Source organism: Halomonas sp. AOP43-D1-4 (assembly GCF_052446175.1).
Classification (GTDB): Bacteria; Pseudomonadota; Gammaproteobacteria; order Pseudomonadales; family Halomonadaceae; genus Vreelandella; species Vreelandella citrativorans.
The window spans coordinates 1-57,671 of record NZ_JBQSVY010000017.1 but is presented as its reverse complement, the minus strand read 5'-3'; the positions used below and the strand labels follow the sequence as shown (position 1 = coordinate 57,671).

45 protein-coding genes and 2 pseudogenes are annotated in these 57,671 nt (G+C 56.6%); 26 read left to right on the top strand and 21 right to left on the bottom strand.

The genetic code is table 11. The annotated features are described in order from the left end of the window. Positions 1-251 precede the first annotated feature (251 nt). On the bottom strand, positions 252-458 hold the full coding sequence (locus ACT3RQ_RS15805) for a hypothetical protein (protein WP_225733841.1): 207 nt from the start codon (positions 456-458) through the stop codon (positions 252-254). A 213-nt stretch (positions 459-671) separates the two neighbouring features. On the opposite strand from ACT3RQ_RS15805, the gene ACT3RQ_RS15800 reads away from it, so the two are divergent. The 6 genes from ACT3RQ_RS15800 (at position 672) to ACT3RQ_RS15775 (ending at position 8,482) form a co-directional block, all read left to right on the top strand. Further along, entirely contained in the window at positions 672-2,843 is a 2,172-nt protein-coding gene (locus tag ACT3RQ_RS15800) for a TonB-dependent receptor domain-containing protein (RefSeq protein WP_087110717.1), read from the top strand. An 85-nt stretch (positions 2,844-2,928) separates the two neighbouring features. Continuing rightward, positions 2,929-4,299 (top strand): PepSY-associated TM helix domain-containing protein, encoded by a 1,371-nt coding sequence (locus tag ACT3RQ_RS15795; protein ID WP_087110715.1) that lies wholly within the window; start codon positions 2,929-2,931, stop codon positions 4,297-4,299. A gap of 398 nt (positions 4,300-4,697) precedes the next feature. Further along, positions 4,698-5,672 (top strand): metal ABC transporter solute-binding protein, Zn/Mn family, encoded by a 975-nt coding sequence (locus ACT3RQ_RS15790; protein WP_087110713.1) that lies wholly within the window; start codon positions 4,698-4,700, stop codon positions 5,670-5,672. A 15-nt stretch (positions 5,673-5,687) separates the two neighbouring features. After that, the gene (locus ACT3RQ_RS15785; protein ID WP_087110711.1) at positions 5,688-6,470 is read left to right on the top strand and encodes a metal ABC transporter ATP-binding protein; all 783 of its coding nucleotides are present in this window, start codon (positions 5,688-5,690) and stop codon (positions 6,468-6,470) included. Positions 6,471-6,473: 3 nt separating this feature from the next. Continuing rightward, positions 6,474-7,565, top strand: a complete 1,092-nt coding sequence (locus ACT3RQ_RS15780) for a metal ABC transporter permease (RefSeq protein ID WP_087110709.1) — start codon at positions 6,474-6,476, stop codon at positions 7,563-7,565. Further along, a complete protein-coding gene (locus ACT3RQ_RS15775; RefSeq protein WP_087110707.1) occupies positions 7,562-8,482 on the top strand; it encodes a metal ABC transporter permease in 921 nt (306 codons plus the stop codon). Before ACT3RQ_RS15780 ends, ACT3RQ_RS15775 begins: the two co-directional genes overlap by 4 nt. A gap of 63 nt (positions 8,483-8,545) precedes the next feature. Here ACT3RQ_RS15775 and ACT3RQ_RS15770 read toward each other — a convergent pair whose 3' ends face one another. Then, positions 8,546-9,163: a TetR/AcrR family transcriptional regulator gene (locus ACT3RQ_RS15770; protein WP_087110705.1), complete on the bottom strand. Its 618-nt coding sequence runs from the start codon at positions 9,161-9,163 to the stop codon at positions 8,546-8,548. Positions 9,164-9,364: 201 nt separating this feature from the next. On the opposite strand from ACT3RQ_RS15770, the gene ACT3RQ_RS15765 reads away from it, so the two are divergent. The 7 genes from ACT3RQ_RS15765 to ACT3RQ_RS15735 all read left to right on the top strand — a co-directional run bounded on the left by ACT3RQ_RS15765 (position 9,365) and on the right by ACT3RQ_RS15735 (position 18,910). After that, positions 9,365-11,167: an ABC transporter ATP-binding protein gene (locus ACT3RQ_RS15765; protein WP_087110703.1), complete on the top strand. Its 1,803-nt coding sequence runs from the start codon at positions 9,365-9,367 to the stop codon at positions 11,165-11,167. A gap of 2 nt (positions 11,168-11,169) precedes the next feature. Further along, entirely contained in the window at positions 11,170-12,930 is a 1,761-nt protein-coding gene (locus tag ACT3RQ_RS15760) for an ABC transporter ATP-binding protein (RefSeq protein ID WP_225733845.1), read from the top strand. Beyond that, positions 12,930-13,871 (top strand): ABC transporter permease, encoded by a 942-nt coding sequence (locus tag ACT3RQ_RS15755; protein WP_087110699.1) that lies wholly within the window; start codon positions 12,930-12,932, stop codon positions 13,869-13,871. Before ACT3RQ_RS15760 ends, ACT3RQ_RS15755 begins: the two co-directional genes overlap by 1 nt. Continuing rightward, positions 13,871-14,818, top strand: coding sequence for an iron chelate uptake ABC transporter family permease subunit (locus ACT3RQ_RS15750; protein WP_087110697.1), 948 nt, complete (start codon positions 13,871-13,873; stop codon positions 14,816-14,818). The genes ACT3RQ_RS15755 and ACT3RQ_RS15750 overlap by 1 nt, the downstream gene beginning before the upstream one ends. Continuing rightward, on the top strand, positions 14,815-15,591 hold the full coding sequence (locus ACT3RQ_RS15745) for an iron ABC transporter ATP-binding protein (RefSeq protein ID WP_087110694.1): 777 nt from the start codon (positions 14,815-14,817) through the stop codon (positions 15,589-15,591). Before ACT3RQ_RS15750 ends, ACT3RQ_RS15745 begins: the two co-directional genes overlap by 4 nt. Further along, positions 15,588-16,559, top strand: coding sequence for a siderophore ABC transporter substrate-binding protein (locus ACT3RQ_RS15740; RefSeq protein WP_172116955.1), 972 nt, complete (start codon positions 15,588-15,590; stop codon positions 16,557-16,559). The genes ACT3RQ_RS15745 and ACT3RQ_RS15740 overlap by 4 nt, the downstream gene beginning before the upstream one ends. Positions 16,560-16,807: 248 nt before the next feature. Continuing rightward, entirely contained in the window at positions 16,808-18,910 is a 2,103-nt protein-coding gene (locus ACT3RQ_RS15735) for a TonB-dependent receptor (RefSeq protein WP_303393867.1), read from the top strand. A 107-nt stretch (positions 18,911-19,017) separates the two neighbouring features. Here ACT3RQ_RS15735 and urtE read toward each other — a convergent pair whose 3' ends face one another. The 5 genes from urtE to urtA all read right to left on the bottom strand — a co-directional run bounded on the left by urtE (position 19,018) and on the right by urtA (position 24,724). Beyond that, complete coding sequence (gene urtE / locus ACT3RQ_RS15730) at positions 19,018-19,725, bottom strand: urea ABC transporter ATP-binding subunit UrtE (protein WP_087110689.1); 708 nt, start codon at positions 19,723-19,725, stop codon at positions 19,018-19,020. Next, positions 19,725-20,561 carry an urea ABC transporter ATP-binding protein UrtD gene (gene urtD / locus ACT3RQ_RS15725; RefSeq protein WP_087110687.1) on the bottom strand — a complete coding sequence of 279 codons (837 nt, stop codon included), beginning with the start codon at positions 20,559-20,561 and terminating at the stop codon, positions 19,725-19,727. The genes urtE and urtD overlap by 1 nt, the downstream gene beginning before the upstream one ends. Then, on the bottom strand, positions 20,558-21,706 hold the full coding sequence (gene urtC, locus ACT3RQ_RS15720; RefSeq protein WP_444680833.1) for an urea ABC transporter permease subunit UrtC: 1,149 nt from the start codon (positions 21,704-21,706) through the stop codon (positions 20,558-20,560). Before urtC ends, urtD begins: the two co-directional genes overlap by 4 nt. A 3-nt stretch (positions 21,707-21,709) precedes the next feature. Continuing rightward, positions 21,710-23,320 carry an urea ABC transporter permease subunit UrtB gene (gene urtB, locus ACT3RQ_RS15715; protein WP_087110683.1) on the bottom strand — a complete coding sequence of 537 codons (1,611 nt, stop codon included), beginning with the start codon at positions 23,318-23,320 and terminating at the stop codon, positions 21,710-21,712. Positions 23,321-23,404: 84 nt separating this feature from the next. Next, positions 23,405-24,724 carry an urea ABC transporter substrate-binding protein gene (gene urtA, locus ACT3RQ_RS15710; protein ID WP_140398999.1) on the bottom strand — a complete coding sequence of 440 codons (1,320 nt, stop codon included), beginning with the start codon at positions 24,722-24,724 and terminating at the stop codon, positions 23,405-23,407. Between the two features lie 371 nt (positions 24,725-25,095). On the opposite strand from urtA, the gene atzF reads away from it, so the two are divergent. The 3 genes from atzF to ACT3RQ_RS15695 all read left to right on the top strand — a co-directional run bounded on the left by atzF (position 25,096) and on the right by ACT3RQ_RS15695 (position 31,329). Continuing rightward, on the top strand, positions 25,096-26,937 hold the full coding sequence (gene atzF / locus ACT3RQ_RS15705) for an allophanate hydrolase (protein WP_087110679.1): 1,842 nt from the start codon (positions 25,096-25,098) through the stop codon (positions 26,935-26,937). Positions 26,938-26,951: 14 nt separating this feature from the next. Beyond that, positions 26,952-30,584 carry an urea carboxylase gene (gene uca, locus ACT3RQ_RS15700; protein ID WP_444680832.1) on the top strand — a complete coding sequence of 1,211 codons (3,633 nt, stop codon included), beginning with the start codon at positions 26,952-26,954 and terminating at the stop codon, positions 30,582-30,584. Between the two features lie 67 nt (positions 30,585-30,651). After that, positions 30,652-31,329, top strand: coding sequence for a GntR family transcriptional regulator (locus tag ACT3RQ_RS15695; RefSeq protein ID WP_444680831.1), 678 nt, complete (start codon positions 30,652-30,654; stop codon positions 31,327-31,329). A gap of 71 nt (positions 31,330-31,400) precedes the next feature. Here the strand turns inward: ACT3RQ_RS15695 and ACT3RQ_RS15690 are convergent, their stop codons facing one another. The 5 genes from ACT3RQ_RS15690 to ACT3RQ_RS15670 all read right to left on the bottom strand — a co-directional run bounded on the left by ACT3RQ_RS15690 (position 31,401) and on the right by ACT3RQ_RS15670 (position 37,158). Then, positions 31,401-32,894 carry a tripartite tricarboxylate transporter permease gene (locus ACT3RQ_RS15690; protein WP_172116949.1) on the bottom strand — a complete coding sequence of 498 codons (1,494 nt, stop codon included), beginning with the start codon at positions 32,892-32,894 and terminating at the stop codon, positions 31,401-31,403. Positions 32,895-32,954: 60 nt separating this feature from the next. After that, the gene (locus ACT3RQ_RS15685) at positions 32,955-33,437 is read right to left on the bottom strand and encodes a tripartite tricarboxylate transporter TctB family protein (RefSeq protein WP_192527751.1); all 483 of its coding nucleotides are present in this window, start codon (positions 33,435-33,437) and stop codon (positions 32,955-32,957) included. Between the two features lie 100 nt (positions 33,438-33,537). Further along, positions 33,538-34,536, bottom strand: a complete 999-nt coding sequence (locus ACT3RQ_RS15680; RefSeq protein ID WP_444680830.1) for a Bug family tripartite tricarboxylate transporter substrate binding protein — start codon at positions 34,534-34,536, stop codon at positions 33,538-33,540. 172 nt (positions 34,537-34,708) lie between these two features. Further along, complete coding sequence (locus ACT3RQ_RS15675; protein ID WP_444680829.1) at positions 34,709-35,440, bottom strand: response regulator; 732 nt, start codon at positions 35,438-35,440, stop codon at positions 34,709-34,711. A gap of 26 nt (positions 35,441-35,466) precedes the next feature. Continuing rightward, positions 35,467-37,158: an ATP-binding protein gene (locus ACT3RQ_RS15670; RefSeq protein ID WP_444680828.1), complete on the bottom strand. Its 1,692-nt coding sequence runs from the start codon at positions 37,156-37,158 to the stop codon at positions 35,467-35,469. A 133-nt stretch (positions 37,159-37,291) separates the two neighbouring features. Here ACT3RQ_RS15670 and ACT3RQ_RS15665 point away from each other — a divergent pair, with 133 nt between their 5' ends. From ACT3RQ_RS15665 to ACT3RQ_RS15655, 3 genes are all read left to right on the top strand, one after another. Further along, positions 37,292-38,026, top strand: coding sequence for a DUF481 domain-containing protein (locus tag ACT3RQ_RS15665; protein WP_444680835.1), 735 nt, complete (start codon positions 37,292-37,294; stop codon positions 38,024-38,026). 261 nt (positions 38,027-38,287) lie between these two features. Further along, on the top strand, positions 38,288-39,841 hold the full coding sequence (locus ACT3RQ_RS15660; RefSeq protein ID WP_441678044.1) for a BCCT family transporter: 1,554 nt from the start codon (positions 38,288-38,290) through the stop codon (positions 39,839-39,841). A 92-nt stretch (positions 39,842-39,933) separates the two neighbouring features. Further along, entirely contained in the window at positions 39,934-40,851 is a 918-nt protein-coding gene (locus tag ACT3RQ_RS15655) for a LysR substrate-binding domain-containing protein (protein ID WP_444680827.1), read from the top strand. A 31-nt stretch (positions 40,852-40,882) separates the two neighbouring features. Here the strand turns inward: ACT3RQ_RS15655 and hglS are convergent, their stop codons facing one another. From hglS to folK, 3 genes and pseudogenes are all read right to left on the bottom strand, one after another. Then, positions 40,883-42,244, bottom strand: a complete 1,362-nt coding sequence (gene hglS / locus ACT3RQ_RS15650) for a 2-oxoadipate dioxygenase/decarboxylase HglS (RefSeq protein ID WP_444680826.1) — start codon at positions 42,242-42,244, stop codon at positions 40,883-40,885. 258 nt (positions 42,245-42,502) lie between these two features. Beyond that, positions 42,503-42,733: pseudogene (locus tag ACT3RQ_RS15645) on the bottom strand (flagellin); the annotation flags it as partial. A gap of 70 nt (positions 42,734-42,803) precedes the next feature. Continuing rightward, positions 42,804-43,250, bottom strand: a complete 447-nt coding sequence (folK, locus tag ACT3RQ_RS15640) for a 2-amino-4-hydroxy-6-hydroxymethyldihydropteridine diphosphokinase (protein WP_193054073.1) — start codon at positions 43,248-43,250, stop codon at positions 42,804-42,806. Positions 43,251-43,410: 160 nt separating this feature from the next. Between folK and ACT3RQ_RS15635 the strand changes: the two genes are divergently transcribed. After that, positions 43,411-44,157, top strand: a complete 747-nt coding sequence (locus tag ACT3RQ_RS15635; RefSeq protein WP_444680825.1) for an SDR family oxidoreductase — start codon at positions 43,411-43,413, stop codon at positions 44,155-44,157. A gap of 106 nt (positions 44,158-44,263) precedes the next feature. Here the strand turns inward: ACT3RQ_RS15635 and ybiO are convergent, their stop codons facing one another. The 4 genes from ybiO to trhO form a co-directional block, all read right to left on the bottom strand. Beyond that, entirely contained in the window at positions 44,264-46,609 is a 2,346-nt protein-coding gene (gene ybiO / locus ACT3RQ_RS15630; RefSeq protein ID WP_444680834.1) for a mechanosensitive channel protein, read from the bottom strand. 216 nt (positions 46,610-46,825) lie between these two features. Then, a complete protein-coding gene (locus ACT3RQ_RS15625) occupies positions 46,826-47,260 on the bottom strand; it encodes a YqaA family protein (RefSeq protein WP_087110633.1) in 435 nt (144 codons plus the stop codon). Between the two features lie 18 nt (positions 47,261-47,278). Then, positions 47,279-48,100, bottom strand: coding sequence for an IclR family transcriptional regulator (locus ACT3RQ_RS15620; protein ID WP_444680824.1), 822 nt, complete (start codon positions 48,098-48,100; stop codon positions 47,279-47,281). 177 nt (positions 48,101-48,277) lie between these two features. Next, the gene (gene trhO, locus ACT3RQ_RS15615; RefSeq protein WP_444680823.1) at positions 48,278-49,237 is read right to left on the bottom strand and encodes an oxygen-dependent tRNA uridine(34) hydroxylase TrhO; all 960 of its coding nucleotides are present in this window, start codon (positions 49,235-49,237) and stop codon (positions 48,278-48,280) included. Positions 49,238-49,477: 240 nt separating this feature from the next. Here trhO and ACT3RQ_RS15610 point away from each other — a divergent pair, with 240 nt between their 5' ends. Then, a complete protein-coding gene (locus ACT3RQ_RS15610; protein ID WP_444680822.1) occupies positions 49,478-50,167 on the top strand; it encodes a pirin family protein in 690 nt (229 codons plus the stop codon). A gap of 116 nt (positions 50,168-50,283) precedes the next feature. On the opposite strand, the gene serA is transcribed toward ACT3RQ_RS15610, so the two are convergent. Then, on the bottom strand, positions 50,284-51,528 hold the full coding sequence (gene serA / locus ACT3RQ_RS15605) for a phosphoglycerate dehydrogenase (protein WP_444680821.1): 1,245 nt from the start codon (positions 51,526-51,528) through the stop codon (positions 50,284-50,286). Between the two features lie 263 nt (positions 51,529-51,791). Between serA and ACT3RQ_RS15600 the strand changes: the two genes are divergently transcribed. The 5 genes from ACT3RQ_RS15600 to ACT3RQ_RS15580 all read left to right on the top strand — a co-directional run bounded on the left by ACT3RQ_RS15600 (position 51,792) and on the right by ACT3RQ_RS15580 (position 56,911). Then, positions 51,792-52,079, top strand: a complete 288-nt coding sequence (locus ACT3RQ_RS15600; RefSeq protein WP_444680820.1) for an exodeoxyribonuclease VII small subunit — start codon at positions 51,792-51,794, stop codon at positions 52,077-52,079. Then, positions 52,073-52,963, top strand: a complete 891-nt coding sequence (ispA, locus tag ACT3RQ_RS15595) for a (2E,6E)-farnesyl diphosphate synthase (RefSeq protein WP_444680819.1) — start codon at positions 52,073-52,075, stop codon at positions 52,961-52,963. The genes ACT3RQ_RS15600 and ispA overlap by 7 nt, the downstream gene beginning before the upstream one ends. Then, complete coding sequence (gene dxs, locus ACT3RQ_RS15590; RefSeq protein WP_444680818.1) at positions 52,964-54,886, top strand: 1-deoxy-D-xylulose-5-phosphate synthase; 1,923 nt, start codon at positions 52,964-52,966, stop codon at positions 54,884-54,886. 485 nt (positions 54,887-55,371) lie between these two features. Beyond that, on the top strand, positions 55,372-56,139 hold the full coding sequence (djlA, locus tag ACT3RQ_RS15585; RefSeq protein WP_444680817.1) for a co-chaperone DjlA: 768 nt from the start codon (positions 55,372-55,374) through the stop codon (positions 56,137-56,139). Between the two features lie 151 nt (positions 56,140-56,290). Then, complete coding sequence (locus tag ACT3RQ_RS15580; RefSeq protein ID WP_444680816.1) at positions 56,291-56,911, top strand: glutathione S-transferase family protein; 621 nt, start codon at positions 56,291-56,293, stop codon at positions 56,909-56,911. Positions 56,912-56,925: 14 nt separating this feature from the next. Here ACT3RQ_RS15580 and trhA read toward each other — a convergent pair. Beyond that, positions 56,926-57,567: pseudogene (trhA, locus tag ACT3RQ_RS15575) on the bottom strand (PAQR family membrane homeostasis protein TrhA); the annotation flags it as partial. Between the last annotated feature and the right edge of the window lie 104 nt (positions 57,568-57,671).

The following is a 57,671-nucleotide window of genomic DNA, read 5'->3' as shown; positions in this document are numbered from 1 at the left end:
AAAAGGGTCGGCCGCACCAAAAATAACAAGTAGTTAACCGCCCCTTGTGTGGCAAAAGACCACACGCCCAACACTTCTTATTTGGGAACTTTCCGATACTATTGGGCCATCCTCCGTCAACAGCTTGTCTGTTGCCCACCAAGGTAGATGGCTTCGTGCAGTTACAATGCTCAGCAAACAAGCTCTGGTATCGCATTGCGCTTTGTATGGCGTTTGTGGCGATGCAGCTGCTGTTAGTTGGGCCGCTGATTTCACAGTATCAGTCCGATGGGCAACATCACGCGCATCACGAAGCTAGTCATCACTCTAGCCATCAAGGCGGCGGTCATCATCAACATACTGCCCCTCAAGCAAGCCACCATCATCATGCGGGCCATGCTGAAGAAGTAGAACCGATATTCAACTGGTTCCACCAATGTGGTTACTGTGCCATCTGGCAACAGTTTCCAACGGCGCATACCTCTCTCCCTCCGATCAGCTTGCAAGCGTTTATTACGCATGACCAGCTGCTGACGCAACCGACACAGGCTATAAAGTCCTGTGATAACTACCCCCACGCGCTAACGCGCGCCCCGCCCTTTTTTCGGATCGTATAACGCCACATCGTCAGCCTTTTTAGCCTGAAGTTTGCTTCTGGCTGGCGGCTGTCTACACCAAAAAAAGGGATCATCATGCCGCATCTAACTATTGGGCATGGCGTCGTTACGCCTGCCCGCTTAAAAAACCGTTTTCAACGACACGTACTGACATTAAGCGTCGCTGCCGCATCGAGCGTTGTTGCTCAAGGCGTATGGGCACAGGCGCCTGCCGCTCACCACGAGCATCATCATGCGTTAAACACGATGGTCGTGACCGCTGTACCGCTAAGCTCACCGCTCACGGTGGAAACCGACCCGCGTATACCGCGGCAACCGGCCCCTGCCAGCGACGGCGCCGACTACCTTCAGACCATCCCCGGGTTCTCTGCCATTCGTAACGGTGGCACCAACGGTGATCCGGTGTTCCGTGGCATGTTTGGCTCACGTCTTCGCGTGCTGACCAATGGCAGCCAAATGCTAGGCGCCTGCCCGGCAAGAATGGATGCGCCTACGTCTTATATCTCACCTGAAAATTACGACAGCCTCACCGTCACCAAAGGGCCGCAGTCCGTTCTGTGGGGCCCCGGCGCTTCAGCGGCAACGGTGCGCTTTGACCGCGGCCCGGAGGAGTTCGATGAAGCCGGTGTGCGAGTGGATGGCAGCGTCATGCTGGGTACCTATGGGCGCTTTGATCGCCGCATTGATGCCGCTTTAGGCAATAAAGACGGCTACCTGCGCATTACCGGCAATCAATCCGAAGCTAATGACTATCAGGATGGCGATGGCAACGCCGTGCCCTCGTTATGGGATAAGTGGAACGGTGACATAGCGCTTGGATGGACACCCGACAACGATACCTGGCTTGAAGTCACCGCAGGCCGAGGAAACGGCGAAGCGCGCTATGCCGGGCGAGGTATGGATGGCAGCAAATTTCTGCGCGAAACCGTGGGCATCCGTTTTCAGCGCGAGAATTTAGGTGAACACTGGAAACGTCTGGAAATGCAGGCCAACTATGCCTATGCCGACCATATTATGGATAACTTCACGCTGCGCTCACCGGGCAGCATGGACATGGGTGGTGGCATGGACATGGGCAGCGGCATGGACATGGGTGGTGGCATGGACATGGGCGGCGGCATGGACATGGGCAGCGGCATGGATATGGATGGCGGTATGGACATGAGTGACGGCATGGCCATGCGGCTAGACCGTCGCACCCGCAGCGCGCGCGTCGCATCAACGTGGGAGTGGGAAAACACCACGTGGACGGCCGGTGTCGATGTCGAGCATCAGGTACATCGCAATCTGGATGGCGAACACTGGCAGCCCGACTACGAGCAGACCCAGTTTGGCGCCTTCAGCGAAGTCACCCGTTTTATCGATGAACGTGACCGTCTTATTGGCGGCGCCCGCGTAGACCGCTACCGCGTCAGTGACGAAAGCCTGGACACAGCTACCACAGGCCTCACCCGCCGCGACACTCTGCCCAGCGCTTTTATCCGCTATGAGCAGGATTTAGCCTCAGCACCGGTCACCTGGTATGCCGGGGTCGGGCATGTGGAGCGCTTTCCCGATTACTGGGAATTGAGCTCTAGTCAGGCAGGCCCGGCCGGTAGTTTGAATGCCTTTGACGGTGTTCAACCCGAAAAAACCACCCAGTTGGATATAGGCGCGCAGTATAACGACCAGCGCTTAAGCGCATGGGTGTCCGGGTATGCAGGATACGTTAACGATTTCATCTTGTTTGATTACAACACCGCGGGCATGGGCGGTACTCAGATCGATAACATTGATGCTCAGATTGCGGGTGCCGAAGTGGGCGCTAGCTATCAACTAACCGACAACTGGGTAAGCAATGCCTCGCTGGCCTATGCCTGGGGGCGAAATGCCAACGACGATGAGGCATTACCACAGATCCCACCGCTGGAAGCCAAGGTCGGCCTGACCTATGCACACGATGACTACTCTGTGGGTGGCCTATGGCGTGGTGTTGCGGCACAAAACCGTATTGCGCTCGAAAAAGGCAATGTCGTCGGCCAGGATCTGGAATCGTCGTCAGGCTTCGGGGTGTTCTCGCTTAACGGTGCCTATCAAGCAAGCAACCACCTAACGCTAAGTGTGGGGGTGGATAACGTTTTCGATACCACCTACACCGAACACTTGAATCTGGCGGGTAATGCAGCCTTTGGCTATCCCGCTGATTTGGATCGCGGCATTAATGAGCCTGGCCGCATGGTGTGGGCACGGGCCGACTTCAGCTTCTGATTCATTCAGGTGCTCAGTAGAGCACCTGTTTACCCTTACCGCTTAAAACCACCAGGCTAGATGCCTGGTGGTCTGGAGAGACTTCATGTCGACCACGTCACCCCCACAAGAAGGTAAACGCAAGACCTTCGACCTGTATCGCGCCGTTTGGCGCTGGCACTTTTACGCCGGCCTTTTGGTTCTGCCGTTCATGATCACCCTGGCAATTACTGGGGGCCTTTATCTTTTCAAGGACGAACTGGATGCACTAATACACGCTGATGTGAAGCGCGTAGCCGTTCAAGAGGCGACGCTCCCTCCCTCTACGCTGGTAAGCGCAGCCCTTACGGCTCACCCTGGCACTGCCGTAAAATTCACCGACCCCGCCACGCCGAAAAGCTCGGCGGAGATCACAGTGAATACTGCCTCGGGCGAGCGGTTAGCCGTTTACGTCAATCCGTATACTGCCAATGTGCTGGGGGCGCTGGATGACCGCGGCACGGTGATGTGGACCGTTCGCTATCTGCACAGTTTGAAATACTTTGGACCTACAGCGCGCAAACTGATTGAAATAGCCGGCGGCTGGGCAACCCTGCTAGTGCTCACCGGCATTTACCTCTGGTGGCCACGGCGTAAAGGCAAAGGCGGCGTGATTAGCGTGCGCGGCAAGCCAAAAAGCCGCGTGTTCTGGCGTGATCTGCATGCCGTGCTGGGTATTTTTGTCGGTGGGTTTATCGTCTTTCTGGCGATCACCGGAATGCCTTGGTCGGGCGTGTGGGGCGCGCAGGTTAATCAGTGGGCTAACGGTAACAATTTCGGCTACCCCTCTGGTGTGCGCGTTGAAGTGCCCATGTCGGAAGCGCGTTTAAACGCGCAAAGCCCGACAAACTGGTCACTCGAACAGGCACAAATTCCAGAATCCACACAGGGACCAGGCCAGGCAACGAGCATTGGCCTTGACGGCGCTGTCGCCATCTTCGATGAGCTGGGATTGCATCATGGCTATGCGGTCAGCCTGCCCACCACAGAGACCGGCGTGTACACCGGATCAGTCTATCCTAATGACCTTAGCCAACAGCGCGTGGTGCATCTTGATCAGTACAGCGGCGAGCGCTTGATCGACATGAGCTACTCCGATTACGGGCCCCTGGGTCGCTGGTTGGAATTTGGTATCAACGTGCATATGGGCCAGCAGTTTGGTCTGGCCAACCAACTGCTCTTTTTGACCGTGTGCGTGGCGATTATCCTGCTGGCGGTATCGGCCGCAGTAATGTGGTGGAAGCGCCGCCCCTCACGCGCAATGGGCGTACCGCCACTACCGGCAGACAAACGCGTTTTCCGGGGTCTGATTGCCATTCTGGCGATAGGCGGATTGATTTTCCCGCTGGTAGGCGCGTCGTTGATCGTCATGCTGCTGCTTGATTGGCTGATTGTGCGCCCGCTCCAGGAGCGGAGGCTGGTTAACCAGCCAAGGTAACACCTCAGTTTCTATCACTCCCTCTTTCTGGCCCCCTTGGGGCCAGAAGCTCAGGTTTATCTAAATCTCAATTTACGCCTCTCGCTCTATCTTTCCCGCTACTCACACGCGCCACAGAATAGCCACTATCGGTATGCCTTCAAGTATCGAACGATGCCAGCGCAAGACCCGTTGATGCCTTGGCCAACTAAAGCGATACATTAATAGCGCATTTGCGCTTATTGCCTCATAAACTCATGCCTATTTCAGTCTACCTCAGCACGTTTATCCGCTTGACATTAAATTATTTGCGCCACAAACTTAGCCGAGGCTATACTTGTTTCCACAGCGCAAAATGATTACACGGAGTAACACTGCTTCGTCTACTATCTACCTCATGTCGAGTCTGGAGCTTAATAATGGCAACAAAACATGCTGTGATTCTATTGGGAATGCTGCCTTTCAGTACCTTGGCAGCGGCTGATGAAACGCCCCTCAACGTGGTGGCAACCATTGGCATGATTGCCGATGTGGCACAGGAGGTAGGCGGCGAATGCGTTAGCGTCCAGGCCATGATGGGCCCCGGGATCGACCCGCATCTTTTCCAGGCCAGCGCCAGCGATGTTTCGCTGTTGCGCGGCGCCGAACAGATTCTTTACTCGGGCTACGCCCTGGAAGGCCAGCTGGGTTCGGTGCTGGAAAATTTCTCTTCGCGCACCCCGACGCTTGCTGTCGCGCCCTCTTCGATCGACCCTTCATCGCTGATTACCGCGCAGGATATCTACGGCATCGATCCGCACCTGTGGATGGATGTTTCGCTTTGGGCGCAAACGCTGCCGACGCTAAGCGATACCTTTATTGAAGCGCGCCCCGACTGCGCGGATACTATTGAGGCCAACACCGAACGATACCAGACCGAACTGTTGGCGCTCCACAAGTGGGTCAAGGAGAGTATCGCGACCATTCCCGAGAGTCAGCGCGTGCTGGTGACCGCCCACGATGCGTTTAGCTACTATGGGCGCGCCTACGATATCGACGTTGAAGGTATTCAAGGCATCAGCACCGAAACCGAAACCGGCATTGCCGATATCCGCAACATGGCGACGAGTGTGGTAGAGCGCGACGTACCGGCGGTGTTCGTTGAAAGCACCATCAATCCGCGCACCGTCCAGGCGGTGATCGACGCGGCCAAGCAGCGTGGCCATGACGTTGTGGTTGGCGGCGAGCTTTATTCCGACGCCATGGGCGATGACGGTACCGTCGACGGCACCTATATGGGTATGATCTACCGTAATACCCAGCATATCGTTAACGCACTCGGCGGCACACTTTCCCCACTGCCCGATGAGCTCAACGACTGGGCAAGCGAGTGGCAGCTCGACCAACAGGGATAAAAGGGCATACTCTCGATGGTAACATCTGCAAGTGCCGAGCCCGCTCTCAGCATCAACAATTTGACCGTGAGCTATCACAACCAGCCCGTGCTTTGGGATATCAATCTCGATATCCCGGCGGGCGTGATGGCGGGAATTGTCGGCCCCAACGGCGCAGGCAAAAGCACGCTGATCAAAAGCCTTTTAGGGCTGGTGCCATCGCTTTCCGGCGAGGTGCTGGTGCACGGCAAGCCTTATGCCGCCCAGCGCAAGCGAGTGGGCTACGTGCCCCAGCGCTCGAGCGTGGATTGGGACTTTCCCACCACCGCGCTCGATGTGGTGACCATGGGCCTTTACGGGCGCCTTGGCTGGTTCAAGCGCCCCGGGCGCCGAGAACGTAAAGAGGCGATGGACGCGCTCGACATGGTCAGCATGAGCGAGCTTGCCCACCGCCAGATCAGCCAGCTTTCCGGCGGCCAGCAACAACGCGTGTTTCTGGCCCGCGCACTGGTGCAACAGGCCGACGTTTACTTTCTGGACGAACCCATGGCCGGGGTCGATGCCACCACCGAACGGGCGATCATCGATATACTGCGCCGCCTGCGTGATGCGGGAAAGACGCTTATCGTCGTCCACCACGATCTGCAAACTGTCGGTACCTACTTCGACTGGCTATTGCTACTGAACGTGCGCGTGATTGCCAGTGGCGACGCCAAAGACGTTTTCAAGATCGACAACCTCCGCCAGGCCTACGGCGGCCAGATCGCGCTGCTGGGTGACCACGAGTCATTAACGTTTCCCGCCTCAAAAGTGACCTGACCCATGCAGTGGCTCGAACTTCTATCGGATTATACCTTTCAAAACGTGGTGATCGGCGCCTCGCTTCTGGGCCTGATCAGCGGCCCCTTGGGCTGCTTTGCGGTGCTGCGCCGTCAAAGCCTGCTGGGCGACGCCATCTCCCACGCGGCTCTTCCGGGAATATGCCTGAGCTTCATCATTACCGGCAGCCGCGATATTGGCGGCATCATGATCGGCTCGCTTGCTACCGGCTCTCTTGCCGCGCTGATCATGCTGCTGCTCACCCGCAAAAGCCGCCTGAAAACCGATGCGGGGCTAGGCGTTTGCCTGAGCCTCTTCTTTGCCGTTGGTATCGTGCTGCTCACCTACATTCAAGGCACCAGCAACGCCGCCCAGGGCGGGCTTGAGGCCTTTTTATTCGGCCAGGCCGCCGCCACGCTGCGCTCGGATCTGTGGGTGATGGGTGGCGTGACGCTGGTAACGCTTTCGCTGCTCGCCGCCTTCTGGAAGCAGGCCAAGCTGGTCACGTTCGACGCCGAGTACGCCCGAACGCTTGGCATGCCCGCCACGGCCATCGAGGCGACACTGACCGCCATGGTCGCACTGGCGGTGGTGGTCGGCTTGCAGATGGTCGGCGTCATTTTGATGGCGGCGATGATCGTTGCCCCGGCGGCGGCCGCGCGCCAGTGGAGCCGCCACCTGGGCACCATGCTTGCCATCGCGGCGGGCGTGGGTATCGTCAGCGGAGTCTCCGGCGCGACGATCAGCACGCTGTCGCGCGGGCTTGCTACCGGCCCGCTGATCGTACTAACCGCCACGGCCATCGTGCTGCTGTCGCTGGCGCTGGCGCCAGGGCGCGGGCTTTTATGGGGCATCATGAAACACTACCTCCAGAAAGCCGAGCTTCAAAAACGCCAGCTTCTCTACACGCTATATAAACACCCGGCCCGGCCTGCATCACGGCGTTTATCGCTGAGCGCACGGCTCACCCTTGCCCTGTTAAAACGCCAAGGCTACCTGACCCGCTCACAAGGTGAAGCGGACTGGGGGCTGACGACAACAGGGCAGGCAAAAGCGCGCCAGGTGGTCGCCACGTTCGAGGAGGTCGCGCCATGATCGCAGAGCTTCTCAACAGTACCGCGCTTCCCATCATTCTGGTCGGCGCCATGGTGGGTATCGCCTCATCAGCGGTGGGCACGTTTTTGGTGCTGCGCGGCAACAGCATGCTGTCGGATGCCATCAGCCATTCGATCGTGTTCGGCATCGTGATCGTCTGGATACTGACCAAGCAGCAGAGCGGGCCGGTGCAGCTCATCGGCGCCGCGCTGACCGGGCTTTTGACAGTATTTCTCACCGAGGCGCTGGCCAATACCAAGCGGGTGAAGCAGGACGCCGCCATCGGACTGGTGTTCCCAGCACTCTTCTCCATTGGCGTGTTACTACTCAATATCTACGCCCACGACGTGCATATCGACACCCACACCGTGCTGTTGGGTGAAATCGGGTTTGTCTGGCTGGATACCGTCGAGCTTTTCGGCCTGCCGATTCCCCAGGCGCTGGTCTCGATGAGCGTAATGACGCTGCTCAACTACGCGTTTATCGGGCTCTTCTATAAAGAGCTGAAGCTCGCCACCTTCGATCCCGCGCTGGCCAAAACCTTTGGCTTCATGCCGACGATCCTGTTCTATGTACTTTTGATGCTGACCAGCTCCACCGCCGTGGCGGCCTTCGACGCCGTGGGGGCGGTGCTGTTCATCGCCTTTGCCATTGTTCCCGCCTCCGCCGCCTATTTGCTGACTGACCGCCTGTGGATGATGTTCATTTTCGGCGCGCTGATCTCGATCGCCTCGAGCATTTCCGGCTATTTCCTCGCGGTGCATTTCAACGTCTCCATCGGTGGCATGATGGCGGTAATGACCGGCGTATTTCTGATACTGGCCTTTTTGGGCGGGCCGCGCTACGGGCTGATTACCCAAATGCTGAAGCGCCGCCGGGCGCGGCAGGCGCCGATGGAGCCGCCTTCATTGTTTTGAAAGGCTAAACGCCAGACCAGGGCGCCACTTGCAACGACGAAGACGCACGCTTTTATAAAGGCCCTATCCACGTGAGCGCTCGTTCAGTATTACTAGCGCACCAGTAATAAGCGCTCGCATACCTTCCTCTAATTCCGCCTCCATTTCGGCCTCCTCCAGGCCGCGGCTCGCCCCCTCGACAGGCTCTTTCCCCACTACCGAATAAATCGTATCGGCGACGGAAAAGCATTGAAAAGCTATAGTCGCCAGAAGCCAGCGAGCTTGCTCCTGGGAGATATCATAAACCTCAGCAATATGGTTTTGATGTGCACGAATTTTTTCAATCATGGGCTGAGTGGCAGCCAAGCGACGGATCACATAGGGCGTTAATCCTGGGTGAGCTTTGACAAACTCGCTTATCGATGCGGCAAAAGTGGATAGATACTCTTTCAATTCCCCGGGCGCATCATTGGAAGCTCGTGGAATATTCCAACGTTGAAATATTTCTTCGGCCACTAAGCATTTCAGCGCCTTTAAATTGGGCACATGCTTATAAAGCGCCATATGGCTGATGCCTAGCGCGCTGGCCACCCCGACAAAGGTGATGTTGGGTAGGCCGATTTCGATACCCGCATTCGCAATACGCTCAAGCGTGATGGTAGGCGGCCGCCCGCGTGCTTTAACTGGCTGTTGCGTGGTCATATTGCATCCTTAATCGCTGACGTTCCTTATCTAGCCACTCACTCACTTTAGGGTCAATTAGTTGATTGGCATGCAATTATATTAATTAGTTTATTGCCATGAAACTAATTATCTATTAGCCTATTTAAACGCGACTAATTCTCGTTACAAACTACTGCTATGCAGGTTCGATAATCCCCTATGGCCGAGTCATAACGCTTCATGAGCACGCACGATACATCGAGATCCCAAGGTAAGAGCCCCATCAGCCAAGTGTTGGCCCCTATACGCACACGGCTTTTTGCCGCGGCAATGCTGGCGGGCATCGGCACGATATTAACGATGGTGCCGCTTGCCGGTATGGCACATATCGCCAAGATTCTTGTGTCTGATCCAGGCGCCGCCTGGGAGTTATCAACCGCCAGCATGCGTGAAATCGGCTGGGTGGTAGCAGCCAGCATCGTGAGCCTCTTTGTCGGCATGGGGTGCATGTTTCTCGGCGAGCTGGTAGCGCACCTGGCGGATAACAAACTCACCTACCAGCTACGCTTGGCTGTTATGCGACGCTTGTCCCAAGCACCGCTTGGCTGGTTTACCAGCCGCGCATCCGGCGACGTAAAACAGGCGATGCAAGACGATATTGCGACGCTGCACAGCCTGACCGCGCACTTTTACACGGCGGTAGGACGCGCGTTTGGCGCCTTACTGATCTCGGTGGTCTACCTGATCATGCTGGATTGGAAAATCGCCGTTATTACGTTACTGCCTCTTCCCGGTTTCTTTCTTTTCCTGCGCCGACTCATGCAAGCCAGCAAAGCCAATATGGGTGAGTTTATTGCCCAGCTTGAGCGCATGAATAACGCCATTAATGAATTTGTCTGCGGCATTCCCGTCGTCAAGGCCTTCGGTACGACCGGACAAGCCTATCGTGGCTACCAAGCAGCAGTGGATAGCTTTGCCCATGCATTTGAGCAATTTACCCGCCCTCTGGTCGCTTCTATGGCACATGTTCATGCGATGGTGACAACGGTGACGATATTGGGACTGGCGCTCACGGTTGGCATATTTTGCGTCGCCAACGGCTGGTCAGAACCGGTCGATCTGTTGCCATTCATTCTAGTAGCCCCCGGTATCTGTGCTCCGTTACTGCTGCTGCATACCTTGCTGCACGACTTAGGCAGTGCCGTTGGCGCCGCCCAACGCGTCATGGCACTGCTTGAAACGCCGGTATTGCCATCAATCCCCTCCAGTGAGTGCCAGCTCCCCAACGATCATGAAGTTCGCTTTGAAAATGTCAGTTACGTCTATAACAATGCCCAAAACGGGCTATCGAACCTGCACTTTACTCTTGCACCTGGCAGCGTTACGGCGATTGTTGGCCCTTCGGGGGCAGGCAAATCCACCCTGGCACGCCTGATGCTGCGCTTTTTTGACCCCACCCATGGGCGCATTACGTTAGGCGGGGTGGATCTGCGCCATCTTGAGATGTCAACGCTCTACCAGCGGATTGGTTTTGTTCTGCAGGACGTGCGTCTGATCCATGCCAGCATTCGAGACAACATTGCGTTGGGCCGCCCTTCGGCCAGCCAACAGGAAATCGAGGATGCCGCTCGCGCGGCGAATATTCACGAACGTATCGCCGCACTCCCTAACGGCTATCGATCGATGGTTGGCGAGGATATTCAACTGTCAGGTGGCGAGCAACAGCGCGTCAGTATTGCCCGCGCCATGTTACTTGATCCGCCTCTATTGGTGCTGGACGAGCCGACAGCAGCGGTTGACGCCAGCAATGAGCTGGCCATCCAGCAGGCTCTGTCGCGTTTAACCCGGGGGCGGACGCTTGTGATTATTTCGCATCACCTAAAGTCGATCATCCACGCCGACCATATTCTGGTACTCGATGGCGGCACGGTTGCTGAGCAAGGCAATCACGACCAGCTACTGGCCAGCAATGACCTTTATGCTCGCCTTTGGGCACTGGAAGAGAAAACAAACTCACTGGAATCGAAGGTGGCAGCGTGCTGAAAATGCTCAATCAACTGCTTGGCGAAGACACCGCGCTCTTGCGTCGCTATCTCGGTCTGGTCACTGTCTATGGTGTGCTAAGCGGTCTGACCATCTTGGCCCTTATCCCTCTTCTCTATTACCTCCTGATTGGCCAACTCAGTGTGGCCACCACATGGCTAGTAGTGCTGCTTTTCGGCATCCTAATCTGTTGGGGAGTGCGATGGCACGTGGAGCAGGCAGGCGTCCGTGTCGGCGTCGCCATCTTGCAGTCGGGCCGCCATCGCCTTGGCGAACACGTGATCCATCTGCCGGTTGGCTGGTTTACCGCGACAAATACCGCGCGCCTTAGCCATGTAACCACGCAGGGTATGATGGCGGTGGCCCAGCTTCCTGCTCACGTCTTTACACCGGTGATCAGCGGGCTTGTCACGCCTATCGTTCTCCTTGCCGCGCTATTGGTGTTGCATGCACCGCTGGGCATTGCGGCGCTGGTCGCGCTGCCGCTACTTTTGGGGGTTTTATTACTCACCGCCAAGCTTGCCCAGCATGCCGACAGGGCCTTCCAGCAACACTTTTCTGATACCAGTCAGCGCATGGTCGAGTTCGCCAGTGCCCAGACAGTCTTACGCGCCTTTAGTGGGAACAACCACAGCACACGCTTCTTAGAACAGGCCATGGAACAACAGCACCGCTCGGGAACAAGGCTGGCTTGCCTATCGGCACTTTCGGCGCTGCTCAATGCCTGGGCAGTGCAGACAGTCTTTGCCGTGCTGCTGATCGTCACAACCCTGTGGATCAATACGCTTTTGGAAGGATCACTGACGGCAGCGAGCATTATAAGCGTCATCATTGCGCTGGTACTGGTAAGCCGGTTCGTCGAACCGCTGCTGGACATCGCTCAACACAGCGACATTTTGCGTAGTGCAAGGGGGCAACTCGAAGAGATCCAGGCGATTTTCGACGCTGCCCCCCTAACCGAGCCAACGGTCCCTCAGCCACCGCGCGATGCCTCCATCGAATTGAGAGCCGTCCGCTTTCGCTATGCGCCGCATGAGCCCGACGTGCTCAACGGGGTTAGCCTATCTATCACGCCCGGTAGCATGACCGCATTGATCGGTGAGTCAGGTTCAGGCAAGACCACTCTGGCGCGCCTGGTCGCGAGATTTTTCGATGCAGATCACGGTAGTGTGCTCGTCGGCGGCGTGGACGTCCGCGATATGTCTAGTACCCAGCTGGCGGATCACGTCAGCCAGATCTTCCAGGAGAGCTACCTGTTTGCCGGCAGCATTGCTGACAATATTCGCTTTGGCCATCCCGACGCCAGCGATGCCGACCTGATGGACGCCGTGCGTCTGGCCGGTGTCATCGAGATCGTCGAACGCCTGCCCCAAGGATTGGACACACCAGTGGGCGAGGGAGGCGCCCGCCTTTCCGGCGGCGAACGGCAGCGTATCGCCATCGCCCGAGCACTCATTAAGAATGCGCCCATTCTGCTGGTGGATGAAGCGACTGCCGCACTGGATGCGGAAAATCAAGCCATCATTACCCAGGCGCTGGTGCGACTGAGAGGCCAACGTACGCTATTGGTGATCGCCCACCAACTCTCTACGGTGAGCATGGCTGATCAGATCATCGTGCTAGATGACGGACGCATCATTGAGCAAGGCGCGCCCGATGAACTGCTCGCTCAGCAGGGGCGATACGCCACGTTTCTTGACCAACGCCAAACCACCAAAGGGTGGCGCATCACCCCGGATAAAACGGGAGAAACCTCACAGTGATGCGCGTGTATCTGCCTCTCCTGTTTGTATTGCTGTGCGGGATGTCATTACTGACAGGCGCGCGGCAGATAAGCGGGTACCAACTTATCACCCTGTCAGATGATGCTTGGTTGACGTTGACGGCCAGCCGACTGCCGCGCCTGATCACGGTGTCCTTGACCGGAGTGGGCCTCGCGATTTGCGGTGTGATTTTGCAGCATATCGTGCGCAATAAGTTCGTGGAGCCCGCCACCTCGGGTGGGCTTGATGCCGCCAAACTGGGCATTCTCGTATCGCTGTCTCTAATGCCTACGGCTGGCGCTGGATCACGAATGCTTGCAGCCCTGCTCTTCTGCTTCGCTGCGAATGTTGTCTTTATCGCTATCGTTCGCCGCATCAAGTTCACCAACACGGTACTGGTTCCCGTCATCGGCTTGATGTACGGCGGCGTGCTAAGCGCCCTAGCCGAGTTCTACGCCTACCGCCATAACATCCTGCAAAGCATGCAGGGCTGGCTGCTGGGAGATTTTTCAAAGATCGTCCAGGGCCATTACGAAATCATCTACCTAATCCTGCCGGTCGTTGTGCTCGCCTACGTCTACGCTCATCGCTTCACGGTGCTGGGCATGGGCGAAGACATGGCGACGAGTTTAGGCGTGAACTATCTCGTCACCTCCGCCATTGGGCTGATGCTGGTGGCCATTACTGTCTCGGTCACGGTCATCGCGGTGGGCGCCATCCCCTTTGTCGGATTAGTGGTTCCCAATCTGGTAGCGCTCTACTACGGCGATAACCTGGCTCGCACCCTACCCGCCGTAGCACTGTCGGGGGCAACACTGCTGCTGGTCTGCGACATTGCGGGACGCCTGCTGATCTATCCCTTTGAAGTGCCCATCGGCTTAACGTCGGCTTGTGTCGGAGGCGTGCTGTTTCTGATCCTGATTGTCAGGAGGGCACAGTGATGACTATCAAAGCTCGCCACACCGTTTGGGCGGCCGTGATCGCTCTTGCGCTCGCTTTTGTCTTTGTACGCTCCGGTTTCGACTTCGAGTATGTGATACCGAAACGACTTGAGCGCTTGGCCACCATGGTGATCGGTGGCATTTGTGTCGCCTGGTCCGCCATTACGTTTCAGAGCCTTACCGGTAACCGGATATTAACGCCTGCCATCATGGGCTATGAGGCCGTCTATCTGCTGTTTCAGGCCCTGTTGATGCTGGTGCTGGGCACCCACAGTCTGATGGTGCTCGGCGAGCATGGCAACGCCGCACTCTCGGTCCTGCTGATGCTTGGCTACTCCTGGACGCTGCATCGATGGCTGTTTAGAGACGGCAGAGACAATGTCTATTTCCTGCTGCTGGTAGGACTGGTACTGACAATGGTCATTACCACTTTCACACAGTTCGTTCAGCTCAAAATGAGTCCAGGCGAGTTTTCCATTCTGATGGGTTACAGCCAAGCCGCTTTCGGTAACGCCAGCACCACACAACTGCTATACGCCACACTGATCGTGGCCGCGATTTGTCTGGTGGGACTGAAAAGCCTCCCAATGCTAGATGTGCTCTTGCTGGGCAGAGAGCAGGCCATGTCACTTGGCATCGATTATCGACGCTGCGTGCAACACCAGCTCTTTCTGATCGCCTCGCTGGTGGCTGTATCGACCAGCCTGCTTGGCCCCACGGCGTTCATGGGCATTTTCGTGGCCAATACGGCCTATGCGCTTGCAGGCACTTACCGTCATCGGGTCACGCTACCGGTGGGTTGTGCCCTCGCCATCGCCCTTTTCATCCTCGCCCAACTGCTGGTCGAACATCTCTTCAACTACACAACCACCGTCGGCATCCTCGTCAACCTCGTATGTGGGGCTTACTTCCTGTCGCTGATGGTGCGTACGCGAGGCGCAGCATGATCACGGTTCAAGACCTTCATAAAACCTACGGCGACCGTTCGGTGCTATCGGCGATCAATCTCTGCTTTCCATCAGGTCAGTTGACGTCCCTGGTGGGCCCCAACGGCGCGGGTAAGACGACGCTTCTGATGATGCTCGCGAGACTACTTAAGCCCTCTCGGGGGGATATTCGACTCGACGGCTCCCAGGTAACGCGCATTCCCATCAGCGAGTATGCCAGGCAGGTGGCCACGCTACGCCAGACGCCTGAGTTCAACCTACGCCTGACCGTCGAGGAGTTGGTCGCCTTTGGCCGCTTTCCCTATAGCCGTGGCACACTCACTCGGCACGACCATCGTGTGATTGACGACGCCCTGTCGTTTCTATCGCTGACGGCACTACGCGGTGCTTATCTGAACGAGCTCAGCGGCGGCCAACGCCAGATGGCGTTCCTGGCCATGACCATTGCACAGCAAACCGATTACCTGCTGCTCGACGAGCCACTGAATAACCTCGATATCAAACATGCCGTTCAGATCATGCAGGCTCTTCGCCGTCTCTGCGACGAGCATGGACGAACGGTCATCCTGGTCGTTCATGACATCAACTTTGCCGCCAACTACTCCGATTACATCGTCGCCATGAAGGATGGGGAAGTGCACTGCGATGGCAACGTCACCGACGTCATCACCGAACGGCGCTTGAGTGAGCTTTACGGACTGAAGTTCGACATCGCCCATAACGAACGCGGTTATCTATGTAATTACTTCAAGCCCTCAGGAAACCTGGAATGAAACGATCTCTAAACAACCGCTTGGCACGCCTTCTCCCACTCGCCTTGGTGGCGTTGCTACAAGGGTGCGATCAGCCCTCAGCCAACAATATGTCCGCACAGGAGGCCATAACACCGATCACGATTCACCACGCGCTGGGAAGCACCGTGATCGATCACCGTCCACACCGGGTAGCGGCATTAGACATGAATGAAGTCGATTTTCTGGATCAGTTGGACGTTCCGGTGGTGGGCATGCCAAAGGACTTTATTCCCCATTTTCTGGAGAAGTATCGAGACGACCCGACGATTGAAGATCTGGGCGCTATCGTACGCCCTAACCTTGAGCGAGTGCATCGCGCTAACCCTGACCTCATTCTTATGACGTCGTTACAGGCCAACGACTATAACGAGCTGACTCAGATCGCACCCACGCTGCACTTTGACGTGGATTACCGCAACAGTCAGACCAACCACATTGACGTTGTCATGGATCATCTCATGGATCTTGGGCAGATCTTTGGCAAACAGAAATTGGCCCGTCAGCGGGCAGCCGAGCTGGTTCATACCGTCGAGGAGGTCCGGCGTGTTACCCAAGGCCGCCCTGAGAAAGCCCTTATCCTGCTGCATAATAATGGGGCCTTCCACTCCTTTGGCGTGCAGTCACGCTACGGCTTCATCTTCACTGAATTCGGCGTTGCCCCCGCCGCTCCCGACATCGATACCGGCCTGCACGGCCAGCCGGTTTCTAGCGAATTCATCCAGCAGGCCGACCCCGACATCATCTATGTCGTGGATCGTACTGCCGTAATGGAGCACCGGCCCACCATGAGTACCGACAGCCTGGCCAACCCCCTATTACGCCAAACTAACGCCTGGCGAAATGACCGGGTGGTCTTTGTCGACCCCGAAGCCTGGTATGTCACCGCCGCCAGCGTCAGCGCTCTGGCGATCATCGCGGATGACATTATCGACGGCTACCGGCACTAGCAGACCATAGCACTAAAGCACTAAAGCACCTAAAAAAACGCTTTCATCGACTGCTTCAATGCGCCTTTTAACAGGCGCTCAATTGAAGCGGTGTAGTTCCTCTGTGTTTAAAAATGGAGATCGACATGCCCTTACATTGCCACCACCGTCCCCTACAGCCGACGAGAGCACTACATTGCGCCTCTTGCTCAAACCCTTTATCGCTCGTCAGGAGCGCATTTCTGCTCGCTCTGAGCGCGAGTGCTGTCATGCTGCTGTCTTCACAAGCTCTCGCACAGGCCCAGGAGACCGAGACCCGCAGTACTACTGCCCTAGCACCCATCACCGTACACGGAGAAGCGACATCCGTTAACGATACGTATGCCGGCGGCCAAGTCACCTACAGCAACCGGGCGGGCTTCCTGGGGAAAAGAGACTTCATGGAGACGCCTTTCAATGCCATCAGCTATACGGATCGCTTTATCCAGGATCAACAAGCTCAGAGTATTACCGATGTAATTGCAGCGACGGATCCGAGTGTCTTCAGCAACGGCGTCACCAGTGCCTGGAGCGAAACCTATTCGATCCGTGGTTTTGACGCCAGCACACGTGACGTCACGTTCGGTGGTCTGGCCGGGATGGCCCCCTACTACCGTACGTCTCCAGAAATGTTCGAGCGTATCGAGGTGCTCAAGGGGCCTTCGGCACTACTCAACGGGATGCCGCCAGGTGGCTCCGTTGGCGGTGCCATTAACCTGGTTCCCAAACGGGCTGGCGATGAACCGTTGACGCGTTTCACCACCACGTATATGTCCGACGCCCAGATTGGCGGGCACCTTGATGTCGGCCGACGCCTGGGTGACGACCAGCAGTTTGGCGTTCGCGTTAACGGCGTATACCGCGACGGCGAGGGGGCTGTGGATAACCAGACACCAAAGGTTCAAATGGGCTCTCTGGGGTTGGACTGGCGCGGTGATCACGCTCGACTATCAGCCGACTTGTACAGTGCGGACGACCATATTGATGGACCCGCTCGAGGTATCAACCTGGCCCCCGGCCTGGCAGTTCCGACGCCTCCCGCCCCCGATACACTGATCAACCCGGACTGGGCCTTTGCCGACACGCGCGACAAGGGGGCCATATTGCGTGGCGAATTCGACTTTACCGACGAGATCATGGGGTACGCGTCAATAGGTCAAAGCGAAACCAATTACACCTACAACGGTGCCATGTCAGCCCAGGTGCTTGATGATCAAGGCAACTATCGCACAAGCGTTGGTCAGCTTGCCTTCGATGTCGAAAAAACATCGGCGGAAGTCGGGGTTCGCGGTCACTTCCAGACCGGCGCTGTCAGTCACGACATCAGCGTCAATGCCACCCATTATGAGCACGAGCAGCACGATTACGGGCGCAGAAGCGTTCCCGATGCGGACTGGATCACCAACCTATACAATCCGCAATGGGGCCCCGCCGCTGATTTCATTACACCGCACATCATGCATACAGAGCTACGCTTGAACAGCTACGGTTTGGCAGACACGCTCTCGTTTGCCGATGATCGCATACAGCTGACGCTCGGCGCCCGACGCCAGGAAGTGGTGAGCGACACCTACAGCGTGATGACCGGCACACGTATCTCCCGCTATGATGAAAGCGCGGTCACACCCGCCGCAGCACTACTTTTCAAAGCGACCGACCAGGTATCGCTCTACGCCAACTATATCGAGGGGCTCAGCCAGGGGGCCACGGCACCTATGACTGCCGCCAACGCTGGTGAGGTGTTCGAGCCTTACAAGACCAAACAGAGCGAGGTTGGCGTGAAACTTGATCTGGGTGATTTTTCACACACGCTTAGCCTGTATGAAATAAAGCGGCCCAGCAGCTACACCGACCTGGCAACCAATATCTTCTCGGTTGGGGGCGAGCAGCGGAACCGAGGAGTGGAGTGGAGTTTCTTCGGCAGTCCTCTCAGCAACCTGCGCCTGATGGGGGGCATCGCTTATGTAAACCCAGAAATCACGCGCGCCGCGAGCGATGAAGAACAAGGCAATCAGGCAACCGGCGTACCAGACCTGCAAGCCAAGCTAGGCACTGAATGGGATCTATCCGTAGCACCAGGGCTGACACTGACCGCTAATGCCACCGCGATGTCAGAGCAGTACATTAATAGTGACAACTCCCTATCAGTACCCGGACACACTATTTATGACGTTGGAGCACGCTACGCCTCTAACCTTTCCGGCTATCCACTCACACTGCGTGCCACTGTTAACAATGTGACCGATAAAACGTACTGGGCAATGCCACAACTCTCAAGCCTCGCATTAGGCGCCCCCCGCACCTTTATGTTTTCGGCCTCACTGGACTTCTAGACGACTGTAACAAGCGGTGCTAATGCCATAACACCGAATATTTTTCACTACTAACTCCGTAAAACCTCCCCACCTACGCTCGCCGAGCGGGCGTAGGTGTGGATAACTTAAACCGTTAGGTGCTGCTTGATCAGCTCGTTGGAAAGCTCGCTGATATCACCTTTGGCCACCGGGCGGCCGCGGTCCATTATCACAAAGCGGTCGGCGTATTTGCGCGCAAAGGGCAGCTTCTGCTCGACCAGCAGCACCGTTAGGGCGTCTTCGGCAATCAGCTGGCGAATCACCTGGCCAATTTGCGCGACGATATTGGGCTGAATGCCCTCCCCCGGCTCATCCAGAATCAAGAGTTTGGGCTCGATTACCAGCGCTCGGCCAATGGCAAGCTGCTGCTGTTGCCCGCCGGATAAGTCACCGCCGCGGCGGTGCTTCATCTCCTTGAGCACTGGAAACAGTTCATAGATACGCTCGGGGATTTTTTTCAGCTTGTCACTGCGTGCAGCAAGGCCGGTACGCAGATTCTCTTCTACGGTGAGTAGCGGGAAAATCTGCCGCCCTTGCGGTACAAAGCCAATGCCCAGCCGTGAACGTGCTTCCACGGCTTTTTGGGTTAACTCAACCGCTTCGCTGCTCGACTGGTAGCGCAACTGGCCACTTTTTACCGCCACTTCACCCATGATGGCTTTCATCAGCGTGGTTTTACCCACTCCGTTGCGGCCCATCACGCAGGTGCACTGGCCAGCGGGTACGTCCAGGTCCAGATCCCAAAGTGTATGGCTTTCCCCATAAAACTGGTTGAGCTTTTCAATTGCCAGCATCAGGCAGCCTCCTCATCGTCAGCACCCAGGTACACTTCGACTACGTTGGGGTCGCTTGAGACCTGATCCATGCTGCCTTCGGCCAACACACTGCCTTGGTGAAGCACGGTCACTTTGCGGGCAATTGAGCGCACAAAGCCCATATCGTGTTCCACGACGACCACCGACTGCTTACCCGCCAAACCGGTCAGCAGTTCGGCTGTACGCTCCATTTCCTGCTCGGTCATACCGGCGACCGGCTCATCCACCAGCAGTAACCGTGGGCGCTGCATTAACAGCATGCCGATTTCCAACCACTGTTTCTGACCATGAGAGAGAATGCCCGCAGGCTGAAAGCGCAACTGAGTCAAACCAATGGTCTCCAGCACTTCGTCGATGCGGTCTTTGATCTCACCGGTCATACGCGCAGTCAGGGTGGGAAAGATCCGTTTGTCGGCGGCCATGGCCAGCTCCAGGTTTTCGAACACGCTCAGTACTTCAAACACCGTGGGCTTTTGAAACTTGCGCCCGATCCCGAGGCTGGCAATTTCCGGCTCGTTCATATTGAGCAGGTTATGACGGCTGCCAAACCATACGCTGCCCTCAGTGGGCCGCGTCTTGCCGGTGATAATATCCATCATGGTGGTCTTTCCCGCCCCGTTGGGGCCAATAATGCAACGCAGCTCGCCGTCGTCGATGGTCAAATTCAGCTTGTTGATCGCTTTAAAGCCATCAAAGCTCACCGTGACGTCTTCCATATACAGAATCGGGCCGTGGCGTACGTCCACCGGGGAGGCGGCTGGCGCTATAAAGTCAAATACCCGGTCGCGGGTTTTGAATGACTGCAGCAAGCTCATGCAATAGCCTCCTTGGTGCCTGCGTTATCGGATTCAACAGCGCGACGGCGCTTGCGCAACAGCCCCGCCACGCCCTTGGGCAGCAGTACCGTGACGAGTACAAACATTGCGCCCAAAGCAAACAGCCACGCATCAGGCATGACACCGGTGAAAATAGTTTTGGCATAGTTGACTAGAATTGCGCCGATCACCGCGCCGTACAGCGTGGCCCGACCACCCAGCGCCACCCATAGCACGATCTCAATCGAGAACAGCGGCGAGAATTCGCTAGGGTTGATGATGCCCACCTGAGGTACGTAAAGCGCGCCTGCCAGGCCCGCGAGCATCGCGGACACCACAAACACGAAGAGTTGAAAGCGCTCTACCCGGTAGCCGATAAAGCGCGTGCGCGCCTCGGCGTCGCGAGTGGCCACGCACACACGCCCCAGCTTGCTGGTCACGATCGCCCGACAGAGGATATAACCCAGCGCCAGCGCCACGCCGGTGGCCAGAAAAAGTCCCAGACGAGTATCGTTGCTGCGCAGGTTGAAGCCCAAAAGTTCGCGGAAGTCGGTCAGCCCGTTATTGCCGCCAAAGCCCATCTCATTGCGGAAAAATGCCAGCATCAGCGCAAAGGTCAACGCCTGGGTAATGATCGAGAGATAAACCCCCGTCACCCGCGAGCGAAACGCCAAAAAGCCGAACACCAGCGCCAGCATACCCGGCGCCAGCAGCACCATGGCAAAGGCGAACCAAGCCATATCAAAGCCCTGCCAGTACCAGGGCAGACTTTCCCAGTTTAGGAACACCATGAAGTCCGGCAGCACCGGGTGGCCGTAAGTGCCCCGGTCACCAATCTGGCGCATCAGGTACATGCCCATGGCGTAACCGCCAATCGCAAAAAACGCCCCGTGGCCCAGGCTAAGAATGCCGAGATATCCCCACACCAGTTCAACCGCCACGGCCAGCAGCGCGTAGCTTAGGTACTTGCCAAACAGGTTCACCGTGTAGGCGTTCACATGCAGCGGGCTGCCTTGAGGCAGTGCCACGTGGAGTACCGTCACGACCAGCAGCGCGGTGAACAGTACTCCTAAAAAGACCTGTGTGGCACGCTCACCAAACGGGCGGGTTAGCCAAAACTGGCTTGAAGGTAGTTGTGACATCATGGGTTAGCCCTCCGCAGCCCGGCCCTTCTGCGGGAAGAGTCCACGCGGGCGTTTTTGAATAAACAGAATGATAAAGACCAGCACGATAATCTTGGCGAGTACCGCGCCCGCCCAGGGTTCCAGCACCTGATTGATCACCCCCAATGACAGCCCGGCCACGAGCGTCCCCCAGAGATTGCCCACACCGCCGAACACCACCACCATGAACGAGTCGATGATGTAGTTCTGGCCGAGGTTCGGGCCGACATTGGTAAGCTGGGAAAGCGCCACGCCGGCAAGGCCGGCTACACCAGAGCCGAGTGCAAAGGTCAGGATATCCACACGGGTCGCGCGAATTCCCATGGAGCGTGCCATAGCGCGGTTCTGGGTCACGGCACGTACTTCAAGGCCCAGGCGGGTGCGGCGCATGATCAGCATCAAACCGGCAAACACCACCAGCGCAAAACCCAGTACCACCATGCGGTTTATGGTCAGCGACAGCGCGTCATTGATAATGAGCGACCCGCTCATCCACTCCGGAGTAATTACCGTGCGGTTGAGCGGCGAGATCACCGTACGCACCAGCTGCTGCAGGATCAGACTGATACCGAAGGTGGCGAGGAGCGTCTCCAGCGGGCGGCCTTTCAAAAACTGAATCACGCTGCGCTCAATGGCAACCCCCACCAATGCGGCGACCAGAAAACCTGCCGGAATAGAGAGAATCAACGCCAGCCCCGGCTGGCCGGGCAACAGCTGTTGCATCATCCAGGTAGTGTAGGCGCCCAGCATCATCAGCTCACCGTGGGCCATGTTGATGACGCCCATCACGCCAAAGGTAATCGCAAGACCAATGGCGGCCAGTACCAGCACTGACCCCAGGCTCAAGCCAAAGTAGAGCGTTTCAACCCCACGGTTGATTTTCAGGTTCTGTTCCACGCTGGCAAGCGCGGCGCGGGCGGCATCCGCAGCTACGGTGTCGTCGCCATTGGCCGCACGACTTAGCGCAACTCTAGCGCGTGGATGAAGGCTTCCGGTTAGCGCTTCGATACCCGCCATTTCACCCTGCTCAGCACGGTAAATGGCGACCGCTTGGCTCAGCCGATAACGTACCTGGCTATCCTTTTCTTCCAGAATGAGCGCATTGATGGGTTCAAGCAGCTCACCATCGACTTCACCCAGCAAACGTTCGGCAGAGATACGGCGGCGATCCAGATTGGGCGAGTAAAGGTCCACCACAGCAATCGCGCTGCGCAGCTGGTTTCGCAGGGCGTTATTGATGCCCACGCGGTCCAGGTCGCGGCGTGACATCTCACCCAGCGGTTCATTCGTCAAGGCGTCGGCCACCGGCCACTCTCGGCCACTGTTATCGAGTACGACAACAAACTGACCATCGTCGGCACGCTGCAAGCGGCCATCCAGCAGAGCCTGCAGCCAATCACGGGCGCGCTCGTCGTCGCTTTGCAATATGGCGGTAATCGCCTCGCCTTTATCGCGGTAGGAATCGACATCCAGCGCCTCAAGAAGCTCAAGCGCGGCGTCATTATCAGAAGTATCGGGGCCTGTCTGTGCCTGTACGTTGAGTGTTATGCCCAACAACACAGCGCACAAAAACCCCCAGGAAAGGAAACGCCTCATGGGGTTGTTCCTTTGGTGGTCAAGGTGGAGAGTTAGCGTGCTCCCTTGCCGCCCGATCAGGCGGGCGGCAAGGGGTGGCCAGTATTATTCGGCGAGCGCCGCTTCGGCTTCTTCAGTAGCGGTGCTGCCACCGCATGAGCCGTTCACAACGTTGAAGTTGCCGCACTCCATGGGCTTGCGCCAATCGGCAATCAGGTCGCGCGAGCCGGGCAAGTAGTCGGACCAGGCATCGCCGGCAACGGTTGAGGGCGTTTGCCAGACGATATCGAACTGGCCATTGTCCTGCACTTCGCCAATCAGTACCGGCTTAGTGATGTGGTGGTTGGGCATCATCGCCGCATAGCCACCCGAGAGATTGGGCACACTCACGCCGATAATGGCATCCTTCACCGCGCCTACATCGGTGGTACCCGCTTTACGCACCGCCTCGGCCCACATGTTGAAACCGATGTAATGGGCTTCCATTGGGTCGTTGGTGACCGCTTCTTCATTACCGGTGTGCTCAATCCAGGCGTCGATAAAGTCGTAGTTGTCATCGGTATCCACGCTCATGAAGTAGTTCCAGGCAGCCAGATGGCCAACGAGCGGCGCAGTGTCGATACCGGAAAGCTCCTGCTCACCTACCGAAAACGCAATCACTGGAATATCAGCGGCATCAATACCCTGGTTGGCAAGCTCGCGGTAGAACGGCACGTTGGCGTCGCCGTTGATGGTCGAGATCACCGCGGTAGACTTGCCCTCTTCACCGAAGCGACGAATCTCGGAGACGATGTTCTGCCAGTCGGAGTGGCCGAAGGGCGTGTAGTTGACCATGATGTCGTCGCCTGCCACGCCGTGCTCATCTTTCAGAAACGCTTCGAGAATGCGGTTGGTGGTGCGCGGATAGACATAGTCGGTACCCACCAGAGCAAAGCGCTCAATGCCGACTTCGTTAATCAAATACTCGACAGCGGGAATCGCCTGTTGGTTGGGCGCGGCACCGGTATAGAAGACGTTTGCAGACGACTCTTCTCCCTCGTACTGCACCGGGTAGAACAACAGACCATTGAGTTCTTCAAACACCGGCAGCACCGCTTTACGTGATACCGATGTCCAGTTGCCGAACACCACGTCTACCTCATACTGGGCCAGCAGCTCGCGGGCGCGTTCGGCAAACAGCGGCCAGTTGGAGGCCGGGTCCACTACCACGGCTTCCAGCTGACGACCCAGCAGACCACCGGCTTCGTTCTGCTGCTGGATCAGCATTTCAACAGTGTCTTTTAACGTCGACTCACTGATAGCCATGGTGCCAGAAAGGGAGTGAAGGATACCCACTTTGATAGGGTCATCATTGGCTGACGCATGAAACGATACCGAAAGGGCCAGTGCAGAAAGACCCAGCAGTGCCTGTTTTTTCAAGTTCATGTTTCGCATCCCCAAGCTGCAAGCGGGCAGCTAGATATTTGTCATTAATCAGGTGTACTCAATTGCCTGAAAGCGCCTGTAACTCGTCCTGCACATTGCACGATGCGTTCCACACTTTAAAAAAACATAAAAAATTCAACCATATAAAAAGTATACAAGTTGTTTTACAGGAGTTTTCCATCTTTGATTCAGGGTCTTAAAGCACTTCATTGGTGCTAAAGCGGTCTGATTCGCACGATAAAAGTGCATAAAAACTGTCCATTTTTATCCTTTTATCGCCAAGCTTCTGTTTTTAAAACATTTAGCATTTTCTTGGCCTGTGGTTTGCAAAATGACTTGTATACAAGACCATGGATAACCAAGGGCCAAACATGATGACCACACGCGGCTGGACACTCGAACAATGGCGGCAGGCATATAACGAGGGCGCAACCCCGGGAGCCTTACTCGGTGAATTGATCACGCAACTGGCCAAACTTGATAGTGCCGACAATACCTGGATTTCACTTCTCGACCAGGAGGGGCTGGCTCATGCCCTGGCAGCACTTCAAACACGTCTGGACGAGGCAGACGGCAAGATAGACAAGTTGCCGCTTTACGGCATTCCGTTTGCGGCGAAAGACAACATTGATGCCACCGGGTTTGCCACCACGGCGGGCTGCCCGGCCTACGCCTATCAACCCACCCGTGACGCTGCTCTGATTGACAAGCTGCGCGCCGCGGGCGCAGTACTCATCGGCAAGACCAATCTGGATCAGTTTGCCACCGGCCTGGTGGGTACCCGCTCGCCGTTTGGTGCCGTGGCCAATAGCTTCAATCCTGAAGTGGTGAGCGGCGGCTCGAGTTCTGGGTCGGCGTCCGTGGTGGCACGCGGGCTAGTGCCATTCTCACTGGGTACCGACACGGCAGGCTCCGGTCGCGTGCCCGCTGGCTTAAATAACCTGGTCGGGCTTAAACCCACCAAAGGCCTGTTCAGCATTGATGGTGTAGTACCGGCGTGCCGCTCGCTGGACTGCGTCTCCATCTTCTCGTTGACTGTCAATGATGCCGGGCAGATCGCCGAGCTAATGGCCGGCTTCGAGCCTGCCGACGCTTTCTCACGCAAGGCGCCAAGCGCCCTCCCCCTGGATGCCCCGGCCATACGCCGTCCTGGCCCGCTAGCCAGGCTTGCCATTCCCCAGTCGCCCCAGTTCTTCGGCGACGTGGTGGCTGAAAAGGCATGGCAAACGGCCGTGGAAAAATGGCAAAAGCTTGAAGGGGTAACGCTCGTCGAACTTGATTTTGCCCCCATGCTTGAACTGGCCGCCCTGCTTTATGAAGGGCCGTGGGTAGCAGAGCGCCACGCCGCCGTGGAAACCTTCATGGCCGAACATGCCCAGAACATGAATGACGTGGTGCGCGGCATTATTAGTAACGCGGGTAAATACAGCGCCACCGATACGTTCAAGGCGCAATACCGCAAGGAAGAGCTGGTTAGGGTGATCGATAATCTTTTGGATGATATCGATGGCCTGTTAGTCCCCACCGCCCCTACCGCGCCCACTATCGAAGCGGTTAATGCTGACCCGTTAACGCTCAATAGCCAGCTCGGCACCTATACCAACTTCGTTAACCTGGCCGATTTTTGCGCATTGGCGGTACCCGCCGGGTTCCGCGACGATGGACTGCCTTTTGGCGTTACCCTGGTGAGCGGCGCCTGGAAGGATCGGGAACTGCAGACCCTGGCCAGCCGCTGGCTAAATGCCCACCCGACGCCGCTGGGTGCCACTGACCAGGCACGCCCGCCGGAAACCGTTCATACCACCCTTGCCGTCCCCACCGTTCAGGTCGCTGTGGTAGGCGCTCATCTTTCCGGCATGCCGCTGAATACCCAACTGACCGAGCGCCATGCCTGGCGCGTGGCGTCCACGACAACGTCCGCCAATTACCGCTTGTTTGCCCTGCCCAACACCGTACCGCCCAAGCCCGGCCTGCAGCGCGTTCACGAAAACGGTGCCGCCATCATTGTTGAAGTATGGGAAATGGCCGCGTCGGAATTTGGCTCGTTTGTCGACCTGATCCCCGCGCCGCTGGGTATCGGCAGTGTCGAGCTTGCCGACGGCCGCTGGATCAACGGCTTTATCTGCGAAGGGCATGGAATCACAGATGCTCAGGATGTCACCGAGTTTGGTGGCTGGCGTGCCTACATCAAGGCGCAAACCTCCCACGCATAACGAGGCTACGACCCATGTTCAATAAAGTATTAGTTGCCAATCGCGGTGAAATCGCCGTACGTACCAACCGCACCTTAAAGGCGCTCAGTGTCGGCAGCGTTGCTGTCTATTCCCATGAAGACCGCCACAGCCTGCATGTGGAAAGCGCCAGCGAAGCCGTGACCCTTACAGGCAATGGCGCCAGCGAAACTTACCTGGATAAACGCCAGATTCTGGATGCCGCCCGAAAGACCGGTGCGCAGGCCATTATCCCCGGCTACGGCTTTCTGTCTGAAAATGCCGACTTCGCCGAAACCTGTGAGCGTGAGGGCATCGTCTTTATCGGCCCCACGCCCACACAGATGCGCGAGTTCGGGTTAAAGCACCGTGCCCGTGAGCTGGCCGAAGCAGCAGGCGTGCCGCTAGCCCCAGGCAGTGGGCTGCTCGACAGCGTGGAAGAGGCACTGACCACCGCTGAACGCCTGGGTTACCCGGTCATGCTCAAAAGCACCGCAGGCGGCGGCGGAATCGGACTGACCCGCTGCAATAGTGCCAAAGAGCTGCAAGACGCCTTTGAAACCGTTCAACGCCAGGGCAAAAATTTCTTTAACGACAGCGGCGTCTTTCTTGAGCGCTTTATCGCCCGTGCCCGCCACGTGGAAGTCCAGATTATCGGCGATGGCCACGGCAACGTAGTGGCATTAGGTGAGCGTGACTGCTCACTGCAACGCCGCAATCAGAAAGTCGTGGAAGAGACGCCGGCCCCCAGCCTGCCCACGGCCACCCGTCAAAGGATGCTGGATGCGGCCGTGGCGCTGGGTGAATCGGTCAACTACCGTTCAGCGGGTACCGTTGAGTACATCTACGACGCCGAGCGTGATGAGTTCTACTTTCTGGAGGTCAACACCCGACTGCAGGTAGAGCACCCAATCACCGAAGCCGTGACCGGCCTTGACCTGATCGAATGGATGCTCAAGATCGCCGCGGGCGACCACCTGGACCTGGCTAATTTTACGCTCAGCTTGAGCGGTGCGGCCATGGAAGTGCGCATCTATGCCGAAAACCCGTTAAAGGATTTTCAGCCCTCGCCCGGTGAATTAACCGACGTACACTGGCCCGGTGATGGCGTGCGTATCGACACCTGGGTCGAAAATGGCAGCCAGGTATCCGCTCACTACGACCCCATGATCGCCAAGCTGATCGTGCATGGTAACGACCGCGCGGATGCTCTGGCCAAGCTGCGTAAAGCACTGGATGAAACCCGCCTGATGGGTATTGCCACCAACCTTGACTACTTGCGTCAGGTGGTCGCCCAAGCGAGTTTTGCCGAAGGCAAGGTCTCGACCCGCGCTTTGGAAAGCTTTCACTTTCAACCCTGCGTTGCCGAGGTAGTCTATCCAGGTACTTACACCACGGTGCAAGACTTCCCGGGACGGGTCGGCTACTGGAACATCGGCGTGCCGCCCAGCGGCCCGATGGATGACTTCGCCTTTCGCATCGCCAACCGGATTGTCGGCAACCACCCAGAGGCTGCCGGGCTGGAAGCCACGCTGATAGGTCCAAGCCTTACGTTTCATCAGGCGACCGTCGTGGCGCTGACCGGCGCCGTCACCGACGCCACACTCGACGATACTCCGGTGGATTTCTGGACGCCTATCCACGTCACCGCCGGCCAAACGCTCGTGGTGGGCAAAGCCAACCGAGGGTGTCGCACTTACCTTGCTGTGCGTGGTGGATTTGATGTACCAGTGTATCTTGGCAGCCGCGCTACCTTTGCCCTTGGCCAGTTTGGCGGTCACGGCGGGCGACCGCTGCGCCCAGGCGATCTGCTCGGCATCAGCCAGCCGGGGTTACCTGCCTGCACCACGCCAGCGCCCACCCACGACCCTGCCCCCGTTGACCCGGCGCTCATCCCGAATTACCCGAGCCACTGGGAAATAGGCGTGCTCTACGGCCCGCACGGCGCGCCCGACTTCTTTACCGAAGACTCCATCGAGCACTTCTTTCAACAGGACTGGGAAGTCCATTACAACTCCAACCGGCTGGGCATTCGCCTGAATGGCCCTAAACCTGAATTCAGTCGGGCAGATGGCGGTGAAGCGGGGCTACACCCTTCAAATATTCATGACTGCGAATATGCGATCGGCTCGATTAACTTCACGGGTGATATGCCGGTTATTCTGACCCGAGATGGCCCCAGCTTGGGTGGGTTTGTCTGCCCGGTTACCATCGCCAAGGCCGAGCTGTGGAAAGTGGGTCAGGTCAAACCCGGCGATACCATCCGCTTTGTCGCCATCGACAACGCCACCGCCGTCAAGCTCGCACAGCGTCAGGAGCTGGCTGTCAAATACCTGTCTGCGCCGCCCGCCGCCCCCCTGAGCAGCGCCGAGCTGGCGCCGCTTAACGGGCTATCCGCCACTGTGCTGGCCCACCTTGAGGCGACGCAGGAGCGCCCGGAAGTTACCTACCGTCAGGCAGGCGATCAGTACATTTTGCTGGAATACGGCCTTAATGTGCTGGATTTAGGCGCGCGTATGCGTATCCACGCACTGATGGAGGCGATTGCCGATATACAGCCACGCGGCCTTTTGGAACTTTCCCCCGGTGTGCGTTCGCTGCAACTGCGTTACGACCCTCTGACGCTGACCCAGCAGGCGTTGATGACTTACCTGCTCGACCTGGAAGCCACCCTGCCACCTACCGACGAGTTGAAAGTACGCAGCCGGGTGATTCATCTTCCCATGGCGTTTGAAGATAGCGCGACGCTGGAAGCAGTGGAAAAGTATCGCCAGTCGGTGCGCGATACCGCTCCCTGGCTGCCCAACAACGTGGATTTCATGCAGCGCATCAACGGCCTGGCCAGTCGTGACGAGGTCAAGGATGTGCTCTATTCGGCGCGTTATTTAGTGTTGGGGCTAGGCGATGTGTATTTGGGAGCGCCCTGCGCCGTGCCCCTGGACCCTCGGCATCGGCTGCTGACCTCCAAATACAACCCGGCGCGCACCTATACCGCCGAAGGCACGGTCGGCATCGGCGGCATTTATATGTGTATTTACGGCATGGACTCGCCCGGCGGCTACCAACTGGTGGGGCGCACCCTCCCCATCTGGAACAAGCATCTAAAAAACAAACAGTTTTCAGAAGGCGCTCCCTGGCTACTGCGCTTTTTCGATCAGGTGTGCTACTACCCCGTCAGCGAGAGTGAGCTGGATAGCCTGCGCGACCAATTTCGGGCGGGTAAGCTAACTATCGAGATCGAGGAAGATACGTTTGACCTGAAATCACACCAGGCATTTCTAGATACCCACCAGCAGGCCATCGCCGAGTTTCGCACCCTTCAACAGGATGCCTACACCAAAGAGGTTGCGCTATGGCGTGAGAGCGAAGAAAAGGCCCTGGACCGCTTGGCCAAAGCGCCGCCGCCCATAGAGACGGATGACCTGGCTGAATACGGCGAGCTGATCAGCGCTGAGATTGCGGGCAATATCTGGAAGTGCCTTGTACAACCCGGTGATAGCGTCACCAAAGGCGATCCGTTGGTGATTGTTGAAGCCATGAAGATGGAATTTGAAGTCATGGCGACGCATTCTGGCAAAATAAGCGCTCTGCACGTCACCCCGGGCCGAGCGGTAACACCAGGGGAGCCGCTGCTGAGTATTGAAGTTTAAGGCATTCACATTGCTGCTGGCGTGCCGCCGCATCATGCGGCGGCCTCTCTCAATAAGGCCTATTGCCATGGCGTTGCGTAAATCATCCATCGCTGACCGTGTCTACGATGCGTTGAAAGACGATATTTTCGAGTTTCGCCTTCTTCCCGGCGATAAATTTAGCGAAGGCGATATCGGTGACCGGCTGGAGGCAAGCCGAACCCCGGTGCGCCAAGCGCTTTTTCAGCTCCAGCGAGAGGGGTATGTCGATGTGCTCTTTCGCAGCGGCTGGCAGGTGAAGCCGCTGGACTTCCAGAAGATCGCTGAACTCTACGACCTACGCATTACTCTGGAACAGGCGGCCGTTCACAAGCTTTGTGCCCTGCCTGAAAAGCCGCTGGTGCTGCGAACTTTACGCGATATCTGGAATCCCGCCAGCCACGCTGAGCGGGCGGTGGGCAGTACGGTTCGTGCACTGGATGAAAGTTTCCATGGCGATTTAGTGGTGGCCGCTGGCAATCAGGAGATGAGCCGTATTCATCGTGAAATTACCGAGCGCCTGCGCGTCATTCGACGCCTGGACTTCACCCGCGATAATCGGGTTGATGCCACCTATCGCGAACACGCCGCCATTCTGGTGGCTCTTGACGAAAACGATGCCCAGCTCGCCGCCAAACGCCTAGGGTCGCATATCCGAAGCAGCCATGGCGCCGTTCAGGAAATCACCATGGAGCGCCTTCGTGAAGCTGCCGAAGAGCAGCGCTAGCGCTTAAAAAAAGCGCCCTGGGTTACCCAGGGCGCTTATCAGCCACGCGTCCAATGTTGAGACGATACCGTCTACTCGGCAATAGCGCGCTTGCGACGCTTCTTCAACAGCGGTAAGCCAAGTGACAGTAATGCAATTACCAGCAGCGAGAGTGAAATTGGTTTATCAATAAACGTCATCCAGTCACCCCCCGAGATCTGTAGCGCACGGCGCATGGACTCTTCCATGATATTGCCCAGAATCAACGCCAGGATCAGCGGCGCCGCCGGGAAGCCAAACAGACGCATGCCCAAGCCCAACAGGCCAAAGCCCAACAGCAGCAACAGATCAAACACGCTAAAGCTCATGCCATACACGCCGATCATGCAGAAGATCAGAATCAGTGAGAGCAGCAGCGGCTTGGGAAGATCGAGGATTTTGGCAATCAGCGGGATCAGCGGCAGGTTCAAGACCAGCAGGAAGATGTTGCCGATATACATACTGGCTACCACACCCCAGAACACATCCGGGCGTTGCTCAAGCATCATCGGGCCTGGTGTAACACCCATCACCAGTAGCGCGCCCAGCAGTACCGCCGTGGTGCCCGAGCCCGGTACACCCAAGGTTAAAAGCGGTACAAACGAGCCGGTACACGCCGCATTGTTGGCCGCTTCCGGCGCCGCAACGCCTTTGATATTACCCTTACCGAAAGTGTCACCGTCTTTGGCAAGACGCTTTTCCATGCTGTAGCCCAAAAATGAGCCAATCGTCGCTCCTGCGCCCGGCAGTACACCAGTAAAGAACCCAAGCACAGAGCTACGGCTGACAGGGCCTGCGATCTCTTTCACTTCACTTCTAGTGAGTTTTAACGAACCAATGGCATTACGCGGGGCTTCTTTACCGCCACCGCCGCGCAGCAGCATGTAGAACACTTCGGCTAACGCAAAGATACCCAATGCCACGACCAGGAAGTCGATGCCATCCAGCAGCTGAATAGAGCCAAAGGTAAAGCGCTCGGTACCGGTTTGCAGGTCGATGCCCACAATCGAGATGATCACCCCGACCACAGCGGCAATGAGGCCTTTGACCAGCGACTTATCCGACAATGAGACCACGGCGGTTAAGCCCAGCACCATTAATGCAAAGTACTCAGCAGGGCCAAAGCTTACCGCTACCTTGGAGAGCAAGGGCGCGACCAGCATCAAGAAGATAACCGAGACAGTTCCGCCCACAAACGAGGAGTAGGCGGCGATGGCCAGCGCTTTACCCGCCATGCCTTTTTTGGCCATTGGGTAGCCATCAAAAGATGTGGCGACCGTACCTGCAACGCCTGGGGCATTGAGCAGGATAGAGGAGGTGGAGCCACCAAAAATAGCGCCATAATACACCCCTGCCATTAGGATCAAGCCGGATGAAGGCTCCATGGCAAAGGTGATGGGAATCATTAAAGCCAGCGCGCTGATCGGCCCAAGGCCGGGCAGCATGCCGATAATCGTACCGGCAAACACACCGGCAAATACGTAAGCGATATTGATAGGCTCAAGCGCGATGCCGAAGCCATACATTAAATTATTTAAGGCATCCATGGGATCTACTCTCTTAAAAACCAGCTCGGAAACAACGCAGGAGGCATTACCACATCGGCATTAGAAGGGGATAACACCGGTCGGCAAGTAAACATCCATCACCCGTGTCATCGTCAGATACAGCGCCAACACAACCCCTAGCGATGTCGCCAGGTTGACCGCATGACGACGATAGCCGTAGTAAGCCGTTAACCCCGTGCACAAAAGCGTTGAGGCCAGTACAAACCCCAATGGCACCAGAAGTAGCGCATACGCGGCAATGGCCAGTGACGTAACAATTACACGTCCCCATGGCGTCATCAGCAGCGGGCCTTGTTGCGCGTCGTGATCAATCTCATCGGCACCGGCAAGCGGTGAGGGTTTCTCGAAAAACAGAAACACAGAGAGAATCAGCAGCGAAAAGCCGAGTACTTTAGGGAACAGGTCAGAGTCGACCGGTCGCGGCAAGGGAAAGGTGGGGATTTGCCATGCCATGGCGATATACGCAGCCGCCACTAATGCCAACACCAGCGCTAACCACTGATTGGTATTTAATTTCGTCATTGGAGTTTCTCCGAGGAGCACGTACCTAATCGTCACGAACAGGCATTCCCGGCGGCACAAAGAGGCCACCGGGATAACACGCTATAGCACTATAGGTTATTTATTGACGCAGTAGACCCAGTTCGCTTAACACGCCGCTGAACTGCTCTTGCTGCTCATCAAGGAAGACACCGAACTCTTCACTGTTCTGGTAGGCATCAATCCAACCCAACTGATCGCGGGCTTCTTGCCAGCCATCGGTTTCGAGCATTTCGGCAAACAGGTCCTGATAGTAGGTCACTGCTTCTTCCGGCATATCTGGGGTGCCCATTATGCCGCGCCAAATATCGAAGGTGTAATCCACACCCTGCTCTTGATAAGTCGGCACTTCGGCCAGACCGCCACCCAGGCGCTCCGGTGAAGAGACACCTAGCGCACGGATCTGGCTGCCTTCACCCAGCTGCCCCACCGACTCACCGGCACCGGTAATCACCGCTTCAATATGACCGCCCATCAGGTTGGTCATGGCATCGCCACCGCCGGAGAACGGAATGTAATTGACACTTGATGCCTCAAGGCCCGCTGCGGATGCCAGGCCCGCAATAGAGATATGATCCATGGAGCCAGGTGCACTGCCGCCGCCTACGCTTAAGCTGGGATCTTCCTTGAGCGCATCAAACAGGTCGTTGATCGTCTCGTACTCAGAGTCCGCCGACACCAGCACAATGGAGTAGTCAGTGATCAGGCGAGCAACTGGCGTGAAATCAGTGTGGTCATAGCGTGAGGCACCGGCCAGAGGCACCAGAATAATCGGCGGGCTGGTGGCAAACAGCTTATGCGGATTACCGCTATCACGAGCGATTTGCGCCCAAGCCACGGCACCGCCGCCGCCAGGTACGTTAATAGCCGCATAGTTCTCGTCAGCAAGCCCTTCTTGCTGAATAACGCGCGATACAGTGCGTACCAGCGTATCCCAGCCGCCACCCGGATTGGCGGGTGCCACGAACTCAACCGATTTGCTCGGTGTCCACTCTTGTGCCTGAACGGAGGTCGTCATGCCTGCCAGGGCAGCCATCGGTAGAGCGATCACGGCTAAGCGCTTCAAGGAAAGTACGGTCATTTGGCGTTCTCCACATATAAATGTTGTTGTGTGGTCCACTGTTATTATGTCGTGGTTACGCCGCGAACGTTAGAAGCGCTGGGCCTTTACGACAAGCTTGTGAACATAAAAAACAAAATGTTCTTTGTGGGCATTTTGTTCATTTTGTTCACAGGCACGTTAACCAGCCAACCTAAAGCGACTTAAGCCAGCTATGGGCTGCCTCAAGCAGCTGATAGCGCCGCTCTGGCCGACCCACATCACCGTAGCCAAGTTCGGCACTGACTCTTTGTTCAGCCACCAGAAACTCCAGGTAGCGTCGAGCGGTTGAGCGGCTAGCCCCCATAATGCGGGCAACCTGCATGGCGGTCAGCGGCGTCGCCTCAGCGGCCATGGCCTCCCCCACTCGGCGCAGCGTTAGCCGGTCGATGCCTTTGGGCAGCGCGCTGGACGTCGGGCGCGGCGCCTCGCCTGGCTGCAGTCTTTTAAACACGTGATCCAGCTCGTCCTGGTTCATCTCATTACGCCCTGAAAGCGCCTCGCGCTCACGACGAAAACGCGCCAGCATCTGCCCCATGCGGGCAGCTTCAATCGGTTTGATCAGATAATCAAATACGCCCCCACGCAGCGCCTCGCTGATGGTTTCTACCTCACGGGCAGCGGTGACCATCACAATATCCACATGGGTATAGTCACGCCTGATCGCCCATAGAAGCTCCAGCCCTTCCACATCAGGCAGATAGGCGTCCAGCAATACCAGGTGGATAGCGGCAGCCTGTTCCGCCATTAACGCCTTGGCTTCGCTACCGTTACGGGCAACGCCTGCGATATAAAAGCCTTCGTCCTGTTCAACAAACGCTTTATGAATATCGGCAATGCGAAAATCATCTTCGACAATCAGAATGCCGTATTGAGCTGCAGGCATGCTCACTCCTCTTACGGTCGTCATTATTATGGTGAGTCGTGCGTGTCAGGTTCAGCGCATAGCGAGCGGTCCAGCACCGCAATAAAGCAGGCTCCGCCCAGCTCGCTCTCCTCAAGCGTGATGGCTCCGCCATGCTGGCGACACAACCTTGCCACCAGCGCCAGGCCGATACCACTGTGCTTGCCCGTTTTGGTAGAAAAGCCCTCCTCGAATATCGATTCAGCATGTTCGGGGAGCACGCCTGGCCCATTATCCTCTACTTCGAGCAGCAATTGCTCCCCCAGGTCGGTGAAAAACAGCCGCACGCTGGGCATACTGCTATTGGGGCCATTAAGCGCGGCATGGCAGGCATTATCCAGTAGATTACCGACCACGCTCATCATGACTTCTTGTCCAGTGGGCGTTAGTGGGCAGGAGAGCGAGCTCTGCTCGTCGATCTCAAGCGTTACGCCCAGCTCGCGTGCCCGGGTAAGCTTACCCAGCAACGTACCACTGAGCACCGTGTCAGCAACATGGCGCATCAAAAAACTCATTTGCGCCTGAGTCCGCTCGGTTTCCTGATGAATCAGCGCCAGCGCTTCATCGATGCGCTCAAGCTGGAGGAGCCCTGAAATGGTATAGAGCTTATTGGAGAACTCATGCGCCTGGGCACGCAGCATATCCACATCGCGGCTTGCCTGGGTAAGCGCTTGGGAAAGATCAACAATTTCGCGGCGGCTACGGAACGTGGCCACAGCGCCTTCGATTTCACCATCATGCAAAATGGGCACCCGATTGACGATGGCCGGGTGATCGCCCAGCCACATCTGCTGGTCAAACTCCTGCTCACCGTGCTTCAGCACTTCCAGTAAACGGGTGTTAGGCACCACGTCCTGAATCGGCAGCCCCAGTATGACGTGCTCATCGGGCAGGTTAAGAAAGCGTTTGGCCTGCTGGTTGACCAGCGTGATGTGGCCATCCCGGTTGACGGCCAGAATACCCTCGTGAATGGATTGCAGGATCGCTTCTTTTTCCATCGCTAAGCGGGCGATTTCATAAGGTTCCAGACCCAGAATGACCTTTTTAAGGTGCTGGGAAAGCCAGTATGCCCCGGCAAACCCCAGCACAATCATCAGCCCGACCAGTACCCAGCCAAAGCTTGTATAACGGGCAACATCCATTTCGACCCGATCCATCATAAAGCCGACGGAAACGAGCCCGATAATATTGCCCTCTTCATCCCAAACGGGCGTTTTTCCGCGCATGGCGGTGCCTAACGTGCCGGTCGCCTCGGACACGTAGGACTGCCCATAAATCAGCGCCTGGTCGTTATCGCCGCCCACCATCGCCTCGCCAAGGCGCTCAGGCACGGGGTGTGAATAGCGGATCGACTGCGCATTACCCACGACCACATAGCGCGCTCCGGTTTCTATACGCACCCGCTCTGCCAGTGGCTGAATAATCATCGCCGGGTCGGGAGTCGCGAAGGCGCTAACGATTTGGGGCATACCGGCCACTGTTTTCGCCACCGCCAACGCCCGCTCACCCATTTGATGGTTGATGATATCGGCCTTACGATGATTGAGATATGCCCCCTGAGCCAGTAGCATGCCGGCCAGCAGCAACCCCACCAGCAACATCACTTGCAAACGGAAACTGCGTTTATACCAACGCCGTTTAGTACGCGTACGGCGCCAGCGCTGTAATTCAGCTAAGGTACGGGGGCGGGAATTAGTCATGGTGGAACTCAAAGTACGCGACAGCGTCATTATGACATGCGCGGTAAGGGGGCGTTAATCGCCATCTTTTATGTCATTAGGGAGGCGCTGGGTGTTCAGCATATTTAAACGCGTTATTTCGTCGAGCAGTTACCTGTTTGCCAGTACTGCTTTTTTAAGCGTTGTGCTTGTCAGTCCCGCGGTCGCTAACCCTTTTTATGCACCTCCGCCGCCTACCGACGACGCGCCGGTTTTTAGTGGCGATGCTGAACTTGGCTTTACGCACCTTTCCGGCAACACCAATAGCCAGACGCTAATTGGCAAAACCCGCCTGACCTGGCTAACCGGCAATTTTATTCACTCGCTGCGCGGCGAGGTGCGCAACGTGAGCAAGGATGGCGAAACCAGCGCCGAACAATATTTGCTCGCTGCCCGCGAGCGCTACGATTTTAAAGGCCCGCACTATGTATTTGGGTTTGCCCGCTGGGAGAAAGATCGCTTTGCGGGCTACGACCAACAGCTTTCCGTGATTGGCGGGTATGGGCGCCAGCTGTTAGAAGGCTCGCGCCATTCACTCTCGCTTGAGGCAGGCCCTGGTTACCGTAATGACCGCCTGCGGGAAGCTGAGAATGAACAGCTCGCGGTTGCCTATACCGCTCTGGCCTATCACTGGAGCTTTTCGGATTACGCCGATATTGATCAGGAAATGTCGGTGGAATATACCGATAAAAACACCACAGGCAGGTCGCTAACCGCGCTCACCGCACGGCTCAACTCTCGCATGTCGTTACGCTTGTCGCATGAGGTTAAGCACAACTCTCAACCGCCGGATGATGCCAGCGAACGTACCGATAACACCACCAGCGCCTCGTTGCTGTACCACTGGTAGCAAAAGCGGCGATGGGTGTGAATGGCCCGCCAGTAGAAGTACTGTCGCTGTTTTCGCAGTGCTTCAATAGGGGGGGCATTGGCCTGTTTTCCAGCCCTCATTTTAAGCCTCCCCTTTAATCGCGTTCGACTTTGGTCTAGTGGCACGATATACTAGCGCCAGTTTCCTGTCCTCGCGCCATTCAATGAATGGCGCTTTTTTTTTGCTGCGCTTTCCGCATTTGCGCTGTTTCCTCATGTTCCACCCAAGGTGTTCTTATTGATGAACCAACCAACCTCCGGTGCTGAAAGCCATAAGCACCCATCGCTTGGCGATCCCATCGTACTCACGCTAAGCATAGGATTTATCGTGCTTTTTCTAGCACTTTCCTTTTACGACTTGGACCTTGTCGCCGACTCGATCAGCCAGGGTTTTGCCTGGAGCGCGCTGACCTTCGGCACCTACTTCCAGTTTCTGATGCTGTTGACGTTCTTTATCGCCATCGGACTTGTGCTGACCCCAGCCGGCAACGCCAAGATCGGCAACCTGGATAAACCGGAGCTGAGTACCTTCAAGTGGCTTTCGATTATCCTGTGTACGCTACTGGGCGGTGGGGGCGTCTTTTTCGCCGCCGGTGAGCCGATCTATCACTTCGTAAACGTACCGCCTACCTTCGACACCGACCCGGGCGTGGCCGCCGCGGTGCCCGGGGCACTGGCGCAGTCGTTCACTCACTGGGGCTTCGTCGGCTGGGCGATACTGGGTTCGCTCACCGCGATTGTGCTGGCCCACGCCCACTACGTGAAAGGCCAGCCGCTGCAACCGCGCACCCTGCTCTACCCGTTATTCGGCGAGCGCGTAATGCGTGGCCCGCTGGGTGGCGTGGTGGATACCTGCTGCGTACTGGCGGTAGTAGCGGGCACCGTCGGGCCGGTCGGTTTTCTGGCTACCCAGGTCAGCCATGGCCTTGAGGTGCTGTTTGGGCTGCCCAACACCTTCGTTACCCGGCTTTTGGTTCTGGCGACTCTGGGCATGGTGTACGTGCTTTCCGCGGTCAGCGGTGTTCACAAGGGCATGCAGCTCTTGAGCCGCTTCAATGTCATGCTGGCGCTGGGCATCGGCGCGGTCATCTTTTTGTTCGGGCCGACACTGTTTCTGTTCAACAGCTACTTTGCCGGCATGGGCACGTATCTGGACGACTTCTTCAAGATGGTCACCACCACCGCGGAAACCGCACCGGCGGATTGGATGCAGTGGTGGATCGTGTTCTTCTACGCCTGGTTCATCGCCTTTGCACCCTTGATGGCGATCTTCGTGGCGCGTATCTCCCGCGGGCGCACCATTCGCGAGATGATTCTGGCCGTGGCGGTCATCGCCCCCATCGCCACCACGGTCTGGTTCACGCTGCTGGGCGGCTCGGGCATTTACTACCAGCTGACCGGCGTGATCGACCTGACCGATGCGCTGACGAACTTTCAGTTCGACATCGCCACGCTCGCCTTGGCCCAGGCATTGCCCGGCGGCACTTGGATGGCGCTGGCGATCCTGCTGCTGACGACCATCTTCGTGGCCACCACCGGCGACTCCATGAGTTACTCCATTGCCATGGTCGGTGCTGGCCACGACGAGCCCAGCCCCTTTCTACGCGCCTTCTGGGGCGTGATCATGACAATCATGGCTGCGGTGCTGCTGGCCATGCGTGAAGGACAGATCGCTGCGCTGCAGCAGTTCATCGTGATTACCGCCGTGCCGGTATCGCTGATTCTGCTGCCCTCTCTCTGGGATGGCCCCAAGGCAGCGTTTGCCATGGCGCGTGAGCAGGGAATTATTGACTAACCGCTAGCCCAGCACCTGCTGCGTATGAGGCGAATCTGCTCGCCTCGTACGCTATGATCACCATGATGAACAGGTGATCAGGAGCATCCCCTTTGGCCTCACGCAACCTTCCTTCAACCGCCGCTATGCAGTGCTTTGAGGCGGCGGCGCGCCACATGAGTTTTACCCGGGCGGCCGATGAGCTAAGCCTGACCCAAAGTGCTGTCAGCAAGCAGGTCGCCCACCTTGAATCAGCGTTGCAACATAAGCTGTTTCGCCGCGTAAGACGCACGCTTGTGCTCACGCCAGAGGGCGCCATCTTTTTAAGCGACGTGCGCAAGGTACTCGCCCAGATTGAGATGTCGACCCACACCATCATGACTTATAGCGGCAACAGTGAAGTACTTAAAGTAGCCACTCTGCCAAGCTTTGGCAGCCGTTGGCTGGCGGATAAGCTTCCTTCCTTTTTAGCCGCCAATCCGGGTATTAGCCTGGAGTTTCACGACCGGGTGGAAGACTTTGATCTTGAGCAACAGGATATTGATATTGCGTTGTTTTACGGTCACGGTAGTTGGCCTAACCTTGCCTGCCATAAGCTGGTGAATGAGGAGATGGTCGCGGTTGCCGCCCCATCGCTTCTGGCTCGGCACCCCATCCATACTGCGAGCGACTTGGCCCAGTTGCCACTACTTCACCTATCTACCCGCCCGGATGCCTGGCACCACTGGTTTGCAGATCAAAAGATCACCACTGATCGCAGCTACCACGGCACCCGCTTTGAAACCTTTCCCATGCTGGTACGCACCGCCATGGCTGGCGGCGGCGTTGCCTTAGTGCCTCACTTTACCGTGGATGAAGAGCTGGCCGCCGAACGCCTTGTGCTCGCCTGGCCGCATCGGTTGTACAGCGAAAGTGCGTATTATCTTGTCTACCCTGAGCACCTGGGTGAGCTGGGTAAAGTACGTCGGTTTGTGGCACATATAACGGCGAGTGCCGAATGCCGCGTATCAACCACTCAGGCCACCGATTAGGCAGCCTAAGCATCACCGCATACTGAACGGATTACATCGCTAATGATGCCAGCACGCGCTGTTTGGAAGCCTGCTCCCTTTTGGCATAAAGCGCCAACTCGTCAGTCACCGGGGCGCCAAGTGCTTCTTCAAACGCTTCACGGTTGGCATTGCCCGTATAGGCTGCGTTTTCGCCACCGCCCAGGTTTGATTGGAAGATACCCGCCGCACTGACCGGCAAGAAGTCTTCATAGGTAATCGGCTGGGCTTCCACCAGGCCTTTGGTAATTAGGGCGTCCATATCGGTACGGGCATCACCTGTAGCAGCTTTTCCGGCTTCTGTGAGGTGATAGTGGAAGTAGGCCAGACCTTCGCGGCGCATTGCCTCATCGCTGTCCGGCATGGTGGCAAAGACCTTGTCCATAACGGCCTGGTGAGCGTTGTTATCCAGCCCGGCGGTTTGCTTGCGGCCTTCCTTAAGCAGCTGATCATAAAGCGCGCGCCCTTTTGGCGTTAATGCCATACCGCGCTGCTCAATTTCACCAAAGCGGGCGGTATGCGTGCCCTGGGTATCGCCTGCAAAGCGGATCGACTCCTCTAACGCTTTAAAGCTTGTCTGACGCAGCAAAATGGGCGCTTCACGGCGCGGCGGGCCTTCGATGACCGCCTTGGGGTTCATACCGGCGCTGGGCATACGGCGCTGCACTTCGTCGATATCCAACGTGCGCGGCGTTAAATGATTGATATGCGGCCCACGAAAACATACCACATCGGCGATCAGACGGTGCTCATCGCTCAGCGCTTGATAAGTACCCAGATCGACCGTGGCATCCTGGTGCCAACGAAACGTTTCCAAGGCCTCTGTAACAAACTGATCTGCTTCCTCAGAGGTTAACCCGCCTTGTGACTCAAAGCGTTCAATCAGCTCACGCACTTTGGGCGTGAAAATATCCCGTTGGGCGAGGATTTCCTCAGCACGCTGGCGCAGCAGCTCACTATCGATAAGCTCCAGGCGCAGCAGCGAGGTAAAAATACGGAATGGGTTACAGGCCAGCGCATCATCCTCAATAGGGCGAAACGCGGTGGAGTGAACCGGTACCCCAGCTTCAGAAAGATCGTAATAGCCCACCGGATACATGCCCATGACGGCAAATAAGCGGCGCAGCGTGGATAGCTCTGCGGCTGAACCCACGCGAATCGCTCCGTGGCGCTCTACGCTCAGGCGCGCAAGCTCGCCCTGAGCCTCCAGGCGACGGCGTAACTCTGGCTGCTGGCGAAGCGTCTCCTGATTGACCTGCTCAACCAACGTTAGCAGCGTGCCGTATTGGGGGACTTCCGTTTGGTACATCGCCGACATGGCGCTGGAGAAGCGATCACGAATAACGTTGGTGGCTAAAAGCGAGGACTGAGTCATTTTACGGCTCTCTGTGACATCCAATTCAGTATGGACCCCATGGCCGACAAGGGAAGGTTCATTGCCATTATTTTCCTTCCGTTCAGGGGTGAATGGCGTTATCAAAGCAAATTACCAGACAAGACCACAAACGAAAAAAAACGCTTAACGCATGCCAAATTGGAATGCATAAGCAGAGAAGCACGCACTCTAAACCGTCATATCGAAAGGCAGGTCAAAAAAAGGAATGGATAACGTTTGTGAAATGGCAGAGCAACGCTACAGGCTCTCCAGCAAACGCAGGATCATCTGCGGCTGCTGGTTGGCTTGGGCAAGAATCGCCATGCCCGCCTGCTGGAGAATTTGTGCGCGGATCAAGTTGGAAACTTCCCGGGCGTAATCCGCATCCTGAATGCGCGACTGGGCCGCTGATAGATTGACAATATTGTTGTTGAGCCCGTCGATGACGCTTTCAAAGCGGTTTTGCACCGCACCAAAGTAGCTACGCTGCCCGGCGACTTGCCAATAACAACGTCAGTGACGTATTTATCGGCCTGAACGGGTAAAGCATTAATTATTTTTACCGCTCATGCTTTATCGTTAATGAGCGCCCACTAGCGGCCAACACTTCATCAATAGGGAGCCTGACGTAATCATACTCAAGGTATCCCTGATCCATTAACTCGCCATTCCACGCCACAATATCCAGATCCATGGTGCGTGGGCCTGATTTATTCAGACCTCGTACGCGACCCAAGCGGTTCTCGACCGCTTTTAAATACAGCCGAAACGCTGCATAGGGAAGCGGCGTGCGCACCAATAGCGCGGCATTGAGAAAATCGGCCTGCTGTAAAAAGCCAACAGGGGAGGTACGGATTGGCTGAGAGTGCGTGACCAGATCGCATTCACTGTTTAAAAGAGACAACGCTCGTGTGACATTCAGCTCAGGTTCAATATTCGAGCCTATCGAGATGAGGCATTCATGCAGCCGTGTATCTCGCCCTGCTCGTAACGCCGTTGTTGACATAACGATCACTCAACTAGAGAGAAGCCGAAATATTATTAAGCACTGTAATGATCATACCTCAGACTAGCGCTATGCTCTAAGTGTGCAAGCAATCAGACAACTAATAACAAACGCAAGATAAACGAAGCACGCCATATAATTATTAAAGACAGGGATAACAATGACGACTAAAGCAGCATTAGTGACCGGGGGTGCTACCCGTTTGGGACGGCATTTTTCAGAAGCATTAGCAGAAGCGGGATACGATATTGCACTCCACGTTAATAGCTCACGAGATGAAGCTGAAGAGGTAGCACACACTATCCGCAGCAAAGGGCGCGAGTGCGAAATACTGCCCTGTGATTTTTTGCACGATCCGCTGGATACACTGATTGAAGCCGCTATACGGCGCTTTCCGCATTTAGATGTTCTGGTTAATAGCGCCTCCACTTACCAAGCCGCATCCATTGCTCAAACGGACATGGCACTCCTGGAGACGCAGTTTCGCGTCAACCTATTTACCCCGCTGTTGTTAATTCAACATTTTGCTAACGCGGTGTCTAACGGCTGTGTGGTGAATATCATTGACAATAAAGTGGCCTATCATCAATACCCTTATGCGGCGTATTTGTTGTCTAAAAAGGGGCTGAAAGAGATGACCCAAATGGCCGCACTCGAATTCGCACCGCGTATCCGGGTCAATGGTATTTCTCCCGGCGTAGTACTGCCCACTTCCCAGCGTAGCCACGACTATATTGCATGGCGTCTGGAAGGCATCCCCCTTAACCGGCAGGGAACGCCCGCCCACTTAACAAAGACGCTGTACTACCTGCTGGAAAACGATTTTGTTACCGGCCAAGTGTTATGTGTCGATGGAGGTGAGTCGATCTACCTGGAAGGCAGGCATTCGGAGAACTATCTAGAGTAACAACCAAATTAACAGCCACTCCAAAACATTTCTAACAACGTAGAACGCAGTGGGGCCGCCCAAAGGCGGCCCCAAAACGCAAAGTAGGTGTGCTAACACCTAAGCATTAGACATCGTCACCCGTGGGTAGATTTTGCTCAGTCGTCTCACTAGACTTATCTTTCCGGCGAGGTGAAAAACGGTCATCTACCTCACTTTCACCTGCCTTTGGCTGCCCAGCAGGGCTACCGTCGATAGTAAAGTCCTGTTGCATAATGCGCAGGTTGGCAGGCGGCGCTGAACCGGACTTGTCCTGACCGAAGTACATCGTGGTATGCGGGAACGGTATCTCAATGCCCGCCTGATCAAAGCGCAGCTTGACCAGACGATTATACGCCCGACCAACACCCCACTGATCGCCCGGCGTGGTTTTGATAACCACACGAATATTGACGGCGCTGTCGCCCAGGCTTATAACACCGGCGACCGTCAGATCAGCAAGGATCTTATAGCCATACTCTTCGCTGGCTTTCAGATCATTAAAGGCAAGCTGGAGCTGCTCAATCGCATCATCAATGCTCTCACGATAAGCAATGCCGTACTCACCGACATGGTTACCGTAGTCGCGCATGTAGTTAGAAACGGTGTCAACGCTTGAGAAGGGAATGATGTGATAGGTGCCCGAAAGATCCCGAATGCCTACCGAACGAATGCTTAATCGTTCTGCGGTCCCGGTGATGCCACCCAGCGTTACCACATCGCCTGTATTCATGGCATTCTCGATCTGAATGAAGACCCCGGTAATAACATCCTGTACCAGCCTCTGCGCACCGAAACCAATAGCTAAACCCAGCACCCCGGCACCGGCAATCAGCGGGCCGATGTTAATGCCGATTTCGGACAGTAGGATCATCCCGGTAATCGTGAGCATGGCGATAGCCAGCGCGTTGCGGAACAGGCTCAGCAGCGTTTTGGCTCGAGGAGAGGGCTCACCACCGCCGGTTTCCGGGTTGAGCTTATGCTCAATCAGGCTCGCAAGCCCTAACCACACGCCCAGCGCAACAATCAGAATCAAGGCAATGCTGACCAGTCGTCCTACCAGCATCGTTCCGCGTTCAGAAGCGTACCAATTGGCTAGATTGAACGCACCCCAGGCATCCAGCACCACCATGATAACGACGACCAGGATGATGGTGCGTAGCACACGCAGCGCGTTGGGAACGTAGCTGTTAAGACGCGGCTCAAGCAGCGGCAACTTACGACGCAAATCGTCCGACAGGCGAATGCGATGCCCAATCGTTTGGGTCAGGAAGGTCGATACCAGAAGCCCTATAACCACCGCAGCCAATGTTTTCAGTGTTGCAAAAAGCACGAAAGGCAGTGCATCGCCAGGGCGCGTCAGTATCAAAACGAAGACCATTAAGAAGTAGATCAGCGCAAAAAAGTGCCAGGTACGTGCAAAGAGCTGAAGCGATACACGGCTTGCCACCATCGACGTATTGGCCGCCGCATCATTCAAGTGCCCTCGGATGCGAATACGGTTCTTGAGCACCACACTGACCGCATAAACAAAGGCCACAATCATAATTAATGTGCCAACCGCTTGGCCTACGCTGGCAGCCAGGTAGAAATTGATCAGCGGCACGGCAACCATTAGTCCGTAACCGACCATGCCGATAAGACGTGCTATCCAACGGTTCCAGTAGGAGGCTTCACCGGTTGAAATTGGCAACAATCGCAGGCCTTCGTAGTGTGAGGAAAACAGCATCCGCATCACTGCTTTCATCAACTCAATGACCAGAAAGGCATTGAGAAACAGCGAAGCCCTCGTGGAAAGCTCGCCCGTTTCACCAATCGCGAACGTGGCCACTAGGTTACCGCCCACGTACGCAAGCCCTACCAATATAAAGTCAATAAGTGCCGCAATAATGACGCAGCAAATCAAGCGCAGCACTGGCGTCATTCCGGCGCCATTGAGCGACCATTTGCTCACCCGCGTAAAGGCAGACCTGGCCATCCGACGTAGTGCGAAGAAAATCACGAAGGTCGCAACGATCACGAGGCCCAGATTAATCGCGGCCTGGACGAAAGCTGACGAATCAAAAGCACTCGCGCCTTGCCCGGTAAACAGGTTACCCATGATGGAAAAAGCTTGCTCAATCTGCAGGCCAATATTACTGACAACATCGCTTGTCAGCTCCGCCAACTGGCGCGGCAATGAGACATCCTCTGGAGCCAAATCGCTTCCTTGAGCGGCGGCTTCAGGGGATAACTCAGCCTCTAAACCGGCGGGCAACGCGGATGCCTGTTGACGTAATACATCAATTAGCTCTTGGCGCGACTGCTCATTTTCGAGGAGATCAGCAAGTGCTTCGTAAGAAGCGGGCACTTCCGCTGGAGGCGATGCACGATCACTTTCGACCGTCGTCGTTTGGGCTAATACCGGCGTGGCAAAAAACACAAGCAGTGTCATTAGCCAAATACCTAGCCAGGGAAATATACGTATTGACGTCACGCCTGTACCTCCGTTAGAGAAATGCTTTCTTAAATTTAATTGCTAGCCTGCTTTATGCAACTACAAATGCACGCACCAAGCAGGCTGATAACGTATAAAGCGTACAGCGTAACATGGGAACATAATAAGGTCTGGCCGTTAACTTGACGCAACTAACCCGTGATCGCGTGACGCTCAATTCTGACAAAGCGGTAACAGCCACTGATTTGCAAGGCCCAGCACCACGCCATAGCGTACGCCCTTGGCAACCACAATCCACAAAAAAGCACGCCACCAGGGAAGCCGAAACAATCCGGCCAGTACCGTCAGTGGGTCGCCCACCACCGGCAGCCAGGAAAGCAGTAGGCTGGCCTCGCCAAGCTTGTGATACCAGCGCTCGGCCTGGGCAAGGCGTTTAGGCGATGCAGGGAACCACCGGCGATCCTGAAACTGACGTGCATAGCGGCCCATCGCCACATTGACCAGACTGCCCAGCGTATTACCAGTGGTCGCTACCACCCAGAGTAAAATAGCTGGCTCACCCAGACACCAAAGCCTGGCAAGCCATACTTCAGAGCCGCCAGGCAGCAGGGTCGCACTAACAAACGCAACAAGGAAAAGACTCAGCATGTAACGGGTAGCCGAACGTTAATGCGGCACCTGGCCCCCCAGTTGAGTGGTAATTTCATCGGCTACCTGGCGCACCAGCTTACCCAGCGCCAGCAGGCGCGCTTCAGGGATACGCGCCATGGGGCCTGAAACAGAAATAGCCGCCAGCGGCGTGGCGTGCTCGTCGAAGATACAGGCCGCGACGCAATGCAGGCCAATGGCGTGCTCCTCGCGGTCGCAGGCAAAGCCTTGATCACACACCTGGTGCATTTCGGCGGTCAGCACGCCTGGACTGCACAACGTATTGTCGGTAACGCGGGCGAGTTCACGATTATCCAACAAGCGAGCACGTTCGTCAGCGGGCATCCATGCCAGTAGCGCTTTACCCACGCCAGAGGCATGCAGTGGAGCGCGTGAACCCAAGCGAGTAATCATGCGCATCATTTGGGGCGACTCGTGTTGGGCCAGAAATACCGCCGTATCGCCATCGCGGATACCCAAATTGGCGGTCTCGCCGGTTTCAGCGGTTAAGCGGCGTAGAAAGGGGCGGCTTGATGCCACCACATCGCGAGCTTCTAAAAAGCTGTTACCGATACGGAAGGTTTTGACGTCAATACGCCATAACCCCTGCTCGTTCTCCTGGCTAACAAACCCCTGGCTTTGCAGAGCCTGGAGCAAGCGGTGGGTGGTAGAAGGGGCTAACTCGGCTTTTTCAGCCACGTCTGACAGCGCAAGCCCTAGTGGGCTTGCCGCTAAAAACTCCAATAACGTTAAGCCGCGTACCAGCGACTGGCTATGCCCGCCACTCGCTTTAGCGGCATTTGCCGGACGCCCGACCGTCCTACGCTTGGCTTCACTCACCCTGCTCTCTCCTAAAGACGCAAAGAGCAACAGGATAACGTGCCGCAAAGGCCGCTGTCGCGTTTACGGAAACGAATTCCACTAATGGAGGAAACTAGCGAATGGCAGAACATCGCTATAGATAGAAAACGGCTACAGGCGTGGCCGCCGACATTACGCCACTCCTTGGTGCTGCTATCAGGCCTTCTCGCGATGGTTATAACCCAGCGGATGGGGCTGGCCACGCTCTTTGGCAAGATCAATTTGGCGCTGACGCTCACGGGCGGCGGCACGCGTTTTCTCGGGCAGCGAGTTGATGCAGTGTGGGCAGCTAATCCCAGGCTCGTAGGCTGACGACTGCATGTCGTCTTCGGAAATCGGCATACGACAGGCGTGGCACTGCTCGAACAGGCCTTCACTCAGGTCGTGACGCACGGTGACGCGGTTATCGAACACAAAGCACTCGCCACGCCATAACGACTGCTCTTCGGGGACTTTCTCCAGGTAGTTCAAAACACCGCCCTTGAGGTGGTAGACCTCGTCAAACCCCTCTTTGAGCATAAAGCTGGAGGCTTTCTCACAGCGAATACCGCCGGTGCAGAACATGGCGACTTTTTTGTGCTTCTCCGGGTCGTAATGCTCACGTACGTAGTCGGGGAACTCACGGAACGTGGTGGTTTTTGGGTCAACCGCGCCATCGAAGCTGCCAATCGCCACTTCGTAATCATTGCGGGTGTCGATCACCAACACTTCGGGGTCTGAAATCACCTCGTTCCAGTTTTCAGGCTCAACGTAGGTACCAACGGTGTCGTTAGGATCAATGCCCGGTACGCCGAGGGTCACGATCTCTTTTTTGAGCTTAACCTTGGTGCGATAGAACGGGGTTTCGTCGCAGTAAGACTCTTTATGGTCGATATCGGTCAAGCGCGGATCAGCGGTCAGCCAGCCAAGCAGTGCATCAATACCTTCGCGAGTCCCCGCGACGGTGCCATTGATACCCTCTTTAGCGAGCAGCAGCGTGCCTTTAACATCATGGTCGACCATGGTTTGGCGCAGCGGCTCACGCAGCGCTTCAAAGTCATTTAACGTAACGAATTTATACAACGCCGCCACGACAATACGCGGCGTATCGCCAGTTTCAGAAACAGGTGCAGACATAACAAGCTCCAGTAGTCACCCTCGTAAAGGGCGGACCGGGTTAATAAACGCGCATAGTCTAGCGCAAACAGCGCAGCGCTTGAATCCTGCCAGATTGACGCAGGTCACTCGCGGTTTAAAAATTCGTCAATTTAATCGACGTTATCATGCAGAAACCTTCACCCCACGCCGTGCGATTTCAGGCGTATATTGAGCGCATTCCTTCAACAGTTATTCCTTCAACACAGCGGGGAGCACAACATGAAAATTCGTCGCGCGGATGAGCGGGGCTATGCAGACCACGGCTGGCTGCGTTCGTACCATACGTTCTCGTTTGCCAATTACCATGATCCCAAGCATATGGGCTTTCGCGCCCTACGGGTGATCAACGAAGACCACGTTGCCGGTGGTCATGGTTTTGGTGCCCACCCGCACCGCGATATGGAGATTATCTCCTACGTGCTGGAAGGCGAAATGGAGCACAAGGACAACATGGGCAATGGCGAGGTCATGCGCCCGGGCGATGTACAGCGCATGTCAGCGGGCACCGGCGTTGTGCACAGCGAGTTTAATCACTCCAAAGAGAACGGACTGCACTTCCTGCAGATCTGGATTGAGCCCAAAGCGCTTGGCATTAAGCCCAGCTACGAGCAGAAAGCATTTCCAGCCGCAGACCGCCAAAACCAGTGGCGCCTGGTAGCATCACAGCAGGGCCGTGAAGGCTCAGTGAGCCTGAACCAGGACGTTAATCTTTATGCAGGCTCGTTTGATGCAGGCGACAGCGTGAAGACACCGGCTACCCGCTATGCCTGGCTGCACGTGGTCAAGGGCGCGGTCGAGGTTAATGGCGAACAGCTCAGCACCGGCGATGCCGCTGCGTTTGAGCCTGGCGACGCGATCAGCGTGACCGGCCAGGATACAAGCGAAGTACTGCTGTTTGATCTTGCTTAGCCCTTTTGCTCAGTGCTACCCGCCTTAACAACCCAAACGGCCCCCTGTCGGGAGCCGTTTTTTTACGCCATCAGCCAAGTGTTTTGCGTTGTCACCAAGCCTCGCTGCTGCCAATCCTAGCTATTGTGCGCAGAGTAAAGCGCACGGATTTTCAGCGTGTGCTCTACCTGCCTCAATGCTTCCAGCGCTTGCGGGCCGTAGGCTTTGTCGACATCAATGACCACATAGCCGACCTTATCGTTGGTCTGCAGGTACTGGCCCGAGATGTTAATGCCGTTTTCGGACAGCACGCGGTTAATTTCCGACAGTACGCCCGGCACGTTGTCATGAATATGCAGCAAGCGGTGCTTATCGGGGTGGGCAGGCAGCGCCACTTCGGGGAAGTTGACCGAGGTGATCGTGGTGCCGTTATCCGAGTAGGTCGTCAGCTTTTTGGCCACTTCAATACCGATATTTTCCTGGGCTTCGAGCGTAGAACCACCCACATGCGGGGTCAGGATCACATTTTCCAAACCACGTAACGGGCTTTCAAACTCTTCATCGTTGCCCTTGGGCTCCACCGGGAATACATCCACCGCAGCGCCGTTGAGATGGCCTGATTTGATGGCATCCGCCAAGGGTTCAATTTCCACGACACTGCCGCGTGAGGCATTGATGAAGATGGCGCCTGGTTTCATCGCAGCAATCTCTTTCGCGCCAACCATCCAGCGGGTAGAGGGCAAGTCCGGTACGTGCAAGCTCACCACATCCGAGCGGTTTAACAGCTCTTCAAGGCTGGCGACCTGGCTTGCATTACCCATGCCGAGTTTGGTGATGATATCGTAGTAGATAACGTTAAAGCCCAGCGACTCGGCAAGCACAGAAAGCTGCGCGCCGATGCTGCCGTAGCCAACAATACCCAGCGTTTTACCACGTGCTTCGTGCGAGTTTTTGGCTGATTTCAGCCAGCCACCCTGATGAGCACGGGCATTTTTTTCAGGGATACCACGCAACAGCATGATCGCTTCTGCCAATACCAGCTCAGCGACCGAACGGGTGTTGGAGTACGGCGCGTTGAACACGGCAATACCACGCTTTAGCGCCGCATTCAGGTCCACCTGGTTGGTTCCGATACAGAAGCAGCCAACGCCGACCAGCTTCTCTGCCGCTGCAAATACTCGCTCATTAAGCTGGGTACGCGAGCGAATACCGATGAAATGTACATCACGGATCTTTTCGATCAACGATGCTTCATCTAGCGATGTCGGCAGATGCTCGATATTTTCATATCCGGCATTTTGAAAATTGTCCACCGCACTTTGGTGGACGCCCTCGAGTAGCAGGATCTTGATCTTGCTCTTTTCCAGGGACGTTTTAGCCATGGCTGAATCAACCTCTATGGTCGGCGGCGTGCGCCGTGTATCGGTTCACGGAAAGGCCGTATAGTAGCACACCGCACACCCATCAGGCCGATACGAACTGATGAAATGTGTGCGTTATCAAGATGAAAACAGTGCAAGTCATACGCACAAAGCGGCCTGGGGCAGACGCCACCCCCTGGCCTCGGTGTATACTGTGCGTTTGTCATGGCAGGCACACGCGCAGCCTTTTTGATGGGGCGCCAGAAAACAGTAGGCATTGACCAATGAGCGATACCACACCTTCACCGCAGGATTTTGCGGCCACGGTTGACCAGCTGGAAACCATCGTAGAACGTCTGGAGTCAGGCGAGCTCTCATTGGAAGATGCGCTGGGCGCCTTTGAGCAGGGCGTACGGTTGACGCGCGATGCCCAGCAACGCCTGGATACCGCCGAGCTAAAAGTCCGCGCGCTGAGCGAAGATAGCGAAGGCCGTTTAAACGTCACGCCGTTTGCTGATAGTGAATCGCCCAAGGATGACACTGACGAGGGTAAGGAGACGCCCCCATGGTAGCGACCAACGCTCCCTCATTGACCGCCTTACGTCAGGCCAGCAATGCCCGGGTAGACGCCACGCTAAACGCGCTTTTTGACGAGCGCGCCGTGGTACCGCGGCTTGATAACGCCATGCGACACGGTCTTTTAGTGGGCGGCAAGCGCTTGCGCCCGCTGCTTGTTTATCTTGCTGGGCAGGCGCTGGGGGCACGCGATAAAGACCTCGACGCGCCGGCCGCCGCCATTGAACTCATCCACGCCTATTCATTGATTCATGACGACTTGCCCGCCATGGATGACGACGATCTGCGCCGCGGCCAGCCCACCGTGCATATCGCCTATGACGAAGCGACCGCGATTCTGGCAGGCGACGCGCTACAAACGCTGGCCTTTGACGTGCTGGCACGCACCGCTCACCCGCGGCTTGGCAGCCTGATCACGACGCTTGCCACGGCGTCTGGCCGTGGAGGCATGGTGGCAGGCCAAGCACTGGACCTGGCCGCTATCGGCGGCCACCCTGACGTGGACGCCCTAGCGCACATGCACGCTCATAAAACCGGTGCGCTGATTGTGGCGGCAGTGCGTATGGGCGGGCTGATTGCCGTTGACGAGAGCGACCCGCGTTTAAACGCCCTGACTCGCTACGCGCGCGCCATTGGTCTAGCCTTCCAGATTCATGATGATGTCCTTGATGTGACGGGTGACACCGTGACACTCGGCAAAACATCCGGCGCTGACGCTGCACGCGCCAAGCCGACGTATCCCAGCCTGTTGGGGCTGGAAGGCGCGCAACAAAAAGCGCGCACCCTGATTGACGAGGCCATTGCCGCTCTCGCCCCATTAGGCGAGCAAGCCGCCCCCTTGGCCGAATTAGCCCACTATATGATCGAGCGCGACCACTAGATGCCCATGAAGCTGTTCGACGAGATTCCCCGCGAGCGTCCGGCAACGCCGCTGCTCGACTCTTTTGATCACCCCGCTGCGCTGCGGGCCATGAATACCCAGCAGCTTGCCCAACTGGCTGACGAGCTGCGTGCCTACCTGCTTTATAGCGTGGGCGTTTCCGGCGGCCACTTTGGCGCAGGCTTGGGGGTAGTAGAGCTGAGCGTGGCCCTGCACCACGCCTTTCATACGCCCAAGGACCGCCTGGTGTGGGACGTGGGCCATCAGGCCTACCCGCACAAAATTCTTACCGGCCGCCGTGAAGCGATGCTCAGCATTCGCCAGCACGGCGGCCTGGCGGCATTTCCGCGCCGCGCTGAATCCGAATACGACACCTTTGGCGTGGGCCACTCCAGCACCTCTATTTCCGCGGCACTCGGCATGGCACTGGCCGCCCAGGCCAAAGGCGACAACCGCCGCGTCTGCGCGATTATTGGTGATGGCGCACTCACGGCGGGCATGGCCTTTGAAGCATTGGCCCATGCAGGCCACGTCAACGCCAACATGCTGGTCGTGCTCAACGACAACGAGATGTCGATCTCGGAAAACGTCGGGGGCCTGGCGACGTACCTCGCCCGGATGATGTCGAGCAAACCCTATCTCAAAATGCGCGAAGAGGGCAAAAAAGTGCTCTCTCATCTGCCCGGCGCATTGGAAATTGCCAAGCGCACCGAAGAGCACATGAAAGGCATGGTCAGCCCCGCCACGCTGTTCGAGGAAATGGGTTTTCACTACATTGGCCCGATTGACGGGCACGACCTTGAGGCACTGACCGAAACACTGCGTAACCTGCGCGAGCTGGATGGCCCGCAGTTTTTGCATATCAAAACCTGCAAAGGCAAAGGCTTTTTACCCGCCGAGGCGGACCAGATTGGCTACCACGCCATCACCAAACTTGAGAAAGCCAGCGTGACACCCACGCCGCCGCCCAAAGCGCCGTCCGCCCCCAAGAGAAAATACTGCAACGTATTCGGCGACTGGCTGTGTGATATGGCCGCAAGCGATTCACGCCTGATAGGGATTACCCCCGCCATGCGCGAAGGCTCCGACCTGATTCGTTTCTCCAAGGAGTACCCGGCGCGCTACTTTGATGTAGCCATTGCCGAACAGCACGCCGTGACGCTCGCGGCGGGCATGGCCTGTGAAGACATGAAGCCGGTGGTGGCAATCTACTCAACATTTTTGCAGCGCGGCTATGACCAGCTCATTCATGACGTAGCGGTGCAGAACCTGGACGTTACCTTTGCCATCGACCGGGCGGGCCTTGTGGGTGAAGACGGCCCCACTCACCACGGCAGCATGGATTTGTCCTTTTTACGCTGCGTACCCGGCATGGTCATCCTGGCACCTGCCGATGAAGCCGAGTGTCGCGCCATGTTGAGTGCGGCCTATCATCATCCTGGCCCTGCGGCAGTGCGTTACCCGCGCGGCACTGGCCCCGGCGTGGAAATTCCTGAGCACCTGGAATCGCTTCCGATTGGCAAGGCGGAGGTACGCCGTCAGTCACAAAGCGATGGCGTGCGCATTGCGCTACTCGCGTTTGGTAGCCTAAACACCGCAGCCGCTGAAGTTGCCGAAAAGCTCAACACCACGCATATCAATATGCGCTCTATCAAGCCGCTGGACCGCGACACGGTCCTCCACGCGGCCGACGAGCATGAGCTTCTAATAACCCTTGAAGAGAACGTCGTTGCGGGTGGCGCGGGAAGCGCTGTTAACGAACTGCTCAACGCTGAAGGTGTGCAGGTAGAAGTGCTCAATCTCGGCCTGCCCGACGCATTTGTAGAGCACGGCACACCGGATGAATTGCTGCGGGACTGTGGCCTGGACGCAGAGGGCATCGAAGCCGCCATTCGCCAGCGACTGCCTTCACTTTCAAGTTAAAAGCAACACCGCGACTGATCGACAAGCACCCTCAATAGCGAGGCGCCACCCAGCTTGGGAAGACGTAGTAGTGCGAGGTGATCCCATGGCTGCCGTTATGCAGCATCTCAAGCGGCTTTTACCCCGTTCTCGCAGAACTCAAACCAGGAGTTCTATATCAGGGTCGCCCCATGTGCAGCAGGGGCAATCGAACCCATCGGGCTGATTGAGTTTAAACAGTGAACGGGCACGGGCGTTGGCCGCCTGCCGGGTTGTGATACTCAAAAACCCTGAGATCGTGTACCGTAGAGTTTTTTGGGGCACCCTGGTGGAACGAGGGCATTGCGCTTCTCCAAACAAAAGGGCAGAAAGCCTGGTAACAAAAGTTAGCACGCTTTCTTTTACCGCCTTACGTTCAGCGAAAAACGCCGTTTGGTCAAGCGACAATAGCTGAGAATGCCCGCCCTCAGCTGCAAACCCACGACTTCTGACGCTTAGAGAGAGCCATGTTACTACTGATTATATTTTTTGCCCTGGTGGGTTATGCCATCGGCGGCGCCACTGGCCTGTTCATTGGCGGTGTACTGGGCTGGTGGCTAGCACGACGCCTCGCCAAGCGGTTAAGAGAGGCGCGCATGCGCCTTCAGGAAGGCTTTTTAGAGTCGATTTTTTCCGTTATGGGCTGCCTTTGCCAGGCCGATGGCAAAGTGACCGAAGGCGAGCTTAGCGTTGCCGAAAAGCTGTTTGACCAGATGCATTTGCAAGGGGCGCAGCGGGCCAAGGCACGCGCTGCCTTTGAGCGAGGCCGTGCGGATAACTTTGATCTGGACGCTGAGCTTGCCAACGTCGGGCGCCTAACCCGCCATCAACCGGTTATGCGCCAGGTGTTTTTACAGGTTCAGCTGTCGGCTATCGCCGCTGACGGTGTCTTGCATCCTGAAGAGCATGAAATGATCGTGCGGGTAGCGCGTGGCATTGGCTGTAGTGAAGCGGAAGTACAGCAGATTGAAGCCATGCTGCATGGCGCAGCCGCCAACTCCCAAGGAGCCAGTGAAGAGGCGCTTAAGGACGCCTACCGCGTGCTGGGTGTGGGTGAAGAGGCAAGCGATGCCGAGATCAAAAAAGCCTACCGTCGCTTAATGAGCCAAAACCATCCGGATAAGCTGGCCGGTAAAGGCTTGCCTGAAAGCATGCGTGAAGTGGCCCAGGCGCGCACCAGTGAAATCGGCAATGCCTACGAGCGCATTCGCAAGGCGCGCGATAACCAAGCGTAAGCTGCTTATAAGAAGGGGGTCAGGCCGAACACGCGGCCCTGCAAAGGCCGCGTCCATCATCCTGCCAATATCGACATCCTGACACCAGGCCGCTAAATTGGAAGTGTCTTCTTTTCGCCAGCCTCGGCTGGCACTTTGTCAGGAGCGCGCCATGATCACGCTATACACTTATCCTCGCTCACGCTCGCTACGTGCCGCCTGGACGCTTGAAGAGCTGGGCCTTGAATACCAGTGTCAGCATGTTGCGTTGGAGAAAGGGGGAGGCCAAACCTCGGCGTATCTGGCACATCATCCGGCTGGCAAAGTACCGGTACTGGAGGATGGCGAACTTACCCTGTTTGAATCGTCGGCCATTTGCCGCTACCTGGCCGAGCACTACGGTAACGGCAAACTGCTGCCGACTAACGCCGCCGAGCGTGCCCTGGTCGACCAGTGGTTAAGCTTTATCGTGACCGAAGTCGAACAGCCGCTCTGGACCCAAGCCAAGCACACCTTTGCGCTACCTGAAGACAAACGCGTACCGGCCGTAATTCCTACCGCAGAGTGGGAGTTTCAGCGCGCATTGGGCGCTCTTGAACGCCGTTTTCAGGGCCAGGAAACGCTACTTGGCGGCGACTTCACCTTGGCCGACCTGTTTCTCACCCATACGCTTTCCTGGGCCATCGGCATGAAGCATCGCCTCCCCGAGCCGTTCTTGATCTACCACAAACGCCATACGCAGCGTCCGGGCTTGGCAAAAGCCGGTGAGCGCGAGCAAGCCGCCGCTCAGTAAGCCAGCACCGCGTTTTACACCGTATGAGGCAGTACCGTTGCCACTACTGCAAAGTAGTGGCAGATGCTTCCTCCCACCACAAAGAGGTGCCAAATAGCGTGATTGTAGGGAATCGCACGCACGGCATAGAAGATTACGCCCACCGTATACGTAATGCCGCCCGCGGCCAGTAAGGCGATGCCGGTTACCGAGAGCTTCGCCGCCATTTCTTCTGATGCCAGCAGTATCATCCACCCCATCAGCAAATAAATAACCACGCGAAAAATCGACAGCCGCTGCGGCCACAGCAGCTTGCAGGTAATGCCTATCAGCGCCAGCGACCACACGGCGGCAAACAGTGCCCAGCCCGTTGGGCCGCGCATATTCACCAGTAAGAAAGGCGTATAGGTGCCTGCAATCAGCAAGTAAATCGCGCAGTGGTCCAACAGTTGAAAGCGCTGCTTCCAAAGCCGATGCGGGATACCGTGATAAAGCGTAGAGGCGGTATATAGCAATACCAGCGTCATGCCGTACAAGCCAAGGCTTGTCAGTTTCCATGGGTCTACCTGAGCGGCAATACTCGCCATGACCAGCAGTACCACTGCCCCAACAACGCTTAACAATGCGCCCACCCCATGGCTGATGCTATGTAAGCGCTCTTCTAATGCACTGAACTCTTACTTGACGCTGGCTGTGTGGCTCATATCCCCTCCACCGTGTGTTAACGGTCATGAGTAGCAGCGAACGACGCGGCTAACCTGGATAATAGAGTTCTGGATAA

What these genes read in the sequence shown, in the direction of transcription:
- ACT3RQ_RS15780 (WP_087110709.1), top strand. Translation starts at nt 6,474, where the DNA reads ATGCAGTGGCTCGAACTTCTATCGGATTATACCTTTCAAAACGTGGTG.
- urtA (WP_140398999.1), bottom strand. Translation starts at nt 24,724, where the DNA reads ATGAACTTGAAAAAACAGGCACTGCTGGGTCTTTCTGCACTGGCCCTT.
- ACT3RQ_RS15660 (WP_441678044.1), top strand. Translation starts at nt 38,288, where the DNA reads ATGAACCAACCAACCTCCGGTGCTGAAAGCCATAAGCACCCATCGCTT.
- ACT3RQ_RS15805 (WP_225733841.1), bottom strand. Translation starts at nt 458, where the DNA reads ATGCGCCGTTGGAAACTGTTGCCAGATGGCACAGTAACCACATTGGTG.
- djlA (WP_444680817.1), top strand. Translation starts at nt 55,372, where the DNA reads ATGTTACTACTGATTATATTTTTTGCCCTGGTGGGTTATGCCATCGGC.
- ACT3RQ_RS15580 (WP_444680816.1), top strand. Translation starts at nt 56,291, where the DNA reads ATGATCACGCTATACACTTATCCTCGCTCACGCTCGCTACGTGCCGCC.
- ACT3RQ_RS15635 (WP_444680825.1), top strand. Translation starts at nt 43,411, where the DNA reads ATGACGACTAAAGCAGCATTAGTGACCGGGGGTGCTACCCGTTTGGGA.
- ACT3RQ_RS15625 (WP_087110633.1), bottom strand. Translation starts at nt 47,260, where the DNA reads ATGCTGAGTCTTTTCCTTGTTGCGTTTGTTAGTGCGACCCTGCTGCCT.
- ACT3RQ_RS15755 (WP_087110699.1), top strand. Translation starts at nt 12,930, where the DNA reads ATGCGCGTGTATCTGCCTCTCCTGTTTGTATTGCTGTGCGGGATGTCA.
- ACT3RQ_RS15690 (WP_172116949.1), bottom strand. Translation starts at nt 32,894, where the DNA reads ATGGATGCCTTAAATAATTTAATGTATGGCTTCGGCATCGCGCTTGAG.
- urtB (WP_087110683.1), bottom strand. Translation starts at nt 23,320, where the DNA reads ATGAGGCGTTTCCTTTCCTGGGGGTTTTTGTGCGCTGTGTTGTTGGGC.
- dxs (WP_444680818.1), top strand. Translation starts at nt 52,964, where the DNA reads ATGCCCATGAAGCTGTTCGACGAGATTCCCCGCGAGCGTCCGGCAACG.
- ACT3RQ_RS15770 (WP_087110705.1), bottom strand. Translation starts at nt 9,163, where the DNA reads ATGACCACGCAACAGCCAGTTAAAGCACGCGGGCGGCCGCCTACCATC.
- atzF (WP_087110679.1), top strand. Translation starts at nt 25,096, where the DNA reads ATGATGACCACACGCGGCTGGACACTCGAACAATGGCGGCAGGCATAT.
- ACT3RQ_RS15675 (WP_444680829.1), bottom strand. Translation starts at nt 35,440, where the DNA reads ATGCCTGCAGCTCAATACGGCATTCTGATTGTCGAAGATGATTTTCGC.
- ACT3RQ_RS15800 (WP_087110717.1), top strand. Translation starts at nt 672, where the DNA reads ATGCCGCATCTAACTATTGGGCATGGCGTCGTTACGCCTGCCCGCTTA.
- folK (WP_193054073.1), bottom strand. Translation starts at nt 43,250, where the DNA reads ATGTCAACAACGGCGTTACGAGCAGGGCGAGATACACGGCTGCATGAA.
- ACT3RQ_RS15795 (WP_087110715.1), top strand. Translation starts at nt 2,929, where the DNA reads ATGTCGACCACGTCACCCCCACAAGAAGGTAAACGCAAGACCTTCGAC.
- serA (WP_444680821.1), bottom strand. Translation starts at nt 51,528, where the DNA reads ATGGCTAAAACGTCCCTGGAAAAGAGCAAGATCAAGATCCTGCTACTC.
- ACT3RQ_RS15610 (WP_444680822.1), top strand. Translation starts at nt 49,478, where the DNA reads ATGAAAATTCGTCGCGCGGATGAGCGGGGCTATGCAGACCACGGCTGG.
- uca (WP_444680832.1), top strand. Translation starts at nt 26,952, where the DNA reads ATGTTCAATAAAGTATTAGTTGCCAATCGCGGTGAAATCGCCGTACGT.
- ACT3RQ_RS15790 (WP_087110713.1), top strand. Translation starts at nt 4,698, where the DNA reads ATGGCAACAAAACATGCTGTGATTCTATTGGGAATGCTGCCTTTCAGT.
- ACT3RQ_RS15735 (WP_303393867.1), top strand. Translation starts at nt 16,808, where the DNA reads ATGCTGCTGTCTTCACAAGCTCTCGCACAGGCCCAGGAGACCGAGACC.
- urtE (WP_087110689.1), bottom strand. Translation starts at nt 19,725, where the DNA reads ATGCTGGCAATTGAAAAGCTCAACCAGTTTTATGGGGAAAGCCATACA.
- trhO (WP_444680823.1), bottom strand. Translation starts at nt 49,237, where the DNA reads ATGTCTGCACCTGTTTCTGAAACTGGCGATACGCCGCGTATTGTCGTG.
- urtD (WP_087110687.1), bottom strand. Translation starts at nt 20,561, where the DNA reads ATGAGCTTGCTGCAGTCATTCAAAACCCGCGACCGGGTATTTGACTTT.
- ACT3RQ_RS15745 (WP_087110694.1), top strand. Translation starts at nt 14,815, where the DNA reads ATGATCACGGTTCAAGACCTTCATAAAACCTACGGCGACCGTTCGGTG.
- ACT3RQ_RS15685 (WP_192527751.1), bottom strand. Translation starts at nt 33,437, where the DNA reads ATGACGAAATTAAATACCAATCAGTGGTTAGCGCTGGTGTTGGCATTA.
- ybiO (WP_444680834.1), bottom strand. Translation starts at nt 46,609, where the DNA reads ATGACACTGCTTGTGTTTTTTGCCACGCCGGTATTAGCCCAAACGACG.
- ACT3RQ_RS15695 (WP_444680831.1), top strand. Translation starts at nt 30,652, where the DNA reads ATGGCGTTGCGTAAATCATCCATCGCTGACCGTGTCTACGATGCGTTG.
- ispA (WP_444680819.1), top strand. Translation starts at nt 52,073, where the DNA reads ATGGTAGCGACCAACGCTCCCTCATTGACCGCCTTACGTCAGGCCAGC.
- ACT3RQ_RS15750 (WP_087110697.1), top strand. Translation starts at nt 13,871, where the DNA reads ATGACTATCAAAGCTCGCCACACCGTTTGGGCGGCCGTGATCGCTCTT.
- ACT3RQ_RS15765 (WP_087110703.1), top strand. Translation starts at nt 9,365, where the DNA reads ATGAGCACGCACGATACATCGAGATCCCAAGGTAAGAGCCCCATCAGC.
- ACT3RQ_RS15670 (WP_444680828.1), bottom strand. Translation starts at nt 37,158, where the DNA reads ATGACTAATTCCCGCCCCCGTACCTTAGCTGAATTACAGCGCTGGCGC.
- ACT3RQ_RS15740 (WP_172116955.1), top strand. Translation starts at nt 15,588, where the DNA reads ATGAAACGATCTCTAAACAACCGCTTGGCACGCCTTCTCCCACTCGCC.
- ACT3RQ_RS15760 (WP_225733845.1), top strand. Translation starts at nt 11,170, where the DNA reads ATGCTCAATCAACTGCTTGGCGAAGACACCGCGCTCTTGCGTCGCTAT.
- ACT3RQ_RS15775 (WP_087110707.1), top strand. Translation starts at nt 7,562, where the DNA reads ATGATCGCAGAGCTTCTCAACAGTACCGCGCTTCCCATCATTCTGGTC.
- ACT3RQ_RS15785 (WP_087110711.1), top strand. Translation starts at nt 5,688, where the DNA reads ATGGTAACATCTGCAAGTGCCGAGCCCGCTCTCAGCATCAACAATTTG.
- hglS (WP_444680826.1), bottom strand. Translation starts at nt 42,244, where the DNA reads ATGACTCAGTCCTCGCTTTTAGCCACCAACGTTATTCGTGATCGCTTC.
- ACT3RQ_RS15600 (WP_444680820.1), top strand. Translation starts at nt 51,792, where the DNA reads ATGAGCGATACCACACCTTCACCGCAGGATTTTGCGGCCACGGTTGAC.
- ACT3RQ_RS15680 (WP_444680830.1), bottom strand. Translation starts at nt 34,536, where the DNA reads ATGACCGTACTTTCCTTGAAGCGCTTAGCCGTGATCGCTCTACCGATG.
- urtC (WP_444680833.1), bottom strand. Translation starts at nt 21,706, where the DNA reads ATGATGTCACAACTACCTTCAAGCCAGTTTTGGCTAACCCGCCCGTTT.